Genomic DNA, 57671 nt, shown 5'->3' with positions numbered 1-57671 from the left:
TTCTCGGTTTGAACAAAAAGGTTTTAAGCTTGTTGCTGGAAAGTTTGTGACATTATCGAAAGAAACAGCCGAGACGCATTATGGTGAGCACCGTGAGCGCCCGTTTTTCGGTGAGTTGGTCGATTTCATTACTTCAGGACCTGTATTTGCAATGGTCTGGGAAGGAGAAAATGTTGTTAAGGTCGCGCGTACGTTGATTGGTGCAACGAACCCAGCAGAAGCAGCGCCGGGAACCATCCGTGGTGATTTGGCTGTGCAAGTAGCGATGAACGTTGTCCATGGCTCGGACTCGGTCGAGAGTGCGAACCGCGAAATTGACATTTTCTTTCGTGCCGATGAATTACAAACGTATACGAAAGCAGGGCAAGAGTGGGTATAATATGACAGACGGAGCACATCTCTTTTAAGAGGTGTGTTTTTTTATGTTCCTGCGGGCAAATTTTGCCGAATCGTGGTACACTCATGTTATTGAACGAGCAGAGGAGAGAGACAATTGAATCAGACAGAGAAAAACCTTTATACATTAGCGGAAAAGCCAACGCTTCAGCTTACAAATTATGATCAAGTTGGTGGCTTGATTCGAAAGATAGAACAACATTCGGGCCCGGGAATGGTCGCAAAGTCGTGATGTTCCTTTCCGGTTGCGAACTCTCGTTCTGTGTTGTATCATCTTAAGTATAAGATGATTTGAGCCAGGAATGAGGTGAGAGGATGAAGCTCGTGCATAAAGCCTATAAGTTTCAAATGTATCCCAACCAGAAGCAAAAAATCCTCATTGGTAAAACCATCGGATGTAGTCGTTTTGTGTTCAACCATTTTTTAGGTCAATGGAACAACACATACAAACAAACAGGCAAAGGATTGACTTACAAATCTTGTTCTGCTGAATTACCGAAGTTGAAGAAGGAATTCGTATGGCTAAAAGAAGTGGACAGCATTGCCTTGCAATCTACTTTGAAAAACCTTGCTGATTCGTTCACCCGATTCTTCAAAAAACAAACGAGTGCACCGCGCTTCAAGTGTAAAAAGAATCGGGTCCAATCGTACACAACAAAGGGAACAAACGGGAATATTGCGATTGTCGGCAACAAAATCAAGTTGCCTAAACTGGGTCTCGTCCGCTTTGCGAAAAGCCGCGAAGTCAAAGGTCGTATCTTAAATGCCACGGTGCGAAGAAACCCCAGTGGCAAGTATTTTGTATCCGTTCTCGCAGAAGTAGAAGTAAAGCCCTTAGAAAAAACAGGCGCTTCTGTTGGTGTTGACTTAGGGATCACCGATTTTGCGATTCTTTCTGACGGGCGCAAGGTTGACAACAACAAGTTCACCGCAGAAATGGAACAGAGATTGAAGCGTGAACAACGGAAGCTGTCACGGCGTGCCTTAAACGCGAAAAAGAACGGTGTAGATCTGTTTGAAGCGAAGAACTACCAGAAACAAAAACAAAAAGTAGCACGCTTACATGAACGCGTATCGAACCAACGCGACGACTTTCTAAATAAGCTGAGTACAGCTATCATCAAAAACCACGATTGTGTCTGTATCGAAGACTTAAATGCGAAAGGCATGTTGCGTAACCATAAATTAGCGAAAAGCATTTCTGACGTGTCGTGGTCTAGCTTTGTGACAAAATTAACATACAAAGCGAAATGGTACGGCAGAGCAGTCATCAAAGTAGGCAGGTGGTATCCATCTAGTCAAACCTGTTCTACTTGCGGTCATAAAGGCGGTAAGAAGTCACTCGACGTTCGGATGTGGATTTGCCAGATGTGTCACACGCACCATGATCGCGATATCAATGCGAGCGTAAACATTCTAACAGAAGGACTACGCTTACAAGCCTTAGCATGACTACGGAATGAGGAACCGTAGGGACTACGGGGATAGCTTGGTAAAGATGAGCAACCGCTGTTAGTACAGACATAGGCTAACAAGTACGCTCTGTTCCCAAGAATCTCCTTCTTCAAGCGTCCGATAGGAAACTGTAAGCAGGAGTAGTTCAAACAACATATAATATCCCATATAAGCGTGGGGTGCTATTATATGGGCCACCGGGGAACGGGAAGACAACATTGGTGAAGTCGATTGCAGGAAGTGTGGAAGCACCCGTCGCCTATTGGCAAATTACTGAATTTACATCTAGTGAAACGATTGATGAAGTGTTTCAAGCGGCGCGTCGCTTAGCACCACTTATTTTGGTGATTGAAGATATTGATTCGATGCCGGATCATGTCCGGTCGTTCTTTTTAAATACACTAGACGGGGCTGCTTCAAAAGAAGGGATTTTCGTCATTGGAACAACGAACTATCCAGATCGAATTGATCCGGGCTTAATGAATCGCGCAGGGCGTTTTGATCGAGCGTACGAGATCCCGCTTCCAGATGAAATGTTGCGAAAAGAGTTTATTGAAAAGCGTGGGTTCCACTTGTTTTGGGATGAACGAGAACGAGAGATACTTGCTGAAAAAACGGATAAGTTTTCGTTTGCGCAAATTGGTGAGTTATATGTGACAGCCGCGATGCATTGGCATCAAACAGGTGGAGCGCATTTAGAAGAAATCATTGCTGGTATGCGGAAAGAGTTAAAGAAAAGTGAAAAGGGCACGTGGTATGAAGTGAAAAGTGGACTAGGGTTTAAATAGACGGTAGCAGGAAGGAGTGGATCACCGGTGCGCTTTTTAACCGCAGGGGAATCACATGGACCACAATTAACGGCAATTGTTGAAGGGGTGCCTGCGGGCCTTACTTTAACTGCCGATGACATTAATGTTGAACTAAAGCGGCGCCAAGGTGGCTATGGTCGTGGACGCCGGATGCAAATTGAACGCGACCAAGTCCAAATCTTAAGCGGTGTGAGACATGGTTTGACAACGGGGGCACCGATTACGTTTGTCGTTGAAAATAAAGACTGGCGCAACTGGCAAGATGTGATGGGTGCTGCGCCGATTACGGAGGAAGAAGCGGGCAAGGTGCGACGTCAAGTGACGCGCCCGCGCCCGGGTCATGCCGATTTGAATGGTGCGGTGAAGTACGGCCATCGTGACATGCGCAATGTGCTCGAGCGTTCTTCGGCGCGAGAAACAACCGTACGTGTCGCGTGCGGAGCGCTTGCAAAAGTATTGTTGCGTGGGTGTGATATCGAAGTTGCCGGGCATGTGTTAGAGATCGGCGGCGTCCAAGCACAAGCGGTTCATTACGATGGGCTTGCGGATTTACAAGCGCGTGCGGAAACGTCGGCGGTACGCTGTTTGGACGTTTCGGCAAGTGCAAAGATGATGGCAGCTATTGATGAAGCGAAGCAAGCAGGTGATTCACTTGGGGGCATCGTTGAAACGGTCGTGTCCGGCGTGCCGATTGGGCTCGGTAGCCATGTTCATTATGACCGTAAATTGGACGGGAAGATTGCCGGTGCCGTTATGAGTATTAATGCGTTTAAAGGCGTTGAGATCGGACTTGGTTTTGCGGCAGCGCGCTTGCCGGGTAGTGAAGTGCACGATGAAATTATATGGGATGAAGAAAATGGCTACACGCGGAAAACGAACCGCCTCGGTGGTTTTGAAGGTGGCATGACCACGGGGATGCCTCTCGTTGTTCGCGGTGTGATGAAGCCAATTCCGACGCTATACAAGCCACTTCAAAGCGTGGACATTGAGACGAAAGCGCCATTTGCGGCGAGTGTGGAACGATCAGACGCTTGTGCGGTTCCTGCGGCTTCCGTCGTTTGTGAAAATGTTGTAGCTTGGGAAGTTGCTTGTGCGTTGCTTGACATGTTTGGTCATGATCAGTTGTCAATCATTCAAGCAGCGGTGAAGCGACATCGCCAAGCCGCAAAGGAGTTTTAATCATGTATACGGTGGACGTAAAGACCACGACAAAAACATACCAAGTGGACATTGCTCAACATATGTTCCGTCAAATGGGGAAAAACATTGAAACATATGCACCGGCGACAACGTATCTCATTGTCACTGATACAGAAGTGGCTAAGAGATATTTACAGACTTTAAAAGACACGTTCAGCCCTGAAAGTCGTGTGTTGACATTTGTGGTGCCTGCAGGGGAACAGTCAAAGTCGTTTGCTCAATATGAAGCAATCCTTACGGATGCATTTTCCAATCAGCTCGACCGTGCGTCTGTCATTGTGGCATTTGGCGGTGGGGTTGTCGGCGATTTGGCCGGTTTTGTTGCTGGTACGTATATGCGCGGCATTCGCTTTGTCCAAGTCCCGACAACATTGCTTGCCCATGATGCGAGTGTCGGTGGCAAAGTGGCGATCAACTTACCTACCGGGAAAAATATCGTCGGTGTTTTTCATCAACCAGAAGCGGTCTTGTTTGACCCGGGTTTGTTGCGATCATTACCGGACAAGGAGTGGCGCTCAGGTTTTGCAGAAATTGTAAAACTTGGTTTCATTGCTGATCGTGACTTTTATAATCGGCTCTGTACCCATGTCACAGCACGTGTTTCCCTATCTGAAGCGGCACAGATGGAAATGATCGCATCTGCCATTCGAATCAAGGCGGCCATTGTTGCTGAAGATGAGCGCGAGCACGGGATTCGCGCATATTTAAATTTTGGTCATACAGTCGGCCATGCCCTTGAGGCTGAGCTTGGTTATGGTGTATTGACGCATGGAGAGGCAGTGGCAGTCGGTATGCGCATTGCGCTCAGCGTCAGTGAAGAATTAGGGGGAGGACAGCTTCCAATTGGATCATTTACAAGTTGGTTTACAAAGCTTGGCTATGATTTGACGTTACCTGCTGACATTGACGTTGATCGTTTGTTGCAGCGTATGCATGCAGATAAAAAAGCGACTGAAGGGCATTTAGTCATGGTATTGCTGTCGGCCGTTGGAGAGGCGTATACGACGGAAGTTGATCCAACTGTTGTGAGAAAACACATTGCAGCAGCTAGAAAAGAGGTGTAAAGATGAATCAAACAGTGTATCCGAATTGCCACGGTTTACGAGGGGCCATCACTGTCCCGGGGGATAAGTCAATTTCTCACCGGGCAGTCATGTTCGGAGCAATCGCAGAAGGTGTGACGACAATTGAAGGTTTTTTACCGAGTGAAGACTGCTTACGAACAGTCGCTTGTTTCCGGGCTTTAGGTGTTAATATTGTGGAAGATGGTTGTCACGTACGTGTTGTTGGTAAAGGATTCGCTGAACTAACGGAACCAACAGTGGTGTTAGACGTCGGAAATTCAGGGACGACGCTCCGTCTTTTGCTGGGGATTTTGGCGGGGCGGCCGTTTCATGCGACGCTCGTCGGTGATGCGTCTATTGCGAGAAGGCCGATGGCACGAGTGACGCGGCCACTAAAAGAAATGGGCGCGACGATTGACGGTCGTAAAGATGGACAATATGCACCGCTCGCACTACGTGGCCGGCAATTAACAGCACACACCTATGCATCACCTGTAGCGAGTGCGCAAGTGAAGTCAGCGTTATTATTTGCGGGTTTGCAAGCGGAAGGAACGACGACGGTATCAGAACCGTATGTGTCGCGCGACCATACGGAGCAAATGCTGAATGCGTTTGGTGTTGAGCTACAGCGTAACGGTCCACACGTATCCGTTAGTGGTGGACAAGCCCTTCAAGCACAAGCGATCAACGTACCGGGCGATATTTCTTCTGCAGCATTTTTCCTAGTAGCAGCAACGCTTGTGCCAAATAGTGAGATCATCCTAAACAATGTTGGCGTAAACCCGACGCGTGCTGGCGTGTTGAATGTATTGAAAGAAATTGGTGGTGAATGGACGCTGAAAGATGAGCAATTGCTCGGTGGCGAGCCCAGAGGAAACATTCATGTTCGCCACGCGGCTCAGTTAAAGCCTTTTCATATCTCTGGTGAACAAATTCCAACGCTTATTGATGAGATCCCAGTTTTGGCAGTACTCGCGACGCAAATCGAAGGAACAAGCGTCATTTGTGATGCGGCAGAGTTGAAAGTAAAAGAAACAAACAGGATTGCGACAGTCATTAGTGAATTAACGAAGCTTGGGGCGCGAATTGAGGAAACAGAAGATGGCATGATCATTTATGGGGGGACGCGACTGCATGGAGGTGTCGTCCAATCTCATGGTGATCATCGTTTAGCGATGGCGCTTGCTGTTGCCGCGCTTATTGCAAAAAAAGAAGTAGTGATTGAAGATAGTGAGGCGGTGGATGTATCGTACCCATCATTTTTCACACATTTGTCTCGGTTATCTTCACGATGAACTTACTAAAAAAGACCCCTTCGTCTGTTTGCGGAGGGGTTTAGCCATAAGCAGCTAATCATGTATGGATAGGAGTGGAGAGAAACCATACGCTACTTAGATCATAAACGAAAGCGCTTACAAAGTCAATAGACATTTTGTAAAAATGTTGGATTTTCTTCAAAGACGACAGAAAATTTATTTCTAAAGGGTAGTAATGGAAAAAAGTTGAATGGTGCTCCTTTTTTACGCTAAAATGAAGAGGGAGTACTTAGATTGAAATGAGAAGGAGAATGTGCGTGACAATAAGAGAGCGTGTATGGCAGGCAATTGAGCAAGGAGATACAGAAGAAGGGTTGCGTATTTTAACGCAAGCAAAACAGACAAATGATCATGAACAACTGTTTTATGTCGCGGAATTGTATCGAGAGCTGGGGCATTTAGAAGAGGCAAAGGAAATAGTGGAGACGCTGCTCGGTTTGTATCCAGATGAAGGATCTCTATATATGTTCGCAGCAGAGATGATGATCGACCTTGATGAAGAGGAAGAGGCCATTGAGCTGTTATTAGAAATTCAAGCAAGTGACCCAAACTTTTTACAAGCACAGTTATTACTTGCTGATTTATACCAATTACAGGCATTGGATGAGGTCGCTGAACAAAAGCTCTTGGCAGCGTATAGAGAAGCACCAGAGGAAATGATTTTAACTTACGCTTTAGGGGAATTTTATCTACAGCAAGGCGCATATAATAAGGCGATCCCTTATTTAAAACGGGCTTTTTATTCGGGAGAGGATTTTGGCACCATTGATGTTGGACTGGCTTTGGCAGAAGCCTACAGTGCTACGGGTCAATTTGAAGAGGCATTGGCATTATATGAGCAAAGCGCTGATGAGAAAAAAATGTCGCCGACAACGATGCATCAATTCGGATTGACGGCGTATCAAGCAAAGGATTATGTCATTGCGATTGAGCAATTGGAAGCAGTAAAAACGCTGGATCCAGATTTTACAAGTGTGTATGCCCCACTGGCTGCAGCATATGAGGCAGAAGGCCGTCTAGATGAAGCGTTAGAAACGGTTAAAACAGGGATGAAACTAGACGAATTCAATGATGCTTTGCCGCTGCTTGCGGGGAGACTTGCATTAAAGAAACAAGCATATGAACAAGCAGAGCCTTACTTACGGCAAGCTATGGCCCTTAATCCGGCTAATGTGGAGGCGCTGCAAGTACTTTCAATGCTGTTACGTGAGCAAGATCGTCCAGAAGAATTACTCGAGTTAATTTCACATGCCCGCGAATTTGAGGAAGTGGATGTACTTTTTACGTGGCACGAAGCATACGCTCATGCAGCGTTAGAACGCTATGATGAGGCGGCAAAGAAGTATGAAGAAGCATATATGTCGTTTCGAGAAGATGGTGACTTTTTAGCCGAGTATGGATTGTTCCTGCTTGAAGAAGGGCAACGCGCGCGTGCGCTGTTATTGTTGAGACAAGCGTTACAGCAAAATTCCGCGCGGACTGATTTAATAGAGGTGATCGCTTCACTTGAAGCAGAGTGAAAAATGTAATTTTGTAAAAAGAAATTGCGGGGGAAAACAGGATTTGCTATCGGAAAAGGCGAATATGTAACCAAGTAAAAAGTAACCGCATCATCGGTGAGCCAACGATCTTTTGGGGGAGGGGAGAACATTGCGTAATATCGTTCCCGTTGTGGATAAAAAGGCATTTTTACGAGGTTTTCTCAAAAAGCATCAGCTGAAACGAAGAGAGTGTTCCTGGTTACTCAATTATTTAATGAATGATGATCAATTAATGGAGAAAGTGCATTTCTTGAGTTGTTGTGAGGGAACACCGAAAGCACTCATTATTTCAGCACAAGGCGTTGATCACATCCCGTTCTCTTTTCGGAAAAACGATCATGTAACGACGGATTGCGAGAAAGCATTTCATGACATCCGCTTGAATCGTACGGAAGAAGTGTATATTGAGTTGCACTTCCCAGACACGGATTCATATGCGCAGTATTTGTCTGTATTAGAAGATAATCCGTATTTTCCTGATACAGAGCGTCTAGATGCTTTGGAGAAGAAAGCGGAGACAGTTTTGACGGAAGCGGTTCGGACCTTCCAGCAAGAGCGGCTCCGAAAAGAAATTGATGAGGCGCTAGATGCGGGGGATAAAGTGGCTTTCATGTTGTTAACAAAAGAATTAAATGCATTGCGATAAGAACGCAAGCAGAGTCCATGAGGGGCTCTGTTTTCATGTGAATAATGGTTGAAAGCACTCCCTCTATCACTTGCTTTTTGTTATACTAAAAGGAGCTGGTAAACAGCGAGAGGGGGATTTAAATGCGGTTTCGAACAGATGACATGGATACATATTTGCAGTCAAAGGATTACGTAGACACGATGATGATTCCGCTTGTGCAAGTGACTTGGCAACAAGATGCAAAGCGCATTGTACAAGCAGCGGAATTTTTAGCGTTGTTAGCAGGAGAAGTGGAGCGCCAGTTCCATGGGCGTATGATGTATTGTCCCGGATTTACATATGCGAGCATGGAGGCGATGAATGACCATGTGGAGCGGTTGAATAAGTGGCGTGAGGAAATGAACGAAGCCGGTTTTAAGCATATACTACTGCTGACGACGGATACTGCATGGAAAGAAGTTGAATCGTCTCTTTCCGGAATGAAACTACTTTTCGTTGCACCGTTGCCGCTAGAAAGTTTGGCGGCACAAGACCGACAAGAAATGTTGTCACAACAAGTGCGGACGTTGTTACCTACATTAATGGAAGTATGGCAATGAGGTTAAAACACAGTTTTTTGTTACGATGTTGAGTATTCTTCTTGACAGAAGGATAACCTGAAGAACAACGGGGTGATCTCGTAACCATATATTGCGTAATGGACGCGCTTATAGTATGATGGATACGTCCTAGTACGTTTGCGCTAATGCGCGTAGCAATGAGCAAAGCTGATTTTAGATGTTAGGAGGGGAAAAAGTGAGCGAGAAGGATCATAAAGTATCGAGACGGCAGTTTTTATCGTATACGCTCACGGGTGTCGGTGGATTTATGGCTGCCGGGATTTTAATGCCAATGGTACGATTTGCCCTAGACCCAGCGTTAAAAGCAGGCGCTGCTGGCGAAGGGGACATGCTGTATGTATGTGATGTCGATGAACTGACGGATCAACCAAAGAAATTCCCGTGGAGTTTTGAACAAGTTGATTCTTGGTATACATCGACGGTGAAAAGTGAGGCGTATATTTACTTAGATGGTGAAGAAATTGTCGCCCTTTCTTCTATTTGTACGCACTTAGGCTGTACAGTCTCGTACGAAGAAGCGAAAAAAGAATTTTTATGCCCATGTCATGGGGGAAGATTTGAACAAGATGGAAAAAATATTGCTGGAACACCACCGACTCGACCGCTTGATGTGTTTGACGTGAAGGTGGAAGAAGGGAAAGTGTACCTCGGTGAGAAGAAGCGAAGAGGATAAGAGGGGGTGAATGTAAATGTTACAAAAGTTGTATGATTACATTGATGAGCGCCTCGATATTACACCGATGTGGCGTGATATTGCAGACCATGAAGTGCCAGAGCATGTGAATCCAGCGCATCACTTTTCCGCGTTTGTATATTGTTTTGGCGGATTAACGTTTTTTGTGACGGTCATTCAAATTTTATCAGGGATGTTTTTAACAATGTATTACGTACCAGATATTGTGAATGCGCATGCATCTGTATATTTTTTACAAAGTGAAGTTGCACAAGGTGTCATTGTGCGGGGGATGCATCACTGGGGTGCGAGTTTAGTGATCGTAATGATGTTTTTACATACGTTGCGCGTCTTTTTCACCGGTTCGTATAAGAAGCCGCGTGAATTGAACTGGGTTGTTGGTGTCCTAATCTTTTTTGTCATGCTTGGTCTAGGTTTGACAGGGTACTTATTACCATGGGATATGAAAGCGTACTTTGCAACGGTCGTAACGCTTGAGATTGCTGAGAGTGTGCCGCTCATCGGTGATTTTGCCAAAGCATTGCTTGCAGGGGGAGAAGTTGTTGGTGCAGCAACGTTAGCACGATTCTTTGCTATCCATGTCTTTTTCTTGCCAGCCGCGTTATTAGGTTTGCTAGGTGCACACTTTATTATGATTCGTCGTCAAGGGATTTCAGGACCATTGTAAAAGTCACAATAAGAAGGAGGTTTATTCATGCAACGAGGAAAAGGGATGAAATATGTTGGCGACTCGCGTGTGAAAGCGGAAGGGCGCATGCGTAATGTTCCTAAAGACTACTCAGAGTATCCAGGAAAAACAGAAGCATTCTGGCCAAACTTCTTACTAAAAGAGTGGATGGTTGGTGCGGTCTTTTTAATGGGTTTTCTCGTTTTAACATTGGCTCACCCAGCACCATTAGAGTCATTAGCGGATCCGTCTGATACGGGCTACATACCGCTTCCCGATTGGTATTTCTTATTTATGTATCAGCTATTGAAATATGAATTTGCATCGGGTGCGTATAATGTATTGGGAACGGTCGTCATTCCGGGAATCGCTTTCGGTGCATTGATGCTTGTACCTTGGTTAGATACATCGAAAGAACGTCGCCCGTATCGTCGTCCGATTGCAACATCACTCATGTTGTTAGGTGTAGCTTCCGTTGTTTTTCTAACGTGGGAGTCTGTTGCGCAACATGATTGGGAAGCAGCAGCAGAGCAAGGAAAGTTGCAAGAGCCTACGGACATAGATATGGAAGCACAAGGCTATGAGATTTATGCATCCCAACAATCTTGTATAGGTTGTCATGGTGATCAAATGACGGGTGGCGCAGGTGGTCCGAACTTGCTAGAAACGGAAAAAACACCCGAAGAAGTTATTGAGATCGTGAAGAACGGTCAAGGCGCGATGCCAGCTGACCAATTTGATGGCAATGATGAAGAACTAGAGATTTTAGCCGAGTATATTGCCAACCATGGTCAAAATCCAGAAGAATGATACCGAGGGCTACCTTCTGCTTTTTAGCAAGGGGGTAGCTTTTTTGTGAGGGGTGTAAGAATGTTTGCATATATGATTGGATTACTTGGCCATCGCTATAGTTTATGGGCATTACTTATGATCAATGGGCTTGGCACGATTTACGGTTACATGTGGTATTGGAAACAACTACAAGCAACGCCGCTTGCGTTCATTCCTTTTGTACCTGACAGCCCAACTGCCAGTTTGTTTTTTGTGCTCGTACTCATTGGGTGTTTACTCAATCGACATTGGGGACTATTACAGGCGTTCGCAGCAGTGACGCTCATAAAATATGGCGTTTGGGCAGTTGTCATGAATGTGTTTCAAGTGATAGAGGGGGCACCATTCCATTGGCAAATTTGGATGCTGACATTATCGCATGCAGGTATGGCGTTACAGGCACTGTTATTTATGCCGTTTTTTCGTATTAAAGGTTGGCATTTGATGGTCGTGTTCACGTGGGTCGTATTAAATGATGTAATGGATTACTTCTTTGACATGCATCCATGGTTGAGCAGTTATATTATGCCTTATATCGGACAAATTGGTTTGTTTACTTTTGGATTGAGCTTAGCTTCTGTTGCACTTGTTTATTTTTTACGGAGACCAGAACGAAGCGAGAAAACAGAAGCGCTGGACTCTGGTGACTGATTTTTGTATGCGACAATTTAAACGCGGGCTTCTGAATTCTAACCTTTGTAAAGTCATATCACTCCTTTTTTTCTCATAGGATGGAGAGAACGGAAGGGGGGACAAGTGATGCGTCAATGGTTAATTGGATTGATCTTGCTAATTCTTCTTATGGTGCCAATGGTGAATGCGGCGAATACCGCTAAGGATCATCAGGCATGGAAAGAATTAAATCATATTGCTAACCAAGTGTTGCAGTTAACGAATCAAGAAAAGTATGAAGAGGCAAAGCGGTTAATGTCGTTGTTCGCGGACACCTTTTTAGCACATGAGTTTCAAGAAGAGAATTGGACCATGTCGGTACTGCGAACATTTACGATGGCTTATGAAAATGCGTTACATGCATTAACTGCTGTGCAATTGCATCCTGACGAACGTCAAAGGCAAGTGATGTCATTTCGGCTAACCGTGGATGCGTTATCTAACCGAGGTCAGCCCCTTTGGTTGCATACAGAGAAAGACATGTTACAAAAGCTTGCAGCGCTGGCGGAGGCTATTGAGGTAGAGCAACAAACGTTTTACCATCGGGTCAACGAACTCACATCTTTTTATGAAATGATCCGTCCAGCACTCAAAGTGCAGTTGCCACAAGAGGATATCGGGCGCCTTGACGCAAATGTTACATTTCTTTCACATGAATCATTTACATTGGAACAAGCACCTGCACATATTGCAAAAATGAAGGAAGACTTTATAAAAGTGTATGAACAACAATCGCTTAGTCAGTTCGACCCATCGTTAATTGGTGTGATTGCGACCATCGGTGGTGCCGTATTCATCGCCTTAATGTATGCAGGTGTAAAAAAGTATCGAGCAGAGAAGCGGAAAGTAAAAGCAAAACAATAGCGATATGACGTTTTGACTTTCTTTTGTATCTCCTTTATAATAAGCTTACGTCATATGCTATTGTTTGGAAAGATTGGCGACAGCTGGTCTTTTTTATAAAGAATTTATAAAGCTTGTGTTACAAGTATTGTCTGTGACGCGTCTTTGCATTAAGATAGATTCAAGATGAATACATAGTTTCACACTGTGAAGGGGAGAAAAAAGTTGAAAAAAATATTCATGACAACAACCATATTTACAAGTATTGTTGCATTGGCAGCTTGTGGTGACAACGTCCCGACTGATGGTGAGAGAACAGCAAAAAAAGAAGGTAGTAATGCTTTAGACGCCGCAAGCATTTTAATGAAGTCTCAAGATGCAATGGAAGAGGTAAAAAATTTACAAATTAATACAGATGCGAAAGCGGAAGTAGGTATTGGTGAGGGTAAACCTGGCATGAGCATGGGGATTAATGCGTCACTTATACAAAATGTATCACTCGATCCGGCGGCGCTATATCAAGAAATGACCGCAAATGTTGTGGGAGAGGAAATAAAAAATGAGCAGTATGTGACGGACAAAGGCATCTATTTAAAAGATCAATGGACCGATCAATGGACGGTTGTTGAAGATGATGATGAAATGATGGAAATGACGCCATTTGATGGTTTTGATTACAGTGAGTACCTAGATGTTCTCGTTAAGTTTGTAAACTATCTTTCTTATGAAGAGAAAGAGGATGTTTATGTCGTAAAAATTGATGCAGTCGATGAAGCATTAGAGGAAATTGCAAAAGAATTTGATTTTGAAGAAGGTCTTTTAAATGATTCTGGGCTAACTAAAGAGGAGTTAGACGCCTTTTCGTTTTCGGACTTCTCGTTAGCGTTATCGATTAACAAAGACACGTTTATGCAGGAGCGCATTCAATTAGATATGAAGATGGAAGGAAAAGCAGACGAATTCACTTTCTCTGTGAACATGAATTCAGATAGCAAGTTATCAAAGTTTAATAAAGTCGATCAGATTGATGTCCCGCAAGATGTCATTGATGCAGCAATTCCTTTTTCTGAGTTGGAAGAGCAGCACGGAATGGGATTTGAAGATAATGGTGAAGGTGTATAATTCATGAATCATAGAGCCGCTAATTGTATTAGCGGCTCTACGTTTGAACTTAGCAGATAATGGAGAGGGGATATATATGAAAGAAACGGGGATTTCTTTGAATGAACGGATTCACACGCTCGATATCATCCGTGGTTTTGCGTTGTTTGGCATATTGCTCGCGAATATGATTTTTTTTAAGACGCTGGTGATGAATAAGAAAACATCCTATCTTGAAGTGGCAACAATTCCGGAAGACACGTTGGATGCAATCGCTACGCTATTCACTTCTTTTTTTGTGACCGGAAAGTTTTACCCTATGTTTTCGTTATTGTTTGGGTTGGGGTTTTACATTTTTTCAAAGCGACTTCTTGAAAAAGATTTATTACCTCAGTCATTATTTATACAACGTCTCCTGTTTCTACTCGTACTGGGGCTGGTGCATTTATCTTTTGTGTGGAGTGGCGATATTTTGTATACGTACGCATTAACAGGTTTGTTTTTACCACTCTTTTTCCATCGGCAGTTAAATACATTACGTCATTGGATTGTTTGGCTGCTACTCGGTACGTCTGTACTCACGTTTGGTCTCACATTCTTAATTGTTTTCGGTGTACACGTAGGTATTGATATGGATCCCGAATTAGTGGCTACTATGGAGGCGGCCGAACAAGTCGGGGCAGCGGTGATGAGCTCGGGAAATTATGTAGAGATTTTGCAATACCGGTTTTGGAATGAGTCGTTATGGAAGGTGTTTTTTGAACCTCTTGTCACGATACCAACCATCCTCCCGCTCTTTTTAATCGGTTTATACATGGGGAAAACGCGGATGTTTCAGGATGTGAAGGAGAACATGCGACGTTGGCGGATGTTACTTCTCATCTCAGCCTCTGTTGGATTGCCGTTGATAGCACTCCAGGGGATGTTGATGTATGATGTGTTTAGTCTAAATGTAGCGCTTACGTTCGGTGTGGTAGCCGCGCTACAACAAATTTCTGGTGTCGCCCTCATGCTAGTATATGTCTCATTGTTTGTATTGCTATTACAAAAAGACTGGCTCCAAAAGCTGTTCATGCCTCTTGCGGCCACAGGTCGGATGGCGCTCACAAATTATTTAATGCAATCGCTCGTCTGCACGACGATGTTTTACGGGTACGGCTTTGGTTTATTCGGTAAAGTATCGAGTAGTCAAGGTGTACTAATTGCATGTATCATCTTTGCTTGTCAAGTAATACTGAGCCACTTTTGTTTAAAGCGGTTCAAACAAGGTCCGATGGAAACATTGTGGCGGAAATGGACGTATCGCAATGCATAAAAGAAACGTTTTTCTTGTTGTATTCGCTGTAGCGGGTGTCCTAATTTTGAGCGCATGTACTTTCTTTGATCAAGAGGATGACTCTTCTCATCGCGACGATGGGCGCCCTGATTCTTATGTAGAACCGATTCCGGTTGAGAAAGTAGAAGAAGAAGTAATTCGTATCTCATGAAATACAATACACCGCCAAGATCCCATATGAGATCTCGGCGGTGTGTTGTTTAAAAGTAATCAGAGAACCATGGCTGGTTATCTGGAATGATGTTTTCTAAATATGCGACATGGTCATCATCTGCATGCAGTCGACCAATTTCTTTTAAATCTGAGGCGCGCTTATAATTAAGAAGCATCGTCACAAGTGTTTGGACATCCGTCTGTACGTCTGCTTTGTCTGCAGAAAGGTCAGTCGCAGTCACGCACGTTTCTTCGTCAAAAGAAATGTTGAATGTACCATTATTCCATTCAAGCATTGGATCGGTGACATGCATTGTAAACGATTCAGTTGCATGCTTTGTAAATGGAAAGGCAGATAAGAATGCTTGCACATCGACAATCCGCGCCATATAGTAAGGAGAAATCTTTTCTTCGATCTCACTATCTTCTAGGAAAAAGGACAACGGTTCATTAGTAAAGATTTTCCCTTTAATATGATATACCATTGAAAAGTGGGCACGGATAAAGTTCCAAATTCCTCTACGTGCTTCTTCATTGATAAAAATCATTTCTTTTACATAGAAGGTTTCGTTTTCAACTTTATAATACATATAACCAGTTGGTGTGTCATGAGCATCATAGTAGATGCAAGCAGTTAGTTCGTCTTTTTCCCATTTGAAATGCTCAACCCAAGCAAGGTCATTACGAATCATTGCGGCATTTTCTTTATGTGAGAAGTGTTTGTATGCCGTACGAATATCTTTATGATCAAAATCGACACGTTCAATGCGACCGGGGACTTCATACGCCTTTGGTAATTGTGTGTCTCGAACCGAGTAGGAGATGACATCAGAAATGATTTCCCAGCCTTTTTTCCGGTAATAGGGAATGGAGTATGGAAATAAATAAGAAATGGTTTGCCCTCGAGCCCTCATAGAAGTGAGGCTCTCTTTCATTAAATCATTCATTAATCCGAGACTAGCATACTCTGGATAAGTACCAACACCTGTTACGCCACCCATTTTAAAGGCACGTCCATGTATGTTGACACTAAATGGGTATACGGCAATTTGTGAGATGAGTTTGTTATCTGAAAACCAGCCAATCACATCGCAAGACTTGATAATGGGTTTCTTCCATTCAAGCATTTGACGAGCACCAATTTGAGAAACATCTTGATTGGTGACTTGAAAGACATAATTTAATAAGTCGATTGAATCCTGCATATGCGCTTCTCCTACACGCCGCATTTCCAAAGCATCTTTTCGTTTTCGACTGCTATTGCTACTGTCCATCATATCCCTGACTTTCTGTAAGTGATTATTGGTTATTTTAACGAATAAAGTGTGCATCGTCAAATCATATGTTTTACACAGAGAAAATGTGCATTCTTTTCTAAAAAAATGTACTGATTGATCATGAGCGAACATACATTTGTGGAAAGGGAGATGACTCGATTTGTAGAGATATGTATTTGCCGAGGTAGTTCAAACACGATCTTCTCCTAGGATCAAAAATTTTATGGGCGTTTATTGCCGATTTTAGTTGTGAAACAAGCCTATTTTTACATCTTTGTTCATACATTGTATAAAACGCATAGGAAAGGGGGCACAGAGCGATGCTGTTATTGTATCAAATCATTGTATGGGTAACGGTTTTGGGGCTATCCTTTTACGTATTCGCTTCATGGAGATGGGAAGAAAAGACAAGAAAAAAGTTAGGCGTCATACGGAAAATATGGTATGCCTTATTTATTGTCGGTGCAGCACTGGCATGGACACTTCATCCTTATAGTTTATTTGATCGTTGGCATCATTACGTCATTGTAGCATGTGTCTTCGTTATTATCGATGCGTTCATTTTTTTGAGTGCATATATCCAAAGAATTGGCTCAAGTTTGTTTACAATTGATACAGGTCACTTAATTGAACAAAATGACCAAGTGCTTGGTATGCAGCGGAATAAGCTGAAGGCATTTTTTCGATTATTAAAAAATGATGCCATCAACGTCTATTTTGGTGGTCAACGTGCATATATTACCGGTGTGAGAGAAATCTTAACGAAGTTCGCGGAGAAGACGGAGATCGAAGCGAGCGTGTTTCCCTATATGACACAAGCGGATAAAGATCATGTGCTCCTACATTTTCGAGATCGTTCTGCTGTGGGCGCAACATTAGAACGACAAGATGTGTATTATGGTGATAAAGAAAAGCTTGTGTACATCCCGGTTATTTTGCAAGGAGAAAGTCATGTCATTAAACTGTCGTCTAATGAGCGATTGACAGAGTTTGATGCATTGTTGTTTGCTTCGCTTGTGGCGATCTATGATTTACTTTCATCGGGGAGTGAGGAGGATAGTGAAAACGCGTAATTGTGCTGGGAGGACTCACGAACTCAGGTTCATGCACATAGCATATCGTAAACAATTTTTGAGTGGGTGAGGCGTGAATGAAAAAGATGACGAAGAAATCAACAAATAGTGTACTTCCTGCATTTGTTGCTTCTCCGTTTACAGTCGATCTTCAAAAGAAAAATAAGGAGGCCATTCAACTATTTAAAAAGAAATGGCGCTGGAAAAAACGTGCACAAAAGTAGATGGCAGCCTCGGAAGTGAGCGAGTTTTAGGTCAGCACTTATAAAAAATTGGAGACCAAACGGTCTCCAATTTTTTATGGTTTTTCGAATTACTTGGATGCATATTGCGTGTGCAAGGCTTTCGTTCTAAAATATGAGTAAGGTTGTTTAAATGTTCAATTTACAGCGATCCCTGCTGGACCTGCTCCTACTAAAAATGTACCAATGATTGAATTCGAAGTGGTTTCAAATACGGTGATTTCATTGTCCCAAAAACGTGTAACATATCCGAGGGCACCGTCAGAGGTAATAGCGAGACCAAAGGATTCACTGGCAGAGATGGTTTGCACGATTGCATTTGTTGCTGTGTCAATGACTGAAACGACAGGGGCTAACGCATGTGTTACGTATGCACGTGTGCCGTCAGGTGTGATTGTGACAGAAGAAGGACTGTCACCAACAATGACTGTCGCGACAACCATGTTGCTTGCGGTCTCAATGACTGAGACGGAATGATCATTGTTTATATCGGTTGCAAAGTTTGTCACATACGCATACGCACCATTGGGTGTAACTGCGACACTAGAAGGGAATTCACCGACGGTAATGTGGTCAGTCACTGTATTTGACGCGGTTTCAATGACAGCAACACTGTCTCCAGCCCCATCCGTTACATATACATGTGCCCCGTCCGGTGTGATATCGATCCCTATCGCCCCACTAACAGAGATGGTTTCAGTGATCGTATAGGTGATTGTGTCAACGACATATACAGTGTCTGTATTAGGACTAGTGATATACGCATACGCGCCATTTGGGGTGATCGCAGCAAAGTGTGGGTTTGCCATAAGAATGGTGGCGACAACGGTGTTGCTGTTGACATCTATGACGGAAGTTGAATTGTCGCCAGAGTTCGGGACGTAGGCATTGTTTTTATCTGGGGTGAGGGCGATATGAAAAGGGCTTTCCCCAACAGGAACGGTGTTGATGATATTTCCTGAAACGGATTCAATGACTGAAACATCGTGTGTGCCAGCATTTGTCACATATAATAAAGATTGTGAAGGATCGCCATGGCAATCAGGTAATACAAAGGAACCTGTTAATTGTATGAGGGTGTTACCTCCAGGAGACGGTGTGGTGTCAATTTGAATACTGTTCGGATCTACTTCGATTAAATGAAAGTTTGGGCATGGGACCGGTGCGTATTCACTTGTGTAACAAACGACTTGATCCATACATACTTGCCCAAATTGACTGAGTGATGCACCGGTGCTCCCGCCACCTGGCGCGACGATCGGTCCTAGACTTACAAGAAAAGATAAATTGCCAACGACGCGTAATTTCCGGATTGTTGTTGTTGCGGCAAGCACATCGTCGTTGCAAGGGCTGTCAACCTCGGTTTCAATGGTGCACGGTTCAGACGTACATTGCAAACAATTGGTTTGGAATGTAAACACAGGTGTAGGGGCTGGATCCATAGGGAGTTGGAAAGGGCTTTGTAATAGAAATTCTACTTGAAAAGGGACTTCTAGTTGACAAGGCTCTTCGCAAACAGGAAGGGCAGCTGTTGTAGATATATTTTCTGGTCGACGGAGGTGAGCTGATTTTGATTGTTGGGCTAAAAATGATGATAAAGGACGTTTTTCTTCGAGCATTTTGGACACTCCTTTAAGGTTTTGGTCATTTCCACCTTATGCATATGTCAATATAGATTGCCCCAGACCAAAATTGGCGCCCAATTTAAGTGAGAACATGACAATCAGAGAGGACAGATACGATGATTCGCTATCCAGTTTTCCAGCAATGTGAAAAAGTGGCAGTGACGGCACCATCTTCAGGTGTTGAGCCTGAATTACACCATCTAATTACTAAAGGAATCGCTCGTATGGAGGAGCGCGGTTTTCGCGTTGTCGTTGGCGACACGACGTGGACGCAAGTAAAAGCAAAATCGGCACCTGCACCTACCCGTGCAACCGAACTACAGAAATTTTTGCAAGACGAGGAAATTGGGTTGATCATACCACCGTGGGGCGGATTTTTGTTGATTGAAATTTTGCCATACCTTTCATTTGAAAACATATCGCCAAAATGGATTCTTGGCTATTCAGATACGAGTGTGTTATTACTCGCATTAACGTTAAAGACAGGCATTGCGACAGCGCAAGGCACGAACTTTGTCGATGTGCGGGGAGAGGTAATGGATGAGACGACCGCGCGCTTTCTCGATGTATTACAAACAAGGAGAGGAGAAGAAGTGACGCAAATAGCATCGCCATTTTTCCAAACGGAGTGGCAATTTGACAACCCAACGCCGCATATCTTTCATTTGACGAAACAAACGGAGTGGAAGACGATTTCAGGTGCGCCATTTGATTGTACTGGTCGATTACTTGGAGGCTGTATTGATGTTATCCGCCATTTAATTGGCACGCCATTTGGGGATGTGGCTTATTTCCAGCAACATTTTATTGATGGAGAACCCATTTTATGGCACTTTGAGAACTGTGATCTTAAGACAGATGATTTGCGCCGCACACTCGTGCAAATGCGTTTAGCAGGTTGGTTCGAACATTGTGTTGGTATTGCTTTTGGACGCAGTCCTGCAAATGATCCGGTCGAAGGTTATAAGATTGAAGATGTATACAAAGACCTATCAGATGAACTAGGTGTGCCGGTTGCGTATGACTTAGACTGGGGGCACCAGCCACCGCAGTTGACGCTTGTTAACGGGGCGCGTGCACGTCTCGTTGTCGAAGGTGGTACTGGAAAACTAACACAATCATTTGTTTAAAAAAGACGGTTGAAAGAGAGTGAGAGACATGGGGAGAAAATGGAACAATATTAAGGAGAAGAAGGCGGCGAAAGACGCGAATACAAGCCGGGTTTATGCAAAATTTGGGCGTGAGATTTATGTAGCTGCTAAAAGTGGAGAACCAGATCCAGCGTTAAATCAAACGTTAAGATTCGTTTTGGAAAGAGCGAAAACATATGATGTACCGAAAACCATTATTGACCGGGCGATTGAAAAAGCAAAAGGGGGCACTGAGGAAAACTATGTAGAACGGCGTTACGAAGGGTTTGGTCCAAACGGATCCATGGTTATCGTTGATGCACTCACAAACAATGTGAACCGCACCGCCTCAGATGTACGAGCGGCTTTTGGGAAGAATGGCGGCAATATGGGCGTCAGTGGCGCTGTTGCCTACATGTTTGATCCGGTGGCGGTTATTGGCTTCCAAGGTATGACAGTAGAGACGGCTCTAGATATGTTGTTAGAGCAGGACATTGATGCCAAAGATGTGTTAGAAGAAGAGGACATGGTCATTGTTTATGCTGATCCGGGACAATTCCAAGCAGTGCAAGCAGCGTGTAAAGAAGCAGGCGTGACCGAATTTGTGGTTGCGGAACTGGCAATGTTGGCACAGTCGGAAGTAACGCTCTCTCCTGATGCACGCAAACAGTTTGAGCAGATGGTCGATGCGTTAGAAGCGTTAGAGGATGTGCAGCAAGTATATCATAATGTGGCTTTGGAAGAGTGAAATAGGCGACCATTTGGGTTGTGACAACTGTTTCTACTAGGAGTGACGTCGTAATTCAATGAAATGGTAAGCAGTGATACAAGTAGAGTGTGAAAAAGGAAAGAGACATGTCATTTGTGTGCATGTCTCTTTTCAATCAGATGCTGAAGTCCCACTTGTACATTTTCGTCAAGTTTTACCCAGATCACTGCACCGGTTGGATGGATATACGGTAATGGTGAGGGGAGTTTGTATGGGGTAGTAAGTTGCCATGCATACGTTCGTTTGTATGGAAGAGATGTTTCTTTCTCATTTGTGTTGCCATAGGAGATACTTATACGATTGTACGTGTGAAGATCAAGCGGACCAGTCACATTGACTAAGTGGACGACACCGGCAATGGTACCGGTCCCGCTTGGAATGATGGCGATCGGTCCCCTTATTTTTGTGTTCGTTCCGCGTATTTCAATGCTTTTTTGGCCTGACAAAATCATGCTTGCCCATGGTTCGCGAACTATGAGACCGTGAGTAATTGGTTCTGTGTATGTGTGAAACAACGGCAATTGTGCATCTATCATGATCAATCTCCTTCTGTAAATGGAAACGTCCAAAAGCGTTCGTATGCAATCCGCTGTACAGCTTCTGGCACCCCGGCGTAGTAAGCGGATTCTAAATCTGGCAATGTCCATGCAAGTTGCGATGCATGGGCACGTAATGCGTTTAATTTCACATCTGCATAACGGGACACATCATGAACGACATCAGCTTTGCCAATGTCTGCTTCGTGGTTGTTAGAAAAGGCGACCGCATGGAAGGTTGGGCGGTCAGACATAGGGATTTCTTGTAAGGCATCAGCGACTGCGCGACCCGTCGTATCATGATCAGGGTGCACCGCATAACCAGGATAAAAAGAAATGACAAGGGAAGGAGAAAGCTCGGCAACAAGCTGTAATACAAGGTTTTTTAATACTTCAAGCGGCTCGAATTCTAACGTTTTATCACGAAAACCCATCATTCGGACATCAGAAATGCCCATCACTTTGGAAGCTGCTTGCAATTCTTTGCGACGAATATGCGGTAAAGACTCGCGTGTGGCTACGGGAGGGTTCCCTAAATTGCGCCCCATTTCACCGAGTGTTAAGCACGCATAGGTTACTGGCGTGCCTGCCACAACATGGGCGCGAATTGTTCCTGCGGCAGCAAAGGCTTCATCATCTGGATGAGGGAAAATGACAAGTACATGTCGTTCTGATCTCATGGTGTAATCCTCCTCTCACATGAAGTTGGAAACGGGATCGGACTTAGCTGAAAAGCGATCGCAAGCTTCCCACTATGATCGAGTCCAGCTAGTAAAAGGCGGTTATGTTGATCAATCTCATAATGGGTCAGTCCTTCGCCGTACACCCAACCGATGTCTAATTTTAAACCGACACGATAAGGGCCTGTGCCGGTAATTTTTCCATGTGAGTATGTAATATGAGCGTTTCGAATATACGCACTGGCAGAGAAAAATGATTCATCGACATGCGATGCGTAAGCGCCGTTTGTTGTCTCTAAATGCAAATATATAGGTGTATCAATAAATGTCTCGAGGTATGTTTGTACTTTTTCACGGCAAATGAGATCCAAGGGTATTCCCCCCCTAATGAATAATACCATTTTTATTATATTATACGTGGAGATGGCATGGCGCGCAATAAACAGGGGCTCCGAAGAACCCCAATGTGTGATCTACAAATTTGTTTCACTACCGTGTTGCGCGATCAGCATTAAGTAAACCATATCCATATTCAAATCGAGACCGGAGAGAATCCGCCTCTGTGAGCAACCCCATCTCAATTTGGCTCGCTGTCCATGCCGGATGCTTCTCTTTCAACAGTGCTGCAGCGCCTGTAACAGCTGGCGTTGCCATAGAAGTGCCGGATGCACGCACGTAGGAGCCGTCTAAGTAAGTGCTAAGTACGTCCACACCAGGCGCAACGATGTCCAAACCAGAGCCATACTGTGAGAAGCTAGCACGGCGGTTGTTTTCGTCAACGGCACCGACAGAGAGTACAGATAGATAGCGGGCTGGATAAGATACGAAAGGATGGCCGTCATTGCCACTTGCTGCGACAACAAGCACATCATTTTCACGTGCGGCATCAACGGCTGCTTCTAATGTGCGGGAGGGGGCATTACTGCCTAGACTTAAATTGACAATATCCATATCATTTTCGATTGCCCATTCAATGCCTTGGATGACGACACTTGTAAGAGCCGAGCCAGCGCTACCTAAAACATTGACAGCATATAGGTCAGCGTCAGGAGCAACGCCTACAACACCAATATGATTATCACGGGCCGCAATTGTCCCTGCGACATGAGTGCCATGTCCGTTTTTATCGGTGTAACTTTCCCCATCTATAAAGCTGACCCCACCAGCAATGCGTAGATCAGGATGGTTGGCAATGCCAGTATCTAGTACGGCTACTTTGACTCCTTCACCAGAAAGGTCGCGCCGATGAGCTGCAGGTGCCCCAATTTGCATGATATTTTCTGGGGTTGTTTGACGCGAAATCGTCATGAGTGCATCTTTTTCAACATAGGAAACGCCACCAGCTTCTTGTAGCTTACGCGCCTCTTCAGCGGTTAGGCTCGCGACAACAGCCGGTGTCTCTTGATATGTGTGCGATACTGAAAAGTTCGTCATTTCATTAACAGAAAAAACACCTTCTCCAGGGTTTTCCATCATGTCTACAAATCCTTCTAGTGCTTGATCATTCTGAAAACCGATAAAGTAGCTTTCTTTTTTCTCCTCTGCAGCAGATGCAAAGGTAGCTGATCCTACGGCGAACAATGTGGCAGAAATAAGACAGAACAATTTTTTCTTTTTCATAATAAAAATATTCACTCTCCTATTGTGGTTGTTCTTCAAAAGTTGGCACTATTTTGGCGTTGTGTCAACTTGATGAACCCCATGTGTTTTTATCTGAATAGACTACAATATAGCATAAGATCGAGCGGCAGGTAATTGGGAAAATGCCTCTATACAGATAGGTGAACTTTGTTTTAATGACAAGTTTTTTGTCGCCTGTATATATGATGAAGGAACACGATAAAGGGGGAATTGTTTTGATAGGAGGTTGGGAAAAAGTTGTGGACGCCCATGCGTTGGCGTCCACCGAGTAAAAAAGTTATGCGTGCATGTTTTCTTTTCTTTGTGGTTTTCTTTGCCATACAAAAGCAAATGTTGTGGTGATGGCCATAACGACAAACCCTAGTAAAAAAGGAGAGTAAATATGTACGTCATAGAAAATGCCAGCAATAACTGGACCGGCAACGTTGCCAATGCTCATATACGCATTGTTCATGCCCATCGCAAACCCTTGCTCATTCCCTGCAAGCTTTGAAATGAGTGTTGTAATGACTGGACGTAAAATAGATGTAGCTAAGAAAATAAAGAGCGTCACAACAAAAAATAGCGTATAGGTCGAGGCAAATAAAGATAATAAAAAGCCTACGGTTGTTACTGCTAAAAAGTACGTAAGGGTACGTCGTTCACCAAATCTACGAACAAGTCGATCGACGACAAACAGTTGTACAATGACGCCGATGAGACCCGTTGATGTGATCATTAAGGCAATTTGTTTTGGTGTTGCCCCAAATTGATTATCAACAAATAAGCTTAGAACAGACTCATAAGCAAGCAAGCCGAAACTCATAACGAGCGTAAGGATGAGTGGGATAAAGTAAGGTTTTCTCACGCTTTGAGCAATTTTTTTAACCATGGAGTCGGTGGATGATTCTCTACTGTTTGTCGTAGGTTGTGTACTTTCTTTCAAAACGATCATGGAGAATAAAACAGCGACAACAGACAAGAGTGCTGATGCGAGCAACGGAGCCCTTACACCAAAATCAGCAAAGAAACCACCAATACCGGGTCCGACAACGATCCCCAATGAGATGGAGGCTGAAATGAGACTGTTTCCGCGCGCTCGTTGTTCAATCGTTGTAATATCCGCAATGTAAGCAAAGATGGCGGGAATGAGTAGGGCGGCACCGATACCACCAATGATACGCGATACATAAACAATCCAAATGTTGTTTGAAAAGTAAAAGACAAACATCGATAGAGTTAAGAAAACAAGGCCGGCAATGATCATCTTTTTACGGCCATATTGATCAGCCCATTTGCCCGCGATTGGTGACATAAAAAATTGTGCTGCTGCAAAGAGGGCGATGATCAAACCTGCTGCTTTGCCTCCTTCACCAAGTCCCATCAAATATTCAGGTAAAATTGGAATGACGATCGCAAAGCTAGCGACAGCAATAAACATATTTATCATTAAAACAATCATTTTTTTACGTTGGTCTATCGTCAAAGTTGTTTCTCTCCTCGCTATAGTAAGATGTAACGATCTCAAATTGTATTATACAATTTAGTTAAACGAAATCACAAGCACAAAACTCATGTAAGAAAATCACCGCAGTGACGCTGCATTATGGTATGATAAATAAGGTTTTATTACACATAGGATGTTTAAGTGAAAGAGGAGACGTGTATGATTGAAGTGACAACGGCAACACATTATCCAGTCCAAATAAAGCATGTACAAATGATACATCAGGAGCGCTTTGATTGGTGGGATGTTGTGCAATTTTCTTTCACGCTTGACCCATCACCAGCACCATTTTGTGCACCGGGTGCGCAAGTCGTGCTAAATAAGCAAGGTGTCCCGATTGAGTGGGTTTTTCAAGAAGAACGATGTGATGACCCAACGTTTCAGTTAGAAGAACAAGAGGTGCAACAGCTTGTATTATTTTGGAAAAAAGTATAACATGGAGACGAAAGATCAGTGGAATATGTCAATCGCGACAAAAAACGCTAGATTTTTGGGCGTAAACACGCTAAAATTTAAGAGGTTATTTTGTCTGTCCTGTGAGACACATGAGGTTGTTTTTTGAGCAATACTTCTAAACGTGATAAAATAAGTTTGGAAGCGCTTTGAACCGACATCGTTTCATGGTAAAAAGCAGATGAGATGTAAAATGCTATATTTTAAAGGATAAAATGCTAAGTGTGGTTTGAAACAATCTTGTAGGAGGTCTATATTACATGTCAAGCAAGGAGCACAGTCAACAAACACCGTGGCAAAGGTTTTATGGTCCAAACTTAGGTGTTGCTGTCGAGCTATATGAGCAATATGTGGCTGATCCAAGCACAGTAGATGAAAAAACGCGTGCACGATTTGAACAGTGGGGCCCGCCTGTATTAGAAGAACGCTCAAGCTCAGTTGTTACAAACGAAGGAGATACGCTACTTGGAATGGACATGGCGCGTGCCATTGCCGGAGCGGTGAAGTTGGCTGATTTTATTCGGGCAAAAGGTCATCAAGCATCGGATATTCAACCGATTTGGAAGCAGGCTGGATCGAACGATTTGCTTCAATATGCGCGCTTTCAAGTAACGAAAGAAGCGCTTTTACAAATGCCAGCGCAATTGATTTGTCCAGATGCACCTGCTCATATAGAAAATGGGTTACAGGCAATTGAACATTTAAAGGATGTTTATACAAAGACAACAGCGTTTGAATTTGAGCATGTGCAAGAGGAAGACGAGCGGAATTGGTTGCGCCGCAAAGTTGAGTCTGAGACACATGCGGCCCCTTTAACAAAAGAAGAAAAGAAAATGCTACTTGAAAGACTTACGGCGGTGGAAGGGTTCGAGAAATTTTTGCACCGGACTTTTGTTGGTCAGAAGCGTTTTTCGATTGAAGGGGTAGACGCACTTGTACCTATGCTTGACCGAGCCATTGGAGAAGCACAAAATGCAAACGCGGCCCATGTGATGATTGGCATGGCGCACCGTGGGCGTTTAAATGTATTGGCGCATAATCTAGGAAAACCTTACAAAGCCATTTTCTCCGAGTTTTTACAAGCAACAAATGAGCTGAAGGCACCATCAGAAGGCTTGGGAGAAACGTATATTGGCTGGACAGGGGATGTGAAGTATCACCTGGGTGCCGACCGACAAATTAAAAGTGGACAAAGTGAGCATATGGTTGTTTCACTGGCCAACAACCCAAGTCACTTAGAGTTTGTTTCGCCAATTGTCGAAGGGTATGCGCGGGCCGCCCAAGAAGACCGGCGTGAAAAAGGTGTGCCTAAGCAAGATGAAACAAAAGCAATGGCCATTTTGATTCATGGTGATGCGGCATTTCCAGGACAAGGAATTGTAACAGAGACGTTGAATTTGAGTCGCCTCGCAGGTTACCAGACAGGCGGCGCCTTGCACATCATTGCCAACAATAACATTGGGTACACGACAGAGACGCATGATTCGCGTTCTACTACATATGCAAGCGATCCGGCGAAAGGTTTTGAGATTCCGATCGTGCATGTGAACGCAGATGATCCAGAAGCTTGTTTAAAAGCAGTTGCGCTCGCGGTGGCATATCGTGAGACGTTTAAAAAAGATTTTCTGATTGACTTGATTGGTTACCGCCGCTTCGGTCACAATGAGGGGGATGAACCAGCTGTCACCCAACCAGAGCTGTACACACAAATACGTAAGCATCCAACTGCCCGTAGCTTATATGCGGAGCAATTGGCACAAGAAGGCGTGCTCGCAAAAGAAGAGGCAGACAAACTGGATTCGGACATGTACACTTACTTGCTTGAAGAATATAACAAAGTCGCAGCAGATAAATCAGAGAAAACATACGAACTATCGCCGCCGGACTTTATTGTGAACGGGTTACCAAAGATAAAAACGGGTGTTTTAGAAGAAAAGTTGCGTGCTTTCAATGAGCAACTTCTCACATGGCCTGAGTCTTTCCAACCGAATCAAAAGCTAGAGCGAATTTTAAAACGTCGTTTGACTGCTTTTGATGGTGGTGGCAGTGTCGACTGGGGGTTGGCAGAAGTGCTCGCATTTGCGTCAATCATTCATGATGGCACACCGATTCGTTTAAGTGGTCAAGATACAGAGCGCGGAACATTTGCGCACCGTCACTTAGTGTTGCATGACCGCAATGATGGGACACAATATGTACCGCTACAATCCTTTTCAGAAGCGAATGCATCATTTGCGGTATACAATAGCCCACTCTCAGAGCAAGCGTGTGTTGGATTTGAGTATGGTTACAACGTATTTGCGAAAGAAACACTTGTTTTGTGGGAAGCCCAATTTGGGGATTTTGTGAATGGTGCACAAGTCATGTTTGACCAATGGGTGTCTGCCGGTCGCGCGAAGTGGGGGCAAAAATCGGGCTTGGTCATTTTATTGCCGCACGGTTATGAAGGTGCCGGCCCAGAACATTCCAGTGGCCGCGTGGAGCGTTTTTTAAGCTCTGCAGCGGAAAACAACTGGACAGTCGCAAACTGTACGTCAGCTGCGCAATATTTTCACCTGTTACGACGACAAGCGATGATTTTACAAAAAAATACAGTGCGCCCACTCATCGTGATGACACCAAAAAGCTTATTGCGTAACCAAGCGATTGCTTCAACGACGGAACAATTTGTCTCTGGCTCTTTTCAGCCGATTTTAGAAGAACCATTGCTTGGTGCTTCACGCGAGTCAGTGGAACGGATCATTTTATGTAGTGGGAAAGTAGCCGTTGAGTTACAGGACCATGTTAAAAAGCATGAAGAAAATTGGGATTGGCTCCACATTATTCGGGTGGAAGAACTTTACCCATTCCCACGCCGCGCGATTCGGGAACGGTTAAAAGAGTTTCCGAACTTAAAAGAAGTGAAGTGGGTACAAGAAGAGCCGAAAAATATGGGGGCGTGGTCGTTTATCGAGCCGCGCTTGCTAGAAGTGTTGCCTGAGGCTGTACCGCTTAGCTATATTGGTCGAACGTATCGTTCCAGTCCAGCAGAAGGGGCATCGAATGCGCATAAAGCTGAACAAAAACGTATCGTGACAGAATCATTGACGCGTAAAAATGAAGGAGGCCGTTAACGGTGGCGGAAATTAAAGTACCAGAACTAGGGGAATCAATTACAGAAGGAACGATCTCGCAATGGTTAAAATCAGTTGGTGACTATGTGGAGCAAGGGGAGTTTATTGCGGAGCTTGAGACAGACAAAGTGAACGCAGAAATTCCGGTTGAAACGGCAGGTGTCATTAAGGAATTCAAGCGTGAGCCGGGTGATACGGTTGAAATTGGTGAAGTGATTGCAATTATTGATGCAGGTGGATCAGCGGGTGCGGCATCGGTAAGTGAGCCGACGCCTGTAGAAACGCCAGCTGCTGCACCTGAGAAGGCAGCGCCGGCTCCTGTCCTAGAAGAAACGAAAACAAAAGGGGAGCGCCCACTTGCTTCGCCTGCAGCGCGTAAGTTGGCTCGTGAAAAAGGGATCAATCTAAATGAAGTGACGCCACTTGATCCAACAGGAAAAATTCGCAGCCAAGATGTTGCCGCGCATGCAGCGCGTCCGACGCAGTCAGCAGCGGTAGCGCCGCCGGCTGTCAATCTGGATGTGGAAGATGCAAAGCCAGTGGAACGCGAAAAAATGTCGCGCCGTCGCCAAACGATTGCAAAACGCCTTGTAGAAGTACAACAAACATCAGCAATGCTTACGACATTCAATGAAGTCGACATGACCGCAGTGATGGACTTGCGTAAACGTCGTAAAGATGCATTCCTTGATAAAAATGGTGTGAAACTTGGGTTCATGTCGTTCTTCACAAAAGCGGTTGTTGGTGCGTTAAAGGAATTCCCATTATTGAACGCAGAAATCCAAGGTGACGAGATTTTAGTGAAGAAGTTTTATGACATTGGGATTGCCGTTTCAACGGACAGTGGTCTTGTTGTCCCAGTATTACGTGATGCCGATCGTCTAGGCTTTGCCGGCATCGAGCGCGGAATTGGTGAGCTAGGCAAAAAAGCGCGTGACAACAAGCTACAATTGAATGATATGCAAGGTGGCACATTTACAATTACGAACGGTGGGGTCTTCGGTTCATTATGGTCGACACCAATTTTGAACGCACCACAAGTTGGGATTCTTGGCATGCACAAAATCCAAATGCGCCCAGTTGCGATTGACAATGAGCGCTTTGAAAATCGCCCAATGATGTATTTGGCGCTTTCTTACGACCACCGGATTGTCGATGGAAAAGAAGCGGTTAGCTTCCTTGTGAAAGTAAAAGATATGATTGAAGATCCAGAGCAATTGTTGTTAGAAGGATAATCATAAAAGGAGAGGCTGGTGCGCCAGTCTCTTCAATTTATCGTAGAGGAGGAAGGTCATATGATTCACCGGCAGTGGGAGCAAAAAGAACCGATTCGTTATATTACGTGTGTACATACAGATGCTAAAAAGTACACAGTGAAAAATGCATTGACTGTAGGTAAAAAATATCCACTGAAAAATGAGACGGATGAGTTTTTTTTTATTGTCGATAACACTGGCAAGATTGGTGGTTACGAGAAAACGTATTTTGAAGGGGAATAGTGATCTAGGGGGAGAGGCAGTGTCAACAAAAACAATTCCATATGACATGGGCTTTATTTTTGATGAGCACTTGCGAGAAATACCAAACTGCACAGAAGAAATGACAAAAGGAATCGCCTATTTAAAAGAGCAGTTGCACGAAACAGAAGATCAGACGGAACAAACCCGGTTACTCGGTCAAATGGGTGTGTATTTACGCATGGTTGGTTCGTTGGAGGAAAGTTGTGAAGTGCTAAAGAAGGCACTGTCTCATGCCAGACAAGCGCAATCACCGCAACGAATGTTTGTCAACCAGCTTCGTTTAGCTCATACGTATCAATGGATGGGGAATTTCAGTCGATCGAATGAAATATTTGCTAGGTTGCAGCGAGAGGTAGAAAAAGAGGAAGTGACGCATTTGCGTTCCTTTTTTTATCAGCATCAGGGGAAAAATTTATTTGACCAGCAACAGTATGAAGAAGCACAAAATTATTTTCGGACAGCGCTTGCGATTCGGAGAGAAGAAGGGGCTAATGAGGAATTGCTTGCTTCGTCGGAGAAGGCGTTGGCTGTGTGTGGGCATAAATTTCGTGTGGATGGTAGCGATGTATAACGGGATTGTCTTATTGGTGCATAAGACAATCCCGTTCCATTTATGGAATATTTAACTTCACTGGCTCCAATGTTAGAAAAAATAGATGATGTTTTGAAGAGCATTTACATTTCCTTGTAACGGTTGGTTCACGCTGTTTAACTATATAGCGGTCCGGTTAAACGTAATCCTTCTAGAACGCTAACACTTCTAAAGCCTGTAGCTGGAAGAGCGGAAGTAATAGTAGCAATAATATTATTGTTTATGCCATCAATCACAGAGACATTATTATCAGCAACTTTTGTTACATAAATAAGGTTTGTTCTCGGGTTAGCACCTGCAGTGTATGCACCAGTTCCCACCGCAATAGTAGCAATTGTGTCTAAGGTAATCCAGTCAACAACGAGGACACTTTGCAAATTGGTTGCAACAACATAGATTAGATTAGTATTTGGATTCACGGTAATTCCTTGTGGTGCTGCACCTCCCGCAAGTGGAATTGTCGGCATCAGTGTTTGATTGGTTGCGTTGATGACAGAAACATTATCTGAGCCTTGATTGGAGACATAAACTTGGTTTGTGCTTGGGTTGGCAACGATACGGAACGGATTCGTGCCGACGGTAACCGTGGCTGTAATCGTTTGTGTGAGTCCGTCAATTACAGTGACATTGTTACTAACATTATTAGCACAATAAACTAAATTAGTATTAGGATCAACAGTCGGATTTGCCACTGGATCACTTCCTATGTTAAAGGCTGTGACGACTGTGTGATTCAAACCTTCAATAACGGAAACTTGATTTGTCGGAGCACGATGGGTGACATAAAGAAGATTCGTATCTACGTTAATTCCGAGACCATAAGGGTTAGCAGCCACACTAATAATGGTTGAGATTGCTTGTGTGGTGAGGTCAATGACTGAGACATTGGAACTACCCTGGTTGATGGCATAAAGAAGGTTCGTATTTGGATTGACTACAACGCCACGAGTGTCTGTTCCTGTTGTATCAATTGTAGCCAAAATATCTTGTGTGTTTCCGTCAATGATGTAAACTGAATGTTGCCCGCTATTTGAAATGAAAACTTCATTGACTGTTGGATCAGGTCCAGTCGGCCCGGTAGCCCCGGTAGGTCCTGTAGATCCGGTAGGTCCTGTAGATCCAGTAGGTCCGGTGGCTCCAGTAACCCCCGTAACGCCAGTCGCGCCAGTAACGCCAGTAGGTCCGGTAGGTCCAGTGACGCCAGTAGGTCCGGTAGGTCCAGTAACACCAGTAGGTCCGGTAGGTCCAGTAACACCAGTAGGTCCGGTAGGTCCAGTGACGCCAGTAGGTCCGGTAGGTCCAGTAACACCAGTAGGTCCAGTAACACCAGTAGGTCCAGTAACACCAGTAGGTCCGGTAGGTCCAGTGACGCCAGTAGGTCCAGTAACACCAGTAGGTCCAGTAATGCCAGTGGTTCCAGTCGCCCCAGTAACGCCGGTCGCCCCAGTGACTCCTGTAGCGCCAGTAACGCCAGTGGCTCCAGTAATCCCGGTCGCCCCAGTGACTCCTGTAGCGCCAGTAACGCCGGTCGCCCCAGTGACTCCCGTAGCACCAGTGACGCCAGTGGCTCCAGTAGCGCCGGTCACCCCGGTAGTGCCGGTAGCGCCAGTAACGCCGGTAGGTCCAGTGACGCCAGTGGCTCCAGTCGCGCCGGTCACCCCGGTAGCGCCGGTAGCGCCAGTCGCGCCGGTAGCGCCAGTAACGCCAGTCACCCCGGTAGCGCCGGTAGCGCCAGTAACGCCGGTAGCGCCGGTAGCGCCAGTAACACCGGCTCCCGTTGGTCCGGTCGGTCCTTGTGTGCCAAGTTCTTCCCAAGGGTTCCAAGTTGTGCCTGTGTCATCGGTCGCGCTTCGTACATAAATCGTTGGATTTCCAATAAGTAGCTGTAAAATCGATGTTGTCGGTCCCGGGGTAATGACAGAAACATACAATGTCCATATCGGACTTGTAAACCCGAGTGGACCATTCACAGGTCCGCCTGCATTTCCTTCAGAACTGTACACACCCTCGGTAATAAACGAATCTAAATCACTACCAGAAGGCACTTCTTCATAAGGAAAAGCGCCGACATCCTCAGCATCTAGCGTTAAACTGCCATCTGGGGCAGCAGTGATGCCGTTGATGTTTTCAATGCCGCCTGGAATATCGCCAATGGTAATGGTGACAGTACCTGCCCCATCTGGAAAAATCCCATTAATATTGATCACGCTTCCAGCAGGTCCCGTCGCTCCAGTCGCACCCGTCGGTCCGATCAACGTAGGAATGTTTGTCGCTGCTTTCATTTTCGATTCAAGAATAATTTCTTTCTTGAAAATCGTATCAAGCATGTCCGCAGCACTCTCGTTGATCGCTAGAATTTCTTGTAGTGTAGCTGGTGGACCAGTAAGCCCATTTAATGTTCCAAGAGCGTATTGAATCTTCTCTCCTTCCGCATTAATAATGTGCGCCAAACCCATTTCCTCCATTGCGATCGATGCGAGCAGTAAATTGACGACATCATCACGGTCGAGGGTAATATTGGGCGTGAAATTGGGCATGTTTGGTTGAGACATGTTCACACATCCTTTTCGGTTATTTTTAAGTAAGCTAGAACAGGGAATGTTCGCTCTATTCAGGGTATGTTTTTTTTTTTTTTTTTTTTTGTTCGGGCTATTTGGTATTAAGTTAAAAGAAGAAGGGGCTAATGAGGAATTGATTGCTTCGTCGGAGAAGGTGTTGGCTGTGTGTAGAGAAAAGTATTTGTAAAAATAAACGACGTTTTCTTTTAGTTATCTTTTTTGGTGGACGTCTGGTGGAACGTTTAAAGCGATTTGCCAGATTTTTTGTGTACATATGTTTAGGGGATTGCTTTATTAAGGCTCGATTTTTTTTTAATATACGGTATTAGATATTAATGATAACTGCATGTTACGGAATGCTTATAATGGAATATTTTGGTTCTTGTCTTATGTAAATCAGAGGTTTATGGTAAAGGTGTGGATCTTGAAGTGATGTTCATCGCTTTGTTGACGCGCGAATGGATAAATTGGAGGTGACAGGGAAAGGGATTGTGGCGCTGTCTGCAGGTGTCAACATGCTAAAAGTATCGACAGCAATTGCGACATCAACTTGTGTGAAGAGGAGTCTGTTTATATGAAGAAATCGACGATTGTGTCAACTTTGTGTATTGCCCTACTTACGACCACATTAGTACCAATGGATGCTTTTGCGAAGACGGAACAAGTAGTTTCTGAAAATCGCACAAATATGGTTGATACAAAGAACCAGTTGGAAGCTGTCATCGATCAATTAGGTGCACAATCTGTTTCCATGCAAGCAGATGCACTGACTTTGCTTCAGCAACCGAACATGTCCATTGCGGACATGCCGGAGTTGTCTAAGTATCTTCAACGTACGAAAGAAAGTGCGACGAATTGGCTTGATACGTTAAATAAGCGAGTGTTGAAAACCAATCAAAACATGATGGCGTTTGGTCAAGATGTTGAAAGTTACTATGATACCCTGTCTGATTTAGCGACACGTGTTAATGAAGATGAACAAGCGAGAGCGGATTTTGCCCGCGGGATCCAATATTTACAATCCGTGTTAGCGGATGATCAAAATGAAACAAACGAGACGATGGCACAATTAGCAGATCTACGTCAAACGAGTGATTATACGTTTGACAAGTTTTCTGCGGATGTAAATGAATCTCTAACGCAGTCATCGTCAAAAACACAGGAAGCGAATCGACATATCGTCGCGCTTACGATGAAAATTCAACAAAACCGTGATTTTATGATTGCATCAAAGCTGCAACGATTGGAAGACTTTATTCTAGTTTTTAGAAGCGCTGATAGTTTGACGGGTTTAGGGAAAGTATACGGCACAGTCATCTCGACGATTGTCAATAGTGTTGAAGTACAGCGTGCCGCTGATCAAATCATTGATGCCCAAAAGGAAATCAATGAATGGGAGTCTACACTGAATGAGGAATCGTTCCAATTGACGCACCTCAATATGCTAAAGCAGATCTTTGATAACTTCCGGAGTCATTTAGGTGAGAATGAAGCAACACTTCGCATATTTGGTGAAGGTTTAGGCATGCTCGAACAAGACATGAATGAACTTGTTCAGATGGTAAATAAAGCAGACGTAGATGTGACAGCATTAACGGCGCATTTATCTCAATTTAAGCAAACGGTGATGGAAATTGCCACTCATGCTGAGAAACAAGCGAATACGCTGGCTGGAGTTAAATATCAATAATTTTAGCGAAAAGAGGTATTCAAATGAATAAAAAAATAAAAACTCTTACGTGTTTAACAGTCATGACGGCAATGTTGACGACAACCGTGGTTCCTGCTACTCACGCTTTTGCAGCAACTAATGCTGTGCCAACTGAACAAGCTGTTTCCGCAGAGGACGAGCTTGTACCAGCCGAGTTAGAGAACGTGTTAGCAAAAACGGGTTCGCATATTGCCGTGTTAGATGAGTATGCGATCTTGGTGAATGCGCAAGCACCGTATGATTTTTCTGCGACAAGTATAGACAAGGGATTGATTGATAAAATTGTTGCCGATCAACAAACAGCGAAAGCCAATGCAATAAAATGGGTTGATCAAGTCAAACCACAGATCATCCAGACGAATGAAGATATTTTCGCTTTTGGGACAAAGTTTGATAAGTACTATGAGACATTGGTTCGTGCGGCCGATGAAGCGGATACGTCGAAGCTAAAAAGCGGTATCACATCGCTTTATAAGAGCATCCAAAATAAACAAAATGACGTGACCGATTTGATTGGTGTGTTGAAGACATATCGCAATGCGGTTGTAGATGATGGAGAGAATTTTTCTACCAATGCGACGAATGTGGCAAAAGCATTTGATGCAAATACGGGCAAGATTGAGCAGTTGCAAGATTTAATTGCGGAGTACCAAAAGAACATTGATGAAGGTACGGATTTAGTGACAGAAGGGGTTTCTTATGAGGCGCCCGGGATTGTATTAATGGTGCTAGGGAAAGTGCTTGTCTTTTTAGGAAACACAACTGGAATTTCAATGGATTTAGCTGGTATGGGTTTAACCGCAGACGGCGCTGCGTTAGTGACCAATGGGATACAGATGATTAAAAGTGGTAAAGATGGCATTCGCGATGCAACGGCACAATTGTCGCAAGCTGAGGGTCAAGTCGCAGCACTGTCTTTAAATAAGGAACGGCTTCAAACCTTTACGAAAGAAATTGACGTGGCAATTCAATCAGCACAAGCAGTGTTGAATCAGTGGCAGCTCATGGGTGCGAAATATGAAACGTTGCTCGAAAAGATCGATCGTGCGACGCCTGAAGATTTGTTGTTTATCAAAGCGCAATTAAAATCTGCGAAGAAGAGCTGGGAAGATATTTTGGCTTATGCAGACAATTTGTATGTTGATTTGACGACTGGTGAGTAATGAAAATATGAGACGAGGGGGATACGTATGTTACATGCAAAAAAGCTTGGGAAATGTGCGGCGCTGCTTTGTTTAGCCATTCCTTTGTATAGTGCAACACCGGCGGTTGCAGAGGAAATTCCCACGGTGATGGATGGTTTGACATATCATGTGATTGCGATGCACCCTGATTTTGAAAGTAAGGTACAAGAAGCGGGAAAAGCCGGTTTGTCCGCTGAAAATCAGGCATTGGCACGTCAGCACGAGAAAATTGTTTATGAGCAGGCACAACAGTGGCAGGATTCGTTAAAAGGTGAATCGAATCGGACACGTGATCAAGTCCTCTCATATGATGACACATTCAATCGGATGTTTGATGAGATAATAGACGCGCTCGCAGCAGATGACGAGGACGGCATCCTCGAGCGACTTGACAACATGCAAGATGATGTGACGACGCATAAAGGTGCTGTTACGCAGTTTTTAGATGACTTGCGTACGTATAAATCAGACATTGGTAAAAATGTGTCACTGATGCAAGCGGATATTGATAAGATAGAGAATTTAATGGATGGCTACCGCGCTTCTTTAGATAAGCTATACGATAAACTATCAGAAGATCTCGATGATGTCGTTCGTAGTCAAATTGAGGAAGAAACGTACGATTTATCAGTAAAGATCTATGATCAGTTAGAACCTTTAAGTATGCATTTGTCAACACTCGCTTCAGATATTAAAGGGGTTGATGATGGGGTGTTGAACATTGGTTGGTTGGTAACGTTGGAAGATATGAATACGGGTTGGTCACGATTAGACTCGGCACTGAAGAATTTAATTGGTCAAGTGAAGGAAACAGAAACATTTGACGAAGATTTGTTCAGAGCAGATATGGAGACCACAAAGACTTTATGGACCAATATTTATAGGCAGGCACAGCAATTATAATCACAAAAGCCCTGATCAACAACTGTATGAAGCTTGATCAGGGCACTTGTATGCTGTTGAAGGGAGTTAAATGAGTCTTTTGTGAGGCGGAATTACTCTGCTCCAAGCTCTTCCTTCAATTCTTGCACCTTTTCCAAAGGTAACTGTGTGACCTTCGCAATAAAAGCACCTTCAGCACCTTCAAGCAACATGCGTTTTGCTGTTTCGGTCCGCTCTTTCTCGATGCCTTTCTCAATACCTTCCTCGATCCCTTTCTCCCAAGCATCGCGTTCAAAAAATGTCATAATATTATCAATGTCCATTTTCTCCTTGGGGACGAGTTTTTGCACTTCCTCACGCATTGTGTTTTCCTCCTCTTTCGTTAGTGACATGTATGAAGCAAAAAACTTCATTTGTAATGCTTGTTGTTCTGGGGTTGCTTTTCCTTTTATCATGAGCCGCAAAAATGTTAGTGCGACATCCATTTTCTCTTCTTTATTATAGCCTAATTTCGGTAAAAGTGTCACGATCGCTGGGTTTTCGTGGCGTAGGAATTTGCGCCAAGGAAGGCTTCTTAAGAAGATGTGTTTGTAGCGGAAGGTGAGGTATGTTTCTGATGGCTCCTTTTTGAGGTATGTGAGGAAGGATAAGAACTTATTCGTCAAATAGGAAGGGGATTCTTACTTTTCTTGGATATATAATGATACAGTAAGCCTCCCTAGGGAGGCTTATGTGTTATTTCAGCGTGGCTAAATATGCTTCGTAGTCATCTTTATCAATGACACCATCGGTAGTCAATTCAATAAAGCGGTTTGCGATTGTGCGAATAAACTGCTGGTCATGTGAACTGAAGATCATCGCGCCTTTGAAAGCAATAAGGCCGTTGTTGAGCGCGGTGATTGATTCCAAATCTAAGTGGTTCGTCGGCTCATCAAGAAGCAGCACATTTGCGCCACTGAGCATCATTTTTGACAGCATACAACGTACTTTTTCTCCTCCAGACAGTACATTGGCTTCTTTTAACACTTCTTCTCCAGAGAAAAGCATTCGCCCGAGGAAGCCGCGTAAAAATGTTTCGCTATCATCTTCAGGAGAAAACTGGCGCAGCCAATCAACAAGGTTTAGTTGCGAGCCTTCGAAAAAGGCACTGTTATCTTTCGGGAAGTAGGAACGAGAAGTCGTAATACCCCATTTAAACGAGCCGCTATCAGCGTCCATTTCGCCCGCTAAAATTTTGAATAGCGTCGTCTTAGCAACATCATTTGCGCCGACAAGTGCGACTTTGTCGTCCCTGTTTAAGCGGAACGAGACATTGTTTAACACTTTCACACCATCGACTGTCTTCGTCAATCCTTCGACCTCTAGTAGATCGTTGCCAATCTCACGTTCAGGTGTGAAATGGATGTAAGGATATTTACGTGACGAAGGTTTGATGTCTTCTAGCGTAATTTTCTCGAGCTGTTTTTTACGTGAAGTGGCTTGCTTAGATTTTGAAGCATTTGCACTAAAACGCGCAATGAAACTCTCTAGTTCTTTCATTTTCTCTTCTTTCTTCTTGTTTTGATCTTGGGTCATTTTTAAAGCGAGTTGGCTGGATTCATACCAAAAATCGTAGTTTCCAACGTAGAGCTCAATTTTACTATAGTCAAGATCAGCAATATGAGTACAAACATTGTTCAAGAAATGGCGATCATGGGAAACGACAATGACTGTATTCTCAAAGTTAATAAGGAAGTCCTCGAGCCACTGAATTGCTTTAAGATCAAGTCCATTTGTTGGCTCGTCGAGTAATAGCACATCAGGTTTGCCAAACAACGCTTGGGCAAGAAGCACTTTTACTTTGTCTGATTCATTTAGTTCAGCCAATGTTTTTGTATGGAGAGATTCGTCAATGCCTAGGCCTTTGAGTAAAATGGCTGCATCGGACTCTGCCTCCCAACCATTCAGTTCCGCAAATTCTCCTTCAAGCTCGGCGGCTTTCATCCCATCTTCATCGGAGAAATCTTCTTTCATGTAAATGGCGTCTTTTTCTTTCATCACTTCAAAGAGGCGTGCATGTCCCATAATGACTGTTTGCAGCACTTCCTCATTTTCATAAGCAAAATGATCTTGTTTCAAAACAGCCATACGGTCGCCTGATTTCATGGAAACGTGTCCTTTTTGAGACTCGATCTCCCCAGATAAAACTTTCAAAAATGTAGATTTCCCAGCACCATTTGCGCCAATAAGTCCGTAGCAATTTCCTGGTGTAAATTTAATATTGACGTCTTCGAACAATTTGCGCCCACCAAACTGTAAGCTGACGTTTGTGACTGTAATCATAAAAAAATCCTCCTGCACAGTTGCAATTTTTAAGTGAATACGTTTTTGAAAAATATTCTCCGTATGTAGTGTAACGTTTAAATCGCTTTGTGTAAATGGGAAAGGTATTTTTTCGTTGAATAACACAACAAATTGCTTTAAATTTTCCGATTTTAATTGTCAATCTAGTTGAATATTGATAGAATGATAGTTGTATATGTACTATTATGTTTTGAGGACGGTGAAAAATGAGAAAAAAGTGTGATTACAAAGAAAAGATGAATCGATGTCAACGGCGTAAGCGAGTGCAACAAGCAAAAGCACTTTTTCTTGCTACATCAATGATGGTAGGTGCCCCAATGGCGATGATGACGACACTACATGGAGAGGCACAAGCTGTTGCTAGTATGCGTGTGTCACAGGAGCAACCAGAAAATTTAATGAGGACGATTGGTGGACTAACATTGTTTCAAATTAAACATCATGCAGAGACAACAAGTCATCGCCTTGTTCACAATGGCAATGTACACTTGAATTTGCAGGAACAAAAGCAACTCATTTATACGCTCCAATTTCCAGAAGAACTCGCATATGTATTACGTGATCACGAAATTATTTTTTCTCTGATGGGGGATATGGTAGACAAGGATGGGAACACCATTCGTCTTACCGGAGCATATGACTTTGCATCATATACCACGATAGATACGAGCAAAAATCGTGTAGTTTTTGATCTTCACGGGTTTCTAAAGGCAAACGAGTTAAAACCGATCGATGGACGCGCGCAGATTGGTATGAATGTTGATATTTTGACAGCATACCGTGCAATTGAGAAGGGCACTTACATTTTTCAAGCGGTGCTAACAGAGGGGCATGTGGGGGACGCAATGCCTGCAAATGCTCATCATGAACCTTTAGTTATTGAGTATAGTAGGCCAGACCCGGGCGACCCAGGAGATCCGGGCGATCCAGGAGATCCGGGCGATCCAGGAGATCCGGGCGATCCAGGAGATCCCGGTGATCCGGGCGACCCAGGAGATCCCGGTGACCCAGGAGATCCGGGCGACCCAGGAGATCCAGGAGATCTAGAAGATCCGGGCGATCCAGGAGATCCGGGCGATCCAGGAGATCCCGGTGACCCAGGAGATCCGAGAGACCCAGGAGATCCGGGCGATCCAGGAGATCCCGGTGACCCAGGAGATCCCTGTGACCCAGGAGATCCGAGAGATCCGGGAGACCCAAAAGAGAAAATGCCAAAGGTAATCCACACCGGGGGGAAGAAACCGTTAGAGGGGAATAAAGTGATTTTTGCACCACAAAAAAAACCATCTAGCAATATAAAAGGAGAAAGTCTACCACAAACAGCAACAAACAACTGGTGGTTCGGTTTTGCGGGTGCAACAGCTTTACTAATGGGAATGATGGTAAAACTTTTGACGCGGCTGCGACGGTCCATATCATAAAGATTGTACGACAAGAGATTCTCTGGGCGTAGTGATATATCCGGAGGATCTCTTTATTTGTTGTATACTGGAAGGAGAAAGAGGGTAAGCATATGTATCAACGATTTAAACAAGGTCACAAGCAATCGGTGGAGAAGCTGTACAAGAAAAAGAATCGGGACGCACGGGAGTGGGCATCTACAAATACGATGACTGCTTGGCAAGGCGATCAACTTCAAGCTATAATCTATTGGTGGCGCTCACTTTATCATACAAAGGCACTATACATTGAGCTCACATCAAGGACAAAAGATACCGCCTTACTTACGGGCTTACTACAGTCTGTCCAACAAGAACATCCATTACAATGCTTGGTTTCAGAGGAAGACACCTGTGCGATGGCGTTGTTGTCACAACTAGGTTTTCAGAAGGTCCGTACGACGCATATGCCGACACTTTCATTGAAAAAGGAAAGCAAATACCAACTAACCGATGCCAATATCTATTCTCTTTCTCAGCTAGTAGAAAAGGAAGACTGGAATGGCAACACTAAATTGGACAAATTTTTAGAGGGCTATCTTGTACTCAATCGGACTGTTATATCCAAGTGTACTGTGTAAACGTTTTGTGTTAAACCAATGGACATAATCTCGCTGCTCTCTATCGAGGTCACCCAGCGTCTCAAACACATATTGCCTGACAAATTCGGTCTTAATCGTCTTGAATGTCGCTTCTGCAACGGCATTATCATATGGACATCCTTTCATGCTCAAAGAGCGCTCGATGCCGAACGTATGAAGCGTTTGATCGATTAGTTTGTTCTTAAACTCTGATCCCCGATCTGTATGAAATAATCGTAGTTTGCGTAAGTCACCTGAAATAGATGCAAATGCTTTTGCCACAAGTGCTGCGTCTTTCTTGCGTCCACAACTTGACCCAATGATTTCACGATTGAATAGATCGACTAACACGCACATGTAATGAAACTGATTCCCGACACGTACATAGGTTAAATCGCTGACAATGACTTTCTTTTCTTCTTGTTGATCAAACTCACGATTCAACTCATTTGCCACGTTATCTTCATTACAAGGAGTACGCTGTGGCTTGTAGTTGGTGATTGTGTAAATGGAAACCAACCCCTGTTCACGCATCATTCGTGCGATGCGACGGCGTGAGACTCGAATGCCTTCTTTTTGTAAGGCGGCCTTCATCCTTCTTGTACCATAAGTACGACGATTATCGTGAAAAATATCGACGACACGAGCGGTGATTGGGTCTTCAGCTGGTCGTTCTTTTGACACATAGTAGTATGTGCTTCTTGGGAGTTGTAGGACGCGACACATTGCTGAAACTGAATATTTGTGACAATTTTGCTTGATCACATCTACTTGCGTCCTAGTATCAGCGCGGCTTGCTTTAAAATGTCATTCTCCATCTCAAGATACTTATTTCTCTTACGTAACTCAATCAGCTCGACTTCTTCAGGGCTGCGATTATCCTTTTCTTTGAAGGAACCTGATGTCTTGCTTTGTTTAATCCATTTATCTAGGGAAGATGGTGTGAGTTCATAGTCTCGAACAATTTCTGCTCGTGGTTTCCCATTGTGATATAGCTGGACCATTTGTGCCTTAAATTCAGCAGTAAACTGTCTTCTTGGACGTTTTTCCATCCATGATCATCTCCTTAACTGGTAGGGTTTGAGAAAGTGCGAGACCGGCGCAACTTGACATTGAGCCTCCACGGGCATGTTTTTCTCGCCAAGTGCCAAGCTATGGTGAAGCATTGGCTACACCACTAGCCTAACATGCCCGAACTCAATGTAAAGTCGCTTCGTTTGAAGTTTCCTAGTTTTTTGGATGATATCCCCTAAAACTGGATTCCTATCTCGCTACCCCTCATCATTATTGTCCAGTTAAGTGTAACCCATCCAGACTTGTGTCAGCAATATTTGCGGTTAGTTAAACAAAACTATGAAGACAGTCACCAAGTAAACCCGATTAAGGAAATGTCGCTTGCGGAATGGAGGGCACTTACTTTTACTTCTGACCTGCGGCAAGAAGAGAGTGCTGTATATGTAAACGATCACCAAGTACAGGCTTATGTAAATATTCATGATGGATCTACACCACGTCATGTAGAACTAGGTTGGGTCGGTGCGATGGCTTCGGTAGAGGGAGTGCTCATACGTCTTTTCGAGCATCAGTTGCGACAGTTGGCATACAAAGGTATAGCAAAAGTCGAGGCAGAAATTGACTGTAGCGATGCGTGGGCAAATCAATTATATGAAGCGTTCCCATTCCAAGCTGGACAGCGTTTCTTTACGTTTCAATATCGAAAACATCTTTCCTAAAATACCATTCTTCTAAGCTGTAAGACGTGTTATCATAGTAAAGAAGGGGGTGGGAACATGGTGCAAGCGCAAATGCAACGCGCAACAGAGGTGTTACAACATCAGTATGGCTATGATGCTTTCCGAGAGGGGCAATCACGGATTATTGAGCATGTTTTTTCACAAAAAGATGCCCTTGTTGTGATGCCAACTGGAGGAGGAAAGTCTCTTTGTTATCAAATTCCTGCTGTTGTATTAGAGGGCATCACCCTCGTCGTATCGCCGCTCATTTCTTTAATGAAAGATCAAGTCGATGCTGTGCGTGCGCTTGGCATTGCGGCTACATATATTAATAGTTCGTTAAGTAGACAAGAGGTATATGCGCGCTTCACGGCCATGATGAGTGGAGAATACCAGATGGTTTATGTTGCCCCAGAGCGGCTGCATGATCCGCAATTTCAAGCAATTTTGCAGAAGAAGCCACTTTCACTCATCGCAATTGATGAAGCGCATTGTCTCTCGCAATGGGGGCATGATTTTCGACCCAGTTACTTAGCGATGGCAGAGTGGATCAAGCATCATCCGCATCGTCCAACGGTACTCGCGCTAACAGCGACAGCGACGCCTGAAGTGGCAAATGATATTTGTGACCGCCTTGGTATTCCAGTAGACAATCAATATTGTACAGGCTTTGCGCGTGAAAATCTAACGTTCAAAGTCGTGAAAGGTGCTCGGAAACAAACATACATCCGTCAATATGTCGAGGCAAGGCAATCGCAAGCGGGTATTGTGTATGTGTCAACGCGCAAAGAAGCAGAGGCGTTATATCAGTTTTTGAGTAAATACACACGTGCAACCCTTTACCACGGTGGCTTATCAGAAGATGAGCGCCGGGCGCACCAAGAAGCATTTATTTACGATCAAGCAGATGTGATGATTGCGACTAATGCGTTTGGGATGGGCATTGATAAGGCCAATGTCCGTTACGTACTTCACGCGAACATGCCAGGAACGATTGAAGCGTATTATCAAGAAGCAGGTCGCGCGGGACGTGACGGTGAACCGAGTGAATGTGTGTTGCTATTCCAACCACAAGACGTGCAAACACAGCGCTTTTTTATTGAACAGCGTGACACTGAAGATGAGCAAAAGAAGGCGCATGATTTTGATAAGCTGCAAGTGATGAGTCGTTTTTGTCATACAGAACAATGTTTATCACAGTTTATGCGTAGTTATTTTGGGGAAGAAGATGCACCGACGTGTGGGCGTTGTAGTAACTGTGTGCGTGAGGGAGAGCAAGTTGAACGGACAACCGAGGCGCAAATGGTGCTTTCGTGTATTGTGCGGATGAAAGAACGGTTTGGAAAAACAGTTGTTGCCCAAGTGTTAACGGGGTCGAGAAATCAAAAGATCCTTACGATGAACTTACATAAACTACCTACTTACGGACTAATGAAAGATTATGGGGCAAAAGATGTGCAGGCATTCATTGATTTTCTAGCAGCCGAGGAGTATGTGGGGCTAACAAACGATGCCTATCCGACCTTACGCATATTACCGCGCGGGGCAGCGGTGTTGAAAAAAGAAGAGACTGTGTTTCAATATGTTGACAAGGCATCTGCACCAGTGGCAGATGAAGATCCGATCTTTATTGCTTTACGCGCGCATCGGAAGGCGCTCGCAACAGAAAAAGGCATCCCGCCATATTTAATTTTTTCGGATAAGACGTTAAAGGAAATGAGCCGGCTGTTACCGCAAACGTACGAGGCGTTTGGTGAGATCTCAGGTGTCGGTGCGCAGAAGCTTGAACAGTACGGCGACTCGTTTTTAGCGGTGTTAAATCAATTCGATGCGGCAGACACAATGAAAGCAAGTGAACCACCGGACACGTTACAACGACCAAAAAAAGTGCAGCGCGCGAATGTGGAAGAGATCATTTATCATTATCAAGCTGGGAAATCTTTTGCTCATATTGCCGAAGCGGTGCAGTTAACGGAGCAAACGGTCGTGAAGCATTTAATAAAAGCGGAAAAACAAGGGGAGATTACGGATTTGCTTGCGCGTATTGACCCAGAAAAACAAGCACAAATTATGGCAGTGAGCACTAAAGTAGAGAGTCAATATTTAAAACCGATCAAAGAACAGTTACCAGAAACAATCACTTACGACGAAATTAGAATTGTCATGGCGTTGTCAGAGACGCCATGATGCGGCAAGTGCATATGAGTGGTGTTAGTGGGCGCGTTTCGTGTATGATAGCATTAGTGTAAAGAAGAAGGAGTGGGATAAGATGATTGAATTAACAACAGAAGCAGCATGGCATGATTTATATGAGCAATCTAAGGACAAGACGGTGCTTGTTTTTAAACATAGTACGCAATGCCCAGTAAGTAGCGATGCGCATAAACAGTTCCTTGCTTTCGTAGAAGAAAACCCAGATTTTGTATATGGATGGGTAAAAGTGATTGAATCTCGCCCGGTTTCTAACTTAATTGCCGAGGAATTAGAGACGGTGCATAAGTCACCACAATTGTTTGTGTTAAAGGATAAGAAAGTTGCTTGGACCACATCGCATTGGGATATTACAAAAGAAGCGATTGCGAAAAACGTTTAATGTAAAAACAACGTCCTCCTTTTGATAGGGAGCACGTTGTTTTATTTTAGGGATTCAAATATTTCCTTAACGATTCGTTATTGTTTCAGGATAGAGGTCATGATTCATTAACCGATGGTGTGCCATTTCCTCAAATAGGGTACCTTTCTTGCCGTAATTGCAGTACGGATCAATAGAAATACCTCCACGCGGGGTGAATTTCCCCCATACTTCAATGTAGCGTGGATCCATGAGTTTGATCAAGTCATTCATGATGACATTGACGGCGTCCTCGTGGAACCCACCGTGGTTACGAAAGCTAAATAAATACAACTTTAGAGATTTGCTCTCAACCATTTGAATGTCTGGAATGTAGCTAATGTACAATGTTGCGAAGTCTGGCTGGTTCGTTTTCGGGCAAAGTGTCGTGAATTCTGGGCAGTTAAACTTGACCATATAATTGCGATCAGGATGGTTGTTTGTAAATGTTTCAAGTACATCTGGGTTGTAAGAGAAATCATAGTGGGTGTTTTGATTCCCTAGTAAAGTGATATGATCTAATGTTTGTTCGTCTCGATTTGTCATTTTAGTATGCTCCTTTATACACCGCGCTTGTTACCCCACATCCATGTGTGTAGCTGAGGCAAGACGCGTACGTTAGTTAGTGTCGAATCAAGCATGACTTTTTCTATCAATTGTTCGTAGTGATAGCGCAACTGTGTGAGTAACGTCGTGTCATCAGTGGTATGAATATCATCATTACCGACTTGAAGGAAAAACGATATGTGCGGATAGCGCGTGTGTACAAGTTTTGCAAACGCATAATCTTCATCATTAAAAATGACCACTTTTAAACTTGCTTGTTGTGGCGAAAGTTTTTTCATGAAAGTATCAAGCTTTTTCCAGTCCGTTTCCATACCAGAACTAGGTGGTTTTGGACTAATCGTCACATCGTCCACGTGCGTAAGCCAGTCTTGCCAAATCGTCCCCTGTGTTTCAACTGCGGTTTGAATGTTTTTTGCATGTAACTTGTGGATGAGGTTGCCAATCCCGGCATGTAAAGCTGGGTTCCCTCCTGAAAGGGTGACATGATCAAATCTGCCAGCAGCAAGCGTGTCAAGTTTGGAGATAATATCTTCGGCAACCATCGGTTTACTTTTCCCGGTACCGTCCCATGTGAAAGCAGAATCACACCAACGGCAGCGGTAATCACAACCACCTGTACGAACAAACATTGTTTTGCGTCCGATTACCATGCCTTCCCCTTGAATCGTTGGGCCGAAAATTTCCATCACAGGAATAGGTTTTTGACCGGTCATGATTGCACCTGCTTTGGTCGGTAAACAACGTAGCTCGTTGGTGTTTCACGAACAATGACTTGGATGCAGACGGGCTTGTGTGCAAGTGGGGTGAGTAAATCATTGACAATTGTATAGATTGTTTCAGCTACTTTTTCGGTCGATGGGGGCGTCTGCGCAAATAATGGATCGTCATTGAGTAATGTATGATCGAATCGGCCGTGCACAGCTTCTTTAAGGTGTTTAAAATTAATGAGAAAGCCTGTCTCGTCAAGCTCGTTCCCGGCAATCGTGATGTTAATGACATACGTATGTCCGTGAACACGGGCGCATTTGCCAGCCCGTTCGTTGTCGATATAGTGCGCACTAGCAAGGTGCATATCTTTGTGAAGCTCAAATTGGTATGGATGGGTAACGGTCGGATAAAATTGTTGCATCATTGTGGTGCACCTGCCTTCTGTTCAAGATAAGCGGCGAGCCCGGCGGCGCGTAGTTTACAAGCCGGACAAGTGGTGCATCCCGTGCCTTTTATCCCTTCGTAACACGTTAATGTGTCGTGTTGAACGGTTTCAAGCTTCCCTAGTTGATCAGCGAGTGCCCACGTTGCTGTTTTGTTTAGCCACATTAACGGTGTATGAATAACAAAATCTGTATCCATGGCTAGATTAAGTGTGACATTCAGAGATTTAATAAAGACATCGCGACAATCTGGATAACCACTAAAATCGGTTTCGCATACGCCAGTGACAAGGTGCTTTGCACCAATTTCTTTAGCATAAATCGCCGCAAAAGATAAAAACAAATGATTGCGTCCAGGCACAAATGTACTGGGGAGAGCGTTGTTTTCATTCTGATCCGTAATCTCAATATCGTTTCGCGTGAGCGCGTTAGACGTTATGTCATTTAGCGTCGGGACTTCCAGTATACGCAGTGGCACACCTGCCTTTCTTGCAATGTCTTTTGCGCAAGCAATTTCTGCGGCGTGGCGTTGCCCATAAGCGAATGTTAGCGCGGATACATGGTCAAACTTTTCTAGTGCCCAAAAGAGGCATGTCGTACTATCTTGTCCGCCACTAAATACGACGACGGCTGAATCATTTTTTTTCATAAAAATACGCTCCTTCTCTGTAAGAACGAGCTTCGGTATACTCCAACAACATAAAAAACTGCGTGTTCAGTCACGGCAGTCTCCTGTTTAGTTTTTTATAGAGGGAGTTTTCGAACCTCTTCTATCGTTTATGTTACATAGGATTATTGTAACACAATTCCGTGGCATCGGCAGAAAAAAACTGTTACACTAGGAGAAGGTTCTATCAATACATAGAAGAAAGAGGCGATTTGATGACAACATTTGAGCAAAACTTGGAAAAATATGCAGATCTGGCTATTCGTGTAGGTCTGAACATCCAAAAAGGACAAACGTTAATTATTCGTACGCCTTTATTTGCAGCGGATTTTGTACGGGCAGCTGCGAAAAAGGCGTATGAGGCTGGTGCTAAACATGTTCGTGTTGACTGGGGCGACGAAGAGATAGCGAAGTTGAAGTTTGAACATGCTGCAGAAGAAGTATTTAGTGAGTTCCCGAATTGGCAAGCACAATCGCTAGAAGAAGAGGCAGAAAAGGATGCCGCCTTTTTAAGCATTACCGGAGGAGACCCAGACTTATTAAAAGATGTCGATCCCGAGCGTGTTGCAACAGCGAATAAAACAGCTGGAAAAGCACTAGATACATTCCGACGCTATATTCAGTCAGATAGTGTGAGCTGGTCGATCGTTGCTGTCCCATCTGTAGGTTGGGCGGAGAAAGTGTTCCCTGAAGCAGAAGGAGAAGAAGCGGTTCAAAAATTATGGGAAGCCATTTTTGCGGCGACACGTATTCACGAGGATGATCCAGTTGCGGCGTGGGAGAAACATTTAGCGACATTAGATGAAAAGATGGAGACATTGAATGAAAAGCATTTCCATGCGCTGCATTATACGGCGGAAGGAACGGATTTAACAATTGAATTGCCAGAGACGCATATATGGGCGTCAGGTGGTAGCGTCAGTAAATCGGGCACGCGCTTTGTGGCGAATATGCCGACAGAAGAAGTGTTTACTGCGGCGAAGAAAACCGGTGTTAATGGAAAAGTGACGAGCACGAAGCCATTAAACTATGGTGGCACATTGATCACAAACTTCACATTGACATTTAAAGATGGAAAAGTTGTTGATTTCACTGCGGAAAAAGGGTCAGAGACGCTGAAGCGTTTGCTTGATAGTGATGAAGGGTCTCGCTACATTGGTGAGGTGGCGCTTGTGCCTCATAAGTCACCGATTTCTGATACGAATATTATCTTCTATAATACGTTATTTGACGAAAACGCTTCGAACCATTTGGCGTTAGGAAGTGCGTATGCCTTCAACATTGAAGGTGGGAAAGAGATGGAGCCAGAAGCGTTGGAGAAAAACGGGTTAAACCAAAGCATTACACACGTCGACTTTATGATGGGTGCGGCTGATATGAACATTGACGGCATTCATGCAGATGGTACGCGTGAACCGGTGTTCCGGAATGGTGGTTGGGCTTTTTAAGATCGACGCGTAAGAAAATATATAGCCTCTTGTTTTCTATTAAGAGCTATGCTATGATTATCTTTGTGGCTAATTGTGCCTGTGTGCGCATTTAGCGTGATTACGATGTTCCGCTGCCAGATAGTGTCGGCAAGAATGTCTGTGCGGAAGGAGGGAATTATACGATGAGCAACCTTTTACAAGACATTGGTAGTGAGCAATTACGCACTGACCATCCGGATTTTCGTCCAGGAGACACGTTGGTCGTTCACGTTAAGGTCGTGGAGGGCACACGTGAGCGGATTCAGCTGTTTGAAGGTGTTGTGATTAAACGTCGCGGTAGCGGGATTAGTGAGACGTTTACAGCGCGTAAAATCTCCTACGGTGTAGGTGTTGAGCGTACATTCCCATTACATTCACCAAAGATCGATAAGATCGAAGTGAAGCGTTACGGTAAAGTACGTCGTGCGAAACTTTACTACTTACGTAACCTTCGCGGTAAAGCAGCACGTATTAAAGAAATTCGTCGCTAAAAAGGTCAGAAGAAGCCCGGAGGTTATCCGAGCTTCTTTTTTCGATCAAATCATGAGTGGATGAGGAGGGATTTTTTGCGCGCAAAATCTCGGGTGGTCACTTGGCTCAAAGGGATTTCAGTGGTGATCTTCATTGTAATACTTGCCCGTTTATTTGTGTTCCTTCCAACGATGGTTGATGGCAACTCAATGCAGCCGACGTTAAATCCTGGAAATCGGATGATGATTAACCAACTTGCGTATGCTTTTAGTGAACCTGACCGTTTTGATATTGTCGTTTTTCTTGCACCAGGTGGTCAGCACTATATTAAACGCGTCATTGGTTTGCCTGGAGAAGAGTTGATGTATAAAGGTGATGTACTATACATTAACGGTGAGCCGCAATCAGAACCTTATTTAGAAGAAAGAAAACAATCCTTGCATGGAGAGCAACCACTGACAGGCGATTTTACGTTAGAAGAGCGGATTGGTAAAAAGAAAATTCCCGCAGACCAGTATTTTGTCATGGGGGATAACCGGCGCTTAAGCAAAGATAGTCGCGATATTGGCCTCATTTCGGCCGAGGACATCATAGGGGAAACAAGCATTGTTTTTTACCCATTTGAGGAGATAAAGATTGTGAAGTGAAGAAGGGAGGTCATCACCATGAAAACCATTCAATGGTTTCCTGGACATATGGCTAAAGCAAGGCGAGAAGTGAAAGAAAAGTTAAGCCAAATTGACGTGGTGATAGAATTATTAGATGCGCGCATCCCACGATCTTCACAAAATCCGATCATTGAAGAACTAACTGATGGAAAGCCGCGGCTGATTTTATTAAATAAAGCAGATCTTGCCGATGAGGGGAAAACGAATGAATGGATCGCACACTTCAAGAAGGACGGTGTAGATGCATTGCCCGTGGACGCACAAAGTGGGACGGGTGTAAAAAGAATTGGTCCAGCTTGTCGCATGTTGACGCAATCGTTACATGACAAATGGCGTGCAAAAGGGATGAAACCACGTGAATTACGAGCAGTGATTTTAGGTATCCCGAATGTTGGAAAGTCGACATTGATGAACCGGCTTGTTGGAAAAAGGCAGGCGCCTGTCGGTGATCGCCCAGGAGTGACGAAAAAACAACAGTGGTTAAAAGTAGGTAGTGAACTTGCTTTGTTAGACACTCCAGGCATTTTATGGCCTAAATTTTCAAATCAAGAAGTTGGGTTACGCCTTGCGGTAACGGGTGCCATTAAAGATGAATTGCTAGATTATGGTGATGTGGCTGCTTTTGCACTTCAGTTTTTAGCGCGTACATACCCACATCAATTAGCAGCACGGTATGATTTGTCTTATCCACTTGATCCCGAAGATATCGGCGAGTTATTTGAAGCGATCGGGAAGAAACGCGGCTGTATTGTTCGAGGTGGCATGGTCGACATGGACAAAGTCGCAGAACTTGTGCTTCGCGAACTACGTGCAGGAAAGATGGGTCGTCTTACATTAGAGACAGCTTCTGAAAAAGAGGAGGTGACTGATGAAGACAGTCGCGGAGATTAAAGCACAGTTTGCGAAAGGGACAGTAAACGCAGGAGAATTGAGCGTCTTACGCGCCGATCAACGTAAAGGTGTCCAGCAGCTTGTCGCTCGTTATGAACAGGCACTTGAAAAGCAAGCACGTGCAGAGGCGATTCATGAACGGATGTGGAAATTTGAACGGGCGTTGCAGCAAGAAGGATACGAGCTCATTGCGGGTGTAGATGAAGTTGGCCGCGGTCCACTAGCAGGTCCGGTTGTGGCTGCGGCTTGCATTTTGCCACAACAGTTTAAGTTAGTCGGGCTAACGGATTCGAAACAGCTTACAAAGTCGGCACGGGAACAATTTGCCCCGTATATTAAAGCAAAAGCACTCAGTTGGCATATTGCGAGTGTATCAGCAGAAGAAATTGATCGGACAAACATTTTGGTTGCAACAAAAGAAGCGATGTTACAAGCGATTCAAGGTTTAACGAAGACAGTGGATCATTTGTTGCTTGATGCAATCAAGTTGCCACATGGTGTCCCGCAAACCTCATTGATAAAAGGGGACACAAAAAGCATATCTATCGCAGCCAGTTCCGTATTGGCAAAAGTATGGCGCGATGAATACATGGTTGATCTAGCTCGTACGTATCCGCAATACGGATTTGAATATCATGCTGGCTACGGGACACGGGCACATTTACATGCATTAAAAAAATATGGACCGACGCAAGCGCATCGTCAGTCGTTTCGACCTGTGCGCGAATGCCTTGAATAACTGTCACGTCATTTTTTCATCGTATGAATGAGATGCCTTTGTCCACACTAGTGGTGAAGGAGGCTGTATAAATGAAAGAAGAACACTTATCTACAGAGACAAAGAGTGCGCAGGAAGAATTTGCTCGAGAATTTGGTGTTTATCACCCTGCCAGTGAACAAGATCCTCTTTTTAAAGCTTTGGCGCATTTGCGGGACAAAAAAGAAGCGCAAAAGAAAAAAGATCACCCGAAAAAAGACGAGAAAAGAGACAATTAACCGTCATATTTTGGTTTTTTCGTGATATTAAGGGGAGAGGGTTAAAAATGATAGCGGTTACCCCCTCCCCAAAAAGTAAAAAAGATGTTAAACTGGAAAAGGATTTCGTGTGAACGCGAAAATTCGACGCAAGCAATCATTTGCACGAACGATTAGGAGGCTAAAGAGCGAATGAATATCCATGAGTATCAAGGAAAAGAAATTCTTCGTCAGTATGGAGTGGCCGTGCCAAACGGGAAAGTTGCATTCTCTGTTGATGAAGCAGTGGAAGCAGCAAAAGAACTAGGTTCGGCTGTCACCGTTGTGAAAGCGCAAATTCATGCTGGTGGTCGCGGAAAAGCAGGCGGCGTGAAAGTTGCTAAGAATTTAGAAGATGTGCGTACATATGCAGATGAAATTCTTGGTAAGACGCTTATTACGCATCAAACAGGTCCAGAAGGTAAGGAAGTTGGACGCTTACTCATTGAAGAAGGTTGCGATATTCAAAGCGAATATTATATTGGCTTAGTCGTGGACCGTGCGACTTCAAGCGTTGTTTTAATGGCTTCTGAAGAAGGTGGCACCGAGATTGAAGAAGTCGCAGAAGAGACACCAGAGAAGATTTTTAAAGAAGTCATTGATCCGGCTGTTGGCCTGCAAGGATTTCAAGCACGTCGCATTGCCTTTAACATTAACATTCCAAAACCACTCGTTGGTCAAGCAGTGAAGTTCATGATGGGACTTTATCAAGTATTTGTTGATAAAGATGCATCGATTGCAGAAATCAATCCGCTTGTAACAACTGGAGACGGGAAAGTAATGGCACTTGATGCGAAGTTTAACTTTGATGCCAACGCCTTGTATCGTCGAAAAGATGTTGCTGCGTTGCGTGATTTGGAAGAAGAAGATGTGAAAGAAATTGAAGCATCCAAGCATGACTTAAACTATATTGCACTTGACGGTAATATCGGCTGTATGGTAAACGGCGCTGGCCTTGCGATGGCAACGATGGATATTATTAAACATTATAGCGGTGACCCGGCGAACTTCCTCGATGTTGGGGGCGGTGCGACAGCCGAGAAGGTAACTGAGGCGTTTAAATTGATTCTATCAGATGAGAATGTAAAAGGAATTTTTGTAAATATTTTTGGTGGTATTATGCGTTGTGATGTCATTGCCGATGGCGTCGTTGCGGCGACGAAAGAAGTAGGATTAGACATTCCGCTCGTTGTTCGTTTAGAAGGAACGAATGTGGATCTAGGTAAGAAAATCTTACAAGAATCTGGTTTGAATATTACGGCAGCTGATTCAATGGCTGACGGTGCACAAAAAATTGTTTCGTTAGTGAAATAGAAGGGTGGAGCAGAACGGATGAGCATTTTAATCAATAAGGATACAAAAGTGATCGTTCAAGGTATTACAGGTGCAACGGGTTTGTTCCATACAAAGCAAGCGCTTGAGTACGGCACAAAGATTGTTGGCGGTGTGACACCTGGAAAAGGTGGCACAGAAATTGAAGGCGTTCCAGTATTTGATACCGTTGTTGATGCAGTAAAAGAGACTGGTGCAAATGCCACGGTCATTTATGTGCCACCAGCATTTGCAGCGGATGCAATTATGGAAGCAGTCGATGCAGAACTAGATTTAGCGATTTGTATTACAGAAGGTATTCCTGTGCTTGACATGGTCAAAGTAAAACGATACATGGCAGGAAAGAATACACGCTTAATTGGACCAAATTGTCCGGGTGTGATCACACCAGAAGAATGTAAGATTGGCATTATGCCAGGATACATTCATAAAAAGGGACATATTGGCGTCGTTTCTCGCTCGGGAACGTTGACGTATGAAGCAGTTCATCAATTATCTACAGCTGGTATTGGGCAATCGTCAGCTGTCGGAATTGGTGGAGACCCGGTAAACGGTACTGACTTCATCGATGTCTTATCGCTATTTAATGATGATCCTGACACGTATGCGGTCATTATGATCGGTGAGATTGGTGGTACAGCCGAAGAAGAAGCGGCTGAGTGGGTGAAAGCAAACATGAAGAAACCAGTCGTTGGTTTCATTGGTGGCCAAACAGCGCCCCCGGGAAAGAGAATGGGTCATGCAGGCGCCATCATTTCGGGCGGTAAAGGCACAGCAGCTGAAAAGATTAAAACGCTGGAAGCATGCGGCATCCGGGTTGCAGAAACACCATCTGTGATGGGTGAGACACTCATAAAGTCTTTGAAAGAACACGATTTGTACGAAAAGAGTTTGACACACTAATCTATGTAGTGGTTACCGAAAGTCAGGGGGGCATGTCCCTGTGGCTTTCGGGTTTTCATTTGATATAATGAAAGCGCTATCAATAGTAGGAAGGAATGATGAGACATTTGTTTTTCTCAGAAATTAATTCATATTCATACCTGGATGTATCGTTCTCCTCCAACAATGAAACGGTTGCTTCAGCATGATCCTGAGCTCAAACAAGTATTTCAAATGTCGTCCATGCAACTACAAACGTTGCTTGCGATTCCAAAACAACGAGCGGACGCATTTTACAAACACCTTCAACAAGCATCCCCCGAACAGACCTACAAACATTTACACGCGCAAAGAATTCAACCACTCACATTATTCGATGAACATTACCCCCTTTTATTAAAAACCATCTATGATCCACCCTATGTACTATATACGAAAGGGGATGTGCATTTACTGGCAACAAAAATGTTAGCCATTGTTGGTGCACGTAAGCCTACTTCTTATGCTCATGCAGCGTTACGTATGTGCATACCAATGCTTGCGAAACACCAAGTGACCATTGTTAGTGGTCTCGCACGTGGTGTCGACCGCTTTGCACATGAATTATCACTAGAATATGGGACGGGCACTGTCGCGGTGGTTGGTTCCGGTTTTCAACATGTATATCCTCCTGAGCATGTTTCATTGTTTCGTACATTAGCAAAAAAACACCTTGTAGTCAGCGAGTATCCGCCTATGGTCTCACCGCAAAAGTGGCATTTTCCGATGCGTAACCGTATTATTAGTGGTTTAGCGCTCGGGGTCTTGCTCATTGAAGCACGGGAGAGAAGTGGGTCACTGATTACCGCAGACCAAGCATTAGAACAAGGAAGGGAAGTGATGGCTATTCCAGGACCAATCACATCACGTGAATCGGTAGGAACGAATCATTTGATTCAACAAGGGGCACACCTCGTTCGACAAGCAGAAGATATTTTCTTCGCATGTCCGCAACTAAGTAATGAATAAGCTTAAACAGAAGTAAAGGAAAATAATTTTGGTGTCATATTTGACAAATAGGAATGGTCTGTTTCATAATGAGGAAGATTTAGCTTTCCAGAAGGCGGAAGTAAAAGGCCGAATTTAGGGTGAGAGCATAATCAAGGAAGAAGCGTATCAGCAATGACAGAATTCGGAGGTCAGAATCTGGAATTAGGAATGTAAGTGGGTTCAAGAAAGAATTGAACCAACGATTTCGCTTGAATCTGATTTCTGGCGATTGACGTCTGTGTTCTGGAATGGCTGACATCTGTATTTTGAAATGAGAGGGAGTCGATGTATATGAGCGATTATTTAGTTATCGTGGAATCTCCCGCTAAAGCCAAAACCATTGGCAAATATTTAGGGAAAAAATATGTCGTGAAAGCCTCTATGGGGCATGTTCGCGATCTACCTAAAAGTCAAATGGGCGTTAGTGTTGAAGAGAATTATGAACCTCGGTATATTACAATCCGCGGCAAGGGACCGATGTTAAAAGAATTGAAAACCGCTGCAAAAAAAGCAAAACGAATCTATCTCGCGGCTGACCCCGATCGTGAAGGGGAAGCGATTGCATGGCACCTTGCGCACAGTTTGAACATGGATGACACATCTCAATGTCGTGTCGTGTTTAATGAAATTACAAAGACAGCCATTAAAGATGCATTTAAGCAACCAAGGCAAATTGATATGAACTTAGTTGATGCACAACAAGCCCGTCGGGTGTTAGATCGCCTCGTTGGTTATAACATTTCACCATTGCTATGGAAAAAAGTAAAAAAGGGTTTAAGCGCAGGGCGTGTTCAGTCCGTTGCCGTGAAGCTGATTACAGATAGAGAAAAAGAAATTAATCAGTTTCAGCCAGAAGAGTATTGGCATATTCAAGGGACTTTTTTAGCTGGGCATGAGACGTTTGAAGCGAAATTTCATGGTCGAAATGGCAAAAAGGAAAGCTTAGGCACACAAGCCGATGTCGATCAAGTGTTAGCACAAATGGACGGAGACGCTTTTCGTGTGGCAAGCGTAACGAAGAAAGA

At 44.1% G+C, this 57671-nt stretch carries 59 protein-coding genes, 1 pseudogene and 1 riboswitch (2 of these 61 only partly in view); of the genes and pseudogenes, 45 read left to right on the top strand and 15 right to left on the bottom strand.

From position 1 onward, the window contains the following. The 18 genes and pseudogenes from ndk to NSQ26_RS06510 all read left to right on the top strand — a co-directional run. Positions 1 to 379 carry the 3' portion of a nucleoside-diphosphate kinase gene (gene ndk / locus NSQ26_RS06595; RefSeq protein WP_499719855.1) on the top strand. 65 nt of this gene lie to the left of the window's left edge, so only the last 379 of its 444 coding nucleotides appear in the window; its start codon lies off the left edge, out of view; the stop codon is at positions 377 to 379. A 114-nt stretch (positions 380 to 493) separates the two neighbouring features. Next, positions 494 to 628, top strand: a complete 135-nt coding sequence (locus NSQ26_RS06590) for a hypothetical protein (protein ID WP_499719854.1) — start codon at positions 494 to 496, stop codon at positions 626 to 628. 83 nt (positions 629 to 711) lie between these two features. Continuing rightward, positions 712 to 1848 carry an IS200/IS605 family element RNA-guided endonuclease TnpB gene (tnpB, locus tag NSQ26_RS06585; protein ID WP_499719852.1) on the top strand — a complete coding sequence of 379 codons (1137 nt, stop codon included), beginning with the start codon at positions 712 to 714 and terminating at the stop codon, positions 1846 to 1848. Positions 1849 to 2003: 155 nt separating this feature from the next. Then, positions 2004 to 2639 (top strand): annotated as a pseudogene (locus NSQ26_RS06580) (AAA family ATPase); the annotation flags it as partial. Positions 2640 to 2666: 27 nt separating this feature from the next. Beyond that, complete coding sequence (aroC, locus tag NSQ26_RS06575; RefSeq protein WP_499719851.1) at positions 2667 to 3839, top strand: chorismate synthase; 1173 nt, start codon at positions 2667 to 2669, stop codon at positions 3837 to 3839. Between the two features lie 2 nt (positions 3840 to 3841). Continuing rightward, positions 3842 to 4924, top strand: a complete 1083-nt coding sequence (aroB, locus tag NSQ26_RS06570) for a 3-dehydroquinate synthase (RefSeq protein WP_499719849.1) — start codon at positions 3842 to 3844, stop codon at positions 4922 to 4924. Between the two features lie 2 nt (positions 4925 to 4926). Beyond that, the gene (gene aroA, locus NSQ26_RS06565) at positions 4927 to 6219 is read left to right on the top strand and encodes a 3-phosphoshikimate 1-carboxyvinyltransferase (protein ID WP_499719848.1); all 1293 of its coding nucleotides are present in this window, start codon (positions 4927 to 4929) and stop codon (positions 6217 to 6219) included. A gap of 272 nt (positions 6220 to 6491) precedes the next feature. Beyond that, positions 6492 to 7760, top strand: coding sequence for a tetratricopeptide repeat protein (locus tag NSQ26_RS06560; protein WP_499719999.1), 1269 nt, complete (start codon positions 6492 to 6494; stop codon positions 7758 to 7760). Between the two features lie 130 nt (positions 7761 to 7890). Further along, complete coding sequence (locus NSQ26_RS06555; RefSeq protein ID WP_499719847.1) at positions 7891 to 8427, top strand: ReoY family proteolytic degradation factor; 537 nt, start codon at positions 7891 to 7893, stop codon at positions 8425 to 8427. A gap of 122 nt (positions 8428 to 8549) precedes the next feature. Continuing rightward, positions 8550 to 9008, top strand: a complete 459-nt coding sequence (locus NSQ26_RS06550) for a YpiF family protein (protein ID WP_499719845.1) — start codon at positions 8550 to 8552, stop codon at positions 9006 to 9008. Positions 9009 to 9204: 196 nt separating this feature from the next. After that, on the top strand, positions 9205 to 9702 hold the full coding sequence (locus tag NSQ26_RS06545) for a Rieske (2Fe-2S) protein (RefSeq protein ID WP_499719843.1): 498 nt from the start codon (positions 9205 to 9207) through the stop codon (positions 9700 to 9702). A gap of 16 nt (positions 9703 to 9718) precedes the next feature. Next, complete coding sequence (qcrB, locus tag NSQ26_RS06540; RefSeq protein WP_090775589.1) at positions 9719 to 10390, top strand: menaquinol-cytochrome c reductase cytochrome b subunit; 672 nt, start codon at positions 9719 to 9721, stop codon at positions 10388 to 10390. 27 nt (positions 10391 to 10417) lie between these two features. Beyond that, positions 10418 to 11200 (top strand): menaquinol-cytochrome c reductase cytochrome b/c subunit, encoded by a 783-nt coding sequence (locus NSQ26_RS06535; protein ID WP_090775590.1) that lies wholly within the window; start codon positions 10418 to 10420, stop codon positions 11198 to 11200. Positions 11201 to 11260: 60 nt separating this feature from the next. Continuing rightward, complete coding sequence (locus tag NSQ26_RS06530; protein ID WP_499719841.1) at positions 11261 to 11872, top strand: DUF1405 domain-containing protein; 612 nt, start codon at positions 11261 to 11263, stop codon at positions 11870 to 11872. Between the two features lie 108 nt (positions 11873 to 11980). Beyond that, a complete protein-coding gene (locus NSQ26_RS06525; protein WP_499719839.1) occupies positions 11981 to 12757 on the top strand; it encodes a sporulation protein YpjB in 777 nt (258 codons plus the stop codon). A gap of 204 nt (positions 12758 to 12961) precedes the next feature. After that, positions 12962 to 13858: a DUF6612 family protein gene (locus tag NSQ26_RS06520; RefSeq protein ID WP_499719838.1), complete on the top strand. Its 897-nt coding sequence runs from the start codon at positions 12962 to 12964 to the stop codon at positions 13856 to 13858. A 76-nt stretch (positions 13859 to 13934) separates the two neighbouring features. After that, the gene (locus tag NSQ26_RS06515; protein WP_499719836.1) at positions 13935 to 15152 is read left to right on the top strand and encodes a DUF418 domain-containing protein; all 1218 of its coding nucleotides are present in this window, start codon (positions 13935 to 13937) and stop codon (positions 15150 to 15152) included. Then, positions 15145 to 15324, top strand: coding sequence for a hypothetical protein (locus NSQ26_RS06510; RefSeq protein WP_499719834.1), 180 nt, complete (start codon positions 15145 to 15147; stop codon positions 15322 to 15324). Before NSQ26_RS06515 ends, NSQ26_RS06510 begins: the two co-directional genes overlap by 8 nt. Positions 15325 to 15373: 49 nt before the next feature. Here the strand turns inward: NSQ26_RS06510 and NSQ26_RS06505 are convergent, their stop codons facing one another. Further along, positions 15374 to 16555, bottom strand: a complete 1182-nt coding sequence (locus tag NSQ26_RS06505) for a GNAT family N-acetyltransferase (protein ID WP_090775595.1) — start codon at positions 16553 to 16555, stop codon at positions 15374 to 15376. Between the two features lie 368 nt (positions 16556 to 16923). Here NSQ26_RS06505 and NSQ26_RS06500 point away from each other — a divergent pair, with 368 nt between their 5' ends. Beyond that, entirely contained in the window at positions 16924 to 17676 is a 753-nt protein-coding gene (locus tag NSQ26_RS06500; RefSeq protein ID WP_090775596.1) for a type II toxin-antitoxin system SpoIISA family toxin, read from the top strand. Between the two features lie 77 nt (positions 17677 to 17753). Next, positions 17754 to 17900, top strand: a complete 147-nt coding sequence (locus NSQ26_RS06495; protein ID WP_176763848.1) for a hypothetical protein — start codon at positions 17754 to 17756, stop codon at positions 17898 to 17900. 155 nt (positions 17901 to 18055) lie between these two features. Here NSQ26_RS06495 and NSQ26_RS06490 read toward each other — a convergent pair whose 3' ends face one another. Continuing rightward, positions 18056 to 19537 (bottom strand): YncE family protein, encoded by a 1482-nt coding sequence (locus tag NSQ26_RS06490; RefSeq protein ID WP_499719832.1) that lies wholly within the window; start codon positions 19535 to 19537, stop codon positions 18056 to 18058. A 122-nt stretch (positions 19538 to 19659) separates the two neighbouring features. Here NSQ26_RS06490 and NSQ26_RS06485 point away from each other — a divergent pair, with 122 nt between their 5' ends. After that, positions 19660 to 20673, top strand: coding sequence for a S66 family peptidase (locus NSQ26_RS06485; RefSeq protein WP_499719831.1), 1014 nt, complete (start codon positions 19660 to 19662; stop codon positions 20671 to 20673). 28 nt (positions 20674 to 20701) lie between these two features. Then, a complete protein-coding gene (locus NSQ26_RS06480) occupies positions 20702 to 21421 on the top strand; it encodes a YebC/PmpR family DNA-binding transcriptional regulator (RefSeq protein ID WP_499719830.1) in 720 nt (239 codons plus the stop codon). A gap of 110 nt (positions 21422 to 21531) precedes the next feature. Here the strand turns inward: NSQ26_RS06480 and NSQ26_RS06475 are convergent, their stop codons facing one another. The 5 genes from NSQ26_RS06475 to NSQ26_RS06455 form a co-directional block, all read right to left on the bottom strand. Beyond that, positions 21532 to 21978, bottom strand: coding sequence for an ASCH domain-containing protein (locus NSQ26_RS06475; RefSeq protein ID WP_499719829.1), 447 nt, complete (start codon positions 21976 to 21978; stop codon positions 21532 to 21534). A 2-nt stretch (positions 21979 to 21980) separates the two neighbouring features. Further along, positions 21981 to 22658, bottom strand: a complete 678-nt coding sequence (gene bshB2, locus NSQ26_RS06470) for a bacillithiol biosynthesis deacetylase BshB2 (RefSeq protein ID WP_499719828.1) — start codon at positions 22656 to 22658, stop codon at positions 21981 to 21983. Beyond that, positions 22655 to 23029, bottom strand: a complete 375-nt coding sequence (locus NSQ26_RS06465) for a YojF family protein (RefSeq protein ID WP_499719826.1) — start codon at positions 23027 to 23029, stop codon at positions 22655 to 22657. The genes bshB2 and NSQ26_RS06465 overlap by 4 nt, the downstream gene beginning before the upstream one ends. A gap of 118 nt (positions 23030 to 23147) precedes the next feature. Then, positions 23148 to 24293 (bottom strand): S8 family peptidase, encoded by a 1146-nt coding sequence (locus NSQ26_RS06460; protein WP_499719824.1) that lies wholly within the window; start codon positions 24291 to 24293, stop codon positions 23148 to 23150. A 283-nt stretch (positions 24294 to 24576) separates the two neighbouring features. Then, entirely contained in the window at positions 24577 to 25764 is a 1188-nt protein-coding gene (locus tag NSQ26_RS06455) for an MFS transporter (protein WP_499719822.1), read from the bottom strand. Between the two features lie 180 nt (positions 25765 to 25944). Between NSQ26_RS06455 and NSQ26_RS06450 the strand changes: the two genes are divergently transcribed. The 5 genes from NSQ26_RS06450 to NSQ26_RS06430 all read left to right on the top strand — a co-directional run bounded on the left by NSQ26_RS06450 (position 25945) and on the right by NSQ26_RS06430 (position 31442). Next, positions 25945 to 26220, top strand: coding sequence for a hypothetical protein (locus NSQ26_RS06450; protein WP_499719820.1), 276 nt, complete (start codon positions 25945 to 25947; stop codon positions 26218 to 26220). Between the two features lie 278 nt (positions 26221 to 26498). Further along, positions 26499 to 29351, top strand: a complete 2853-nt coding sequence (locus tag NSQ26_RS06445; RefSeq protein ID WP_499719818.1) for a 2-oxoglutarate dehydrogenase E1 component — start codon at positions 26499 to 26501, stop codon at positions 29349 to 29351. A gap of 2 nt (positions 29352 to 29353) precedes the next feature. Continuing rightward, positions 29354 to 30586, top strand: coding sequence for a 2-oxoglutarate dehydrogenase complex dihydrolipoyllysine-residue succinyltransferase (gene odhB / locus NSQ26_RS06440; protein WP_499719816.1), 1233 nt, complete (start codon positions 29354 to 29356; stop codon positions 30584 to 30586). Between the two features lie 60 nt (positions 30587 to 30646). Beyond that, the gene (locus NSQ26_RS06435) at positions 30647 to 30850 is read left to right on the top strand and encodes a DUF6501 family protein (RefSeq protein WP_499719815.1); all 204 of its coding nucleotides are present in this window, start codon (positions 30647 to 30649) and stop codon (positions 30848 to 30850) included. A 19-nt stretch (positions 30851 to 30869) separates the two neighbouring features. Beyond that, on the top strand, positions 30870 to 31442 hold the full coding sequence (locus tag NSQ26_RS06430) for a tetratricopeptide repeat protein (RefSeq protein WP_499719813.1): 573 nt from the start codon (positions 30870 to 30872) through the stop codon (positions 31440 to 31442). Positions 31443 to 31579: 137 nt separating this feature from the next. Here NSQ26_RS06430 and NSQ26_RS06425 read toward each other — a convergent pair whose 3' ends face one another. Then, the gene (locus tag NSQ26_RS06425) at positions 31580 to 34015 is read right to left on the bottom strand and encodes an alpha-helical endospore appendage domain-containing protein (protein WP_499719812.1); all 2436 of its coding nucleotides are present in this window, start codon (positions 34013 to 34015) and stop codon (positions 31580 to 31582) included. A gap of 580 nt (positions 34016 to 34595) precedes the next feature. Here NSQ26_RS06425 and NSQ26_RS06420 point away from each other — a divergent pair. From NSQ26_RS06420 to NSQ26_RS06410, 3 genes are read left to right on the top strand one after another with little or no spacing between them, the layout of a single operon-like run. Then, positions 34596 to 35711 (top strand): HBL/NHE enterotoxin family protein, encoded by a 1116-nt coding sequence (locus NSQ26_RS06420; RefSeq protein ID WP_499719810.1) that lies wholly within the window; start codon positions 34596 to 34598, stop codon positions 35709 to 35711. 23 nt (positions 35712 to 35734) lie between these two features. Continuing rightward, positions 35735 to 36895, top strand: coding sequence for a ClyA family alpha-helical pore-forming toxin (locus NSQ26_RS06415; protein ID WP_090775612.1), 1161 nt, complete (start codon positions 35735 to 35737; stop codon positions 36893 to 36895). 27 nt (positions 36896 to 36922) lie between these two features. Beyond that, complete coding sequence (locus NSQ26_RS06410) at positions 36923 to 37819, top strand: HBL/NHE enterotoxin family protein (protein ID WP_499719808.1); 897 nt, start codon at positions 36923 to 36925, stop codon at positions 37817 to 37819. A 92-nt stretch (positions 37820 to 37911) separates the two neighbouring features. On the opposite strand, the gene NSQ26_RS06405 is transcribed toward NSQ26_RS06410, so the two are convergent. Together NSQ26_RS06405 and NSQ26_RS06400 are read right to left on the bottom strand one after the other, a co-directional pair. Further along, positions 37912 to 38283, bottom strand: coding sequence for a hypothetical protein (locus tag NSQ26_RS06405; RefSeq protein WP_499719806.1), 372 nt, complete (start codon positions 38281 to 38283; stop codon positions 37912 to 37914). Between the two features lie 250 nt (positions 38284 to 38533). Further along, positions 38534 to 40120: an ABC-F family ATP-binding cassette domain-containing protein gene (locus NSQ26_RS06400; protein WP_499719805.1), complete on the bottom strand. Its 1587-nt coding sequence runs from the start codon at positions 40118 to 40120 to the stop codon at positions 38534 to 38536. Positions 40121 to 40347: 227 nt separating this feature from the next. On the opposite strand from NSQ26_RS06400, the gene NSQ26_RS06395 reads away from it, so the two are divergent. Beyond that, positions 40348 to 41562, top strand: coding sequence for an LPXTG cell wall anchor domain-containing protein (locus tag NSQ26_RS06395; protein ID WP_499719804.1), 1215 nt, complete (start codon positions 40348 to 40350; stop codon positions 41560 to 41562). Between the two features lie 92 nt (positions 41563 to 41654). Next, positions 41655 to 42161: a hypothetical protein gene (locus NSQ26_RS06390; protein ID WP_499719802.1), complete on the top strand. Its 507-nt coding sequence runs from the start codon at positions 41655 to 41657 to the stop codon at positions 42159 to 42161. On the opposite strand, the gene NSQ26_RS06385 is transcribed toward NSQ26_RS06390, so the two are convergent. Beyond that, positions 42108 to 43213 (bottom strand): IS3 family transposase gene (locus NSQ26_RS06385; protein ID WP_499718015.1). Its coding sequence is split into 2 segments (ribosomal slippage): positions 42108 to 42964 and positions 42964 to 43213, totalling 1107 coding nucleotides; the frame shifts between segments, so codons are not numbered across the junction. The genes NSQ26_RS06390 and NSQ26_RS06385 overlap by 54 nt on opposite strands. 279 nt (positions 43214 to 43492) lie before the next feature. On the opposite strand from NSQ26_RS06385, the gene NSQ26_RS06380 reads away from it, so the two are divergent. The 3 genes from NSQ26_RS06380 (at position 43493) to ytxJ (ending at position 46487) form a co-directional block, all read left to right on the top strand. Next, positions 43493 to 43894: a hypothetical protein gene (locus NSQ26_RS06380; RefSeq protein WP_499719800.1), complete on the top strand. Its 402-nt coding sequence runs from the start codon at positions 43493 to 43495 to the stop codon at positions 43892 to 43894. 57 nt (positions 43895 to 43951) lie between these two features. Then, positions 43952 to 46081 (top strand): DNA helicase RecQ, encoded by a 2130-nt coding sequence (recQ, locus tag NSQ26_RS06375; RefSeq protein ID WP_499719798.1) that lies wholly within the window; start codon positions 43952 to 43954, stop codon positions 46079 to 46081. 82 nt (positions 46082 to 46163) lie between these two features. Then, positions 46164 to 46487 carry a bacillithiol system redox-active protein YtxJ gene (gene ytxJ, locus NSQ26_RS06370; protein ID WP_090774879.1) on the top strand — a complete coding sequence of 108 codons (324 nt, stop codon included), beginning with the start codon at positions 46164 to 46166 and terminating at the stop codon, positions 46485 to 46487. A gap of 66 nt (positions 46488 to 46553) precedes the next feature. Here ytxJ and queF read toward each other — a convergent pair whose 3' ends face one another. The 4 genes from queF to queC are packed head-to-tail and all read right to left on the bottom strand — an operon-like array spanning position 46554 to position 48872. Beyond that, positions 46554 to 47051, bottom strand: coding sequence for a preQ(1) synthase (queF, locus tag NSQ26_RS06365; RefSeq protein WP_499719796.1), 498 nt, complete (start codon positions 47049 to 47051; stop codon positions 46554 to 46556). 14 nt (positions 47052 to 47065) lie between these two features. Next, positions 47066 to 47785, bottom strand: a complete 720-nt coding sequence (queE, locus tag NSQ26_RS06360; protein ID WP_499719795.1) for a 7-carboxy-7-deazaguanine synthase QueE — start codon at positions 47783 to 47785, stop codon at positions 47066 to 47068. Then, positions 47782 to 48204, bottom strand: a complete 423-nt coding sequence (queD, locus tag NSQ26_RS06355) for a 6-carboxytetrahydropterin synthase QueD (protein WP_499719794.1) — start codon at positions 48202 to 48204, stop codon at positions 47782 to 47784. Before queD ends, queE begins: the two co-directional genes overlap by 4 nt. Then, positions 48201 to 48872: a 7-cyano-7-deazaguanine synthase QueC gene (gene queC, locus NSQ26_RS06350; RefSeq protein ID WP_499719793.1), complete on the bottom strand. Its 672-nt coding sequence runs from the start codon at positions 48870 to 48872 to the stop codon at positions 48201 to 48203. Before queC ends, queD begins: the two co-directional genes overlap by 4 nt. An 81-nt stretch (positions 48873 to 48953) precedes the next feature. Further along, positions 48954 to 48997: riboswitch (PreQ1 riboswitch) on the bottom strand. 108 nt (positions 48998 to 49105) lie between these two features. Between queC and NSQ26_RS06345 the strand changes: the two genes are divergently transcribed. The 10 genes from NSQ26_RS06345 to topA all read left to right on the top strand — a co-directional run. Next, positions 49106 to 50338, top strand: a complete 1233-nt coding sequence (locus tag NSQ26_RS06345; protein ID WP_499719792.1) for an aminopeptidase — start codon at positions 49106 to 49108, stop codon at positions 50336 to 50338. A gap of 164 nt (positions 50339 to 50502) precedes the next feature. Continuing rightward, the gene (rplS, locus tag NSQ26_RS06340; protein WP_090774885.1) at positions 50503 to 50850 is read left to right on the top strand and encodes a 50S ribosomal protein L19; all 348 of its coding nucleotides are present in this window, start codon (positions 50503 to 50505) and stop codon (positions 50848 to 50850) included. A 75-nt stretch (positions 50851 to 50925) separates the two neighbouring features. Beyond that, complete coding sequence (gene lepB / locus NSQ26_RS06335; RefSeq protein ID WP_499719791.1) at positions 50926 to 51477, top strand: signal peptidase I; 552 nt, start codon at positions 50926 to 50928, stop codon at positions 51475 to 51477. Positions 51478 to 51495: 18 nt separating this feature from the next. After that, entirely contained in the window at positions 51496 to 52389 is an 894-nt protein-coding gene (gene ylqF / locus NSQ26_RS06330; protein ID WP_499719790.1) for a ribosome biogenesis GTPase YlqF, read from the top strand. Continuing rightward, positions 52367 to 53128 carry a ribonuclease HII gene (rnhB, locus tag NSQ26_RS06325; protein WP_499719788.1) on the top strand — a complete coding sequence of 254 codons (762 nt, stop codon included), beginning with the start codon at positions 52367 to 52369 and terminating at the stop codon, positions 53126 to 53128. The genes ylqF and rnhB overlap by 23 nt, the downstream gene beginning before the upstream one ends. Before the next feature lie 71 nt (positions 53129 to 53199). Further along, positions 53200 to 53385, top strand: coding sequence for a hypothetical protein (locus tag NSQ26_RS06320; protein WP_090774889.1), 186 nt, complete (start codon positions 53200 to 53202; stop codon positions 53383 to 53385). Between the two features lie 171 nt (positions 53386 to 53556). Continuing rightward, a complete protein-coding gene (sucC, locus tag NSQ26_RS06315; protein ID WP_090774890.1) occupies positions 53557 to 54717 on the top strand; it encodes an ADP-forming succinate--CoA ligase subunit beta in 1161 nt (386 codons plus the stop codon). A gap of 18 nt (positions 54718 to 54735) precedes the next feature. Next, positions 54736 to 55638 (top strand): succinate--CoA ligase subunit alpha, encoded by a 903-nt coding sequence (gene sucD / locus NSQ26_RS06310; protein WP_090774891.1) that lies wholly within the window; start codon positions 54736 to 54738, stop codon positions 55636 to 55638. A 213-nt stretch (positions 55639 to 55851) separates the two neighbouring features. Beyond that, the gene (gene dprA / locus NSQ26_RS06305) at positions 55852 to 56625 is read left to right on the top strand and encodes a DNA-processing protein DprA (RefSeq protein ID WP_245701039.1); all 774 of its coding nucleotides are present in this window, start codon (positions 55852 to 55854) and stop codon (positions 56623 to 56625) included. Between the two features lie 312 nt (positions 56626 to 56937). Next, positions 56938 to 57671: the 5' end (the start) of a type I DNA topoisomerase gene (gene topA, locus NSQ26_RS06300; protein ID WP_499719786.1), read on the top strand. The gene runs 1333 nt beyond the window's last position; only the first 734 of its 2067 coding nucleotides appear in the window; it begins with the start codon at positions 56938 to 56940; its stop codon lies beyond the right edge, outside the window.

Origin of the sequence: Bacillus sp. FSL W7-1360 (genome assembly GCF_038592975.1) — a bacterium.
In the GTDB taxonomy this organism is placed as follows: Bacteria; Bacillota; Bacilli; order Bacillales; family Bacillaceae_D; genus Shouchella; species Shouchella lonarensis.
Note: the sequence above shows the minus strand (reverse complement) of the source record. Positions and strands in the feature narration are given on the sequence as shown.

Bases quoted from the DNA above. Each gene is read 5' to 3' on its own strand.
- tnpB (WP_499719852.1), top strand. From the start codon at position 712: ATGAAGCTCGTGCATAAAGCCTATAAGTTTCAAATGTATCCCAACCAG.
- aroB (WP_499719849.1), top strand. From the start codon at position 3,842: ATGTATACGGTGGACGTAAAGACCACGACAAAAACATACCAAGTGGAC.
- aroA (WP_499719848.1), top strand. From the start codon at position 4,927: ATGAATCAAACAGTGTATCCGAATTGCCACGGTTTACGAGGGGCCATC.
- NSQ26_RS06560 (WP_499719999.1), top strand. From the start codon at position 6,492: ATGTGCGTGACAATAAGAGAGCGTGTATGGCAGGCAATTGAGCAAGGA.
- NSQ26_RS06550 (WP_499719845.1), top strand. From the start codon at position 8,550: ATGCGGTTTCGAACAGATGACATGGATACATATTTGCAGTCAAAGGAT.
- qcrB (WP_090775589.1), top strand. From the start codon at position 9,719: ATGTTACAAAAGTTGTATGATTACATTGATGAGCGCCTCGATATTACA.
- NSQ26_RS06535 (WP_090775590.1), top strand. From the start codon at position 10,418: ATGCAACGAGGAAAAGGGATGAAATATGTTGGCGACTCGCGTGTGAAA.
- NSQ26_RS06530 (WP_499719841.1), top strand. From the start codon at position 11,261: ATGTTTGCATATATGATTGGATTACTTGGCCATCGCTATAGTTTATGG.
- NSQ26_RS06525 (WP_499719839.1), top strand. From the start codon at position 11,981: ATGCGTCAATGGTTAATTGGATTGATCTTGCTAATTCTTCTTATGGTG.
- NSQ26_RS06515 (WP_499719836.1), top strand. From the start codon at position 13,935: ATGAAAGAAACGGGGATTTCTTTGAATGAACGGATTCACACGCTCGAT.
- NSQ26_RS06510 (WP_499719834.1), top strand. From the start codon at position 15,145: ATGCATAAAAGAAACGTTTTTCTTGTTGTATTCGCTGTAGCGGGTGTC.
- NSQ26_RS06505 (WP_090775595.1), bottom strand. From the start codon at position 16,555: ATGCGGCGTGTAGGAGAAGCGCATATGCAGGATTCAATCGACTTATTA.
- NSQ26_RS06500 (WP_090775596.1), top strand. From the start codon at position 16,924: ATGCTGTTATTGTATCAAATCATTGTATGGGTAACGGTTTTGGGGCTA.
- NSQ26_RS06495 (WP_176763848.1), top strand. From the start codon at position 17,754: ATGAAAAAGATGACGAAGAAATCAACAAATAGTGTACTTCCTGCATTT.
- NSQ26_RS06490 (WP_499719832.1), bottom strand. From the start codon at position 19,537: ATGCTCGAAGAAAAACGTCCTTTATCATCATTTTTAGCCCAACAATCA.
- NSQ26_RS06485 (WP_499719831.1), top strand. From the start codon at position 19,660: ATGATTCGCTATCCAGTTTTCCAGCAATGTGAAAAAGTGGCAGTGACG.
- NSQ26_RS06480 (WP_499719830.1), top strand. From the start codon at position 20,702: ATGGGGAGAAAATGGAACAATATTAAGGAGAAGAAGGCGGCGAAAGAC.
- NSQ26_RS06475 (WP_499719829.1), bottom strand. From the start codon at position 21,978: ATGATAGATGCACAATTGCCGTTGTTTCACACATACACAGAACCAATT.
- bshB2 (WP_499719828.1), bottom strand. From the start codon at position 22,658: ATGAGATCAGAACGACATGTACTTGTCATTTTCCCTCATCCAGATGAT.
- NSQ26_RS06450 (WP_499719820.1), top strand. From the start codon at position 25,945: ATGATTGAAGTGACAACGGCAACACATTATCCAGTCCAAATAAAGCAT.
- NSQ26_RS06445 (WP_499719818.1), top strand. From the start codon at position 26,499: ATGTCAAGCAAGGAGCACAGTCAACAAACACCGTGGCAAAGGTTTTAT.
- NSQ26_RS06435 (WP_499719815.1), top strand. From the start codon at position 30,647: ATGATTCACCGGCAGTGGGAGCAAAAAGAACCGATTCGTTATATTACG.
- NSQ26_RS06425 (WP_499719812.1), bottom strand. From the start codon at position 34,015: ATGTCTCAACCAAACATGCCCAATTTCACGCCCAATATTACCCTCGAC.
- NSQ26_RS06420 (WP_499719810.1), top strand. From the start codon at position 34,596: ATGAAGAAATCGACGATTGTGTCAACTTTGTGTATTGCCCTACTTACG.
- NSQ26_RS06415 (WP_090775612.1), top strand. From the start codon at position 35,735: ATGAATAAAAAAATAAAAACTCTTACGTGTTTAACAGTCATGACGGCA.
- NSQ26_RS06410 (WP_499719808.1), top strand. From the start codon at position 36,923: ATGTTACATGCAAAAAAGCTTGGGAAATGTGCGGCGCTGCTTTGTTTA.
- NSQ26_RS06405 (WP_499719806.1), bottom strand. From the start codon at position 38,283: ATGGATGTCGCACTAACATTTTTGCGGCTCATGATAAAAGGAAAAGCA.
- NSQ26_RS06400 (WP_499719805.1), bottom strand. From the start codon at position 40,120: ATGATTACAGTCACAAACGTCAGCTTACAGTTTGGTGGGCGCAAATTG.
- NSQ26_RS06395 (WP_499719804.1), top strand. From the start codon at position 40,348: ATGAGAAAAAAGTGTGATTACAAAGAAAAGATGAATCGATGTCAACGG.
- NSQ26_RS06390 (WP_499719802.1), top strand. From the start codon at position 41,655: ATGTATCAACGATTTAAACAAGGTCACAAGCAATCGGTGGAGAAGCTG.
- recQ (WP_499719798.1), top strand. From the start codon at position 43,952: ATGGTGCAAGCGCAAATGCAACGCGCAACAGAGGTGTTACAACATCAG.
- ytxJ (WP_090774879.1), top strand. From the start codon at position 46,164: ATGATTGAATTAACAACAGAAGCAGCATGGCATGATTTATATGAGCAA.
- queF (WP_499719796.1), bottom strand. From the start codon at position 47,051: ATGACAAATCGAGACGAACAAACATTAGATCATATCACTTTACTAGGG.
- queE (WP_499719795.1), bottom strand. From the start codon at position 47,785: ATGACCGGTCAAAAACCTATTCCTGTGATGGAAATTTTCGGCCCAACG.
- queD (WP_499719794.1), bottom strand. From the start codon at position 48,204: ATGATGCAACAATTTTATCCGACCGTTACCCATCCATACCAATTTGAG.
- queC (WP_499719793.1), bottom strand. From the start codon at position 48,872: ATGAAAAAAAATGATTCAGCCGTCGTCGTATTTAGTGGCGGACAAGAT.
- NSQ26_RS06345 (WP_499719792.1), top strand. From the start codon at position 49,106: ATGACAACATTTGAGCAAAACTTGGAAAAATATGCAGATCTGGCTATT.
- rplS (WP_090774885.1), top strand. From the start codon at position 50,503: ATGAGCAACCTTTTACAAGACATTGGTAGTGAGCAATTACGCACTGAC.
- ylqF (WP_499719790.1), top strand. From the start codon at position 51,496: ATGAAAACCATTCAATGGTTTCCTGGACATATGGCTAAAGCAAGGCGA.
- rnhB (WP_499719788.1), top strand. From the start codon at position 52,367: ATGAAGACAGTCGCGGAGATTAAAGCACAGTTTGCGAAAGGGACAGTA.
- NSQ26_RS06320 (WP_090774889.1), top strand. From the start codon at position 53,200: ATGAAAGAAGAACACTTATCTACAGAGACAAAGAGTGCGCAGGAAGAA.
- sucC (WP_090774890.1), top strand. From the start codon at position 53,557: ATGAATATCCATGAGTATCAAGGAAAAGAAATTCTTCGTCAGTATGGA.
- sucD (WP_090774891.1), top strand. From the start codon at position 54,736: ATGAGCATTTTAATCAATAAGGATACAAAAGTGATCGTTCAAGGTATT.
- dprA (WP_245701039.1), top strand. From the start codon at position 55,852: ATGTCGTCCATGCAACTACAAACGTTGCTTGCGATTCCAAAACAACGA.